The organism is Pseudomonas sp. No.21 (assembly GCF_054558415.1).
On the sequence record NZ_BAAJNO010000005.1, the window covers coordinates 169,467 to 223,846 of the forward strand.

Below are 54,380 nucleotides of genomic sequence, written 5' to 3' on the forward strand. Positions count from 1 at the left end.
CGGTGCCCGAGCCGGTGCTCGGCGGCGCGGCCATGGTGATGTTCGGCGCGGTGGCCGCCTCGGGCATCAACATCCTCGCCGGCATCGAGCTGGACCGCCGCGCGCTGCTGATCATCGCCGTGTCCCTGGCCCTGGGCCTGGGCGTGTCGCAGGTGCCCGAGTTCCTCGCGCACATGCCGGCGGCGCTGCGCAACGTGCTGGAGTCCGGTGTCGCCACCGGCGGCATCTGCGCCCTGCTGCTGAACTGGTTCCTGCCGGAATCCCCGCGCACACCCCGGTGAGGCAGAATGGGCCTCGCATTCCAACGAGGCCCCTTCCATGACCCTGCGCATCGGCCTGATCGCCGACACCCACGGCCTCCTGCGGCCCCAGGCCCTGGCGGCCCTGCAAGGCTGCGACCACATCCTGCATGCCGGCGACATCGGCAAGCCCGAGATCCTCGACACGCTTCGCCGCCTGGCCCCCCTGACCGTGGTGCGCGGCAACAACGACACCGAGCACTGGGCGCAACGCATCCCTCACGACGCCACCCTGCGCTCCGGCGGCACCTGTCTCTACCTGATCCACGACCAGGCGGAAATCCCAGCCGACCTCGCCACGCGCGGCGTCGACGCCATCATCACCGGTCATTCCCACAAGCCGCTGATCACCCGCCGCGACGGCATCCTCCACATCAACCCGGGCAGCGCCGGGCCTCGGCGCTTCAAGCTGCCGATATCGGTGGGATTCCTGCTGATCGAAAACGAGCGGGTGCGCGCGGAATTGCGCGAGCTGGAGGTTTGAGCGGGGGGCCGCCCGGAGCCCCTACCGGGTTGATCCGGGCGTAGGGTGGACGGCGCTTCTTACGTCCACCAACGATGTTGCAGCCGGCTCAGCGCCGCTCCCACACCTGGAAGGCATAGGCGGGCGTGGTGTCGCTGGCCTCGTGCTCGATGCTGGAGGCCAGGTGCCAATCGGCATCCGGTACTTCGGGGAAGAAGGCGTCGCCTTCCGGAGCCAGCTCGACGCGGGTCAGGTAGAGGCGGTCGCCGTGCGCCAGGCCCTGGGTATAGAGCTGGGCACCGCCGATCAGCATCACTTCCTCGGCATCCTCCTCACGGGCCCAGGCTTCGGCGCGCACCACGGCCTCTTCCAGGCTGGCGAACACCTCGGCGCCTTCCAACTGCAGGCCGGCCTGGCGGCTGACCACCAGGTTGAGGCGCCCCGGCAGCGGGCGACCCAGGGAATCCCAGGTCTTGCGGCCCATGATGATGGGCTTGCCCAGGGTCAGGGCCTTGAAGTGCTTGAGGTCAGCCGGCAGGTGCCAGGGCAGTTGGTTGTCACGGCCGATCACGCGATTCTGCGCGAGGGCGGCGATGAGGGCGAGGGGCAGGGTCTTTTTCATGGCGGCGAGAATACCAGAGCGAAGCGGCCAGGCCAGCCGGCCTTTCTTTCTGTCCGTCGGGCCGGTCACGCCTCGCAACACTTGCCGCGCGGCGCACCATAAACCGTCATCTATCCTGCGGCAGGCTTGCGCTTCCCCTACCGCAAGGAGACGCCCCATGGCATCCATTTCCCCCCTGCGGCATTGGCTGGCGGTCTGCAGCCTGACGTTGCCCCTCTGTTCATTCGCCGCACCGGACCCGGTGCAATCGGCCATCGACTGGGCCGCCCAGCAGCCCCGCGCCGCCAAGGGCCATGCCCAGGGCGAGGGCAAGCCGCTGGTGGTCGGCCATCGCGGCGCCAGCGGCTACGTGCCGGAACACACCCTGGCCTCCTACGCCCTGGCCGCCTTGCAAGGCGCCGACTTCGTCGAGCCGGACCTGGTGATGACCCGCGACGGCCAACTGGTGGCTCGCCATGACAACGAGCTGGGGCTGACCACCGATGTCGGCAAGCACCCCGAGTTCGCCGACCGCAAGCGCACCCAGAACATCGACGGCGTGGCGCTCACCGGCTGGTTCAGCGAGGATTTCACCCTGGCCGAGCTGAAGACCCTCAAGACCATCGAGCGCATCCCCCTGGTGCGCCCGGGCAATGCGCGGCTGGACGGCGCCTTCGAGATCCCCACGCTGCAGGAGATCATCGACCTGGTGAAGAGCCTGCAGCTCAGCCAGCAGCGGCGCATCGGCCTGTACATCGAGACCAAGCACCCCACCCATTTCCAGCAGCTCGGCCTGGCCATGGAGAAGCCGCTGCTGCGCACCCTGCAGCGCAACGGCTACACCGACCGCCGCTCGGCGGTGTACATCCAGTCCTTCGAAGTGGACAACCTGCAGCGCATCGCCCGGCAGAGCAGCATCCGCCTGATCCAGCTCTACGGCGCCGGCCAGCCCTATGACCAGCAGGTGCTGGACACCGGCCTGACCTACGCGAAGATGGCCAGCGCCGCCGGCCTCAAGGCCGTCGCCCGCTATGCCGCCGGCGTCGGCCCGGACAAGGCCTACATCATCCCCCGCGATGCCGCCGGCAACCTGGGCCAGCCCACCCGCTTCGTCGCCGACGCCCACGCCGCCGGGCTCAAGGTGCACCCCTACACCTTCCGCGCGGAGAACGCCTTCCTCCCCACCAACCTGCGCAACGGTGCCGACCCGCAGGTGCGCGGCGACATCGAGGCGGAGATCAACGCCTTCCTCGACGCCGGCATCGACGGCCTGTTCATCGACCAGCCGGACATCGCCGTGCGCGTCAGGGAGCAGCGGGCCGCCCACTGACCCGCACGCCGCGACACCCCGGCCCAGACGGCCGGGGTTCCACCTTCCCGCCGTTCAGCGGTTATGCTTCTGCCTCGTCCCACCGGAAGAGAACCCGCGTGACCGAGAGCCCGCCGCCGAACCTCACTCCCCTGCAGCGCCTCTGGCTGACCGAAGCCGTGCGCCTGCGCGAAGAACACGCCGGCCCGCTGGAAGACGGCGAAGCCAACCGCCGCGCCAATGCCGCTGGCGGTGACCTCCCGCAGCGCATCCAGACCCGTGCCCTGTGGCTCGCCGAACGCGACGGCCAACTGGCCGCCCTGCTGCACTGGTTGCAGGGTGCGCGCCTGGCATTCGCCGCGCTGTTGCTGGTGGCCCTGGCCACCGGCGCCACGCTGGCGGTAGCCGCCCTGGGCGACGGCCAGCGCCCGGTCAACGTGTTCTGGGCCCTGGGCAGCCTGCTCGGCCTGCACCTGCTGATGCTGCTCGGCTGGCTGCTGGGCCTGGCCTTCGGTGGCCACGCCAGCGTCCTCGGCCGCCTCTGGTGGTGGCTCAGCGGCAAGCTCGCCCGGGACGCCGCCGCCGCGCAGCTGGGCCCGGCGCTGCTGGTGCTGCTGCAACGCCGCCGCCTCGCCCGCTGGGGCCTGGGCGCACTGGTCAACGGGCTCTGGAGCCTCAGCCTGGGCACCGCGCTGCTGTACCTGCTGGCGCTGCTGGCCACCCGGCGCTACGGCTTCGTCTGGGAAACCACCATCCTCGGCAGCGACACCTTCGTCGCCCTGACCCAGGCCCTGGGCGCCCTGCCCGCCCTGCTCGGCTTCGCCCTGCCGGACGCCGACACCATCCGCGCCAGCAGCGACGTAGTGGCCGCCGCCGATGCGCGCCAGGCCTGGTCCGGCTGGCTGCTGGGGGTGACCCTGGTCTACGGTCTGCTGCCGCGCCTGCTGCTGACGGCGCTGTGCCTGTGGCGCTGGCGCAGCGGCCGCGAACGGCTCGACCTGGACCTCGCCCTGCCCGGCTACGGCCTGCTGCGCGAGCGCCTGCAACCGGCCAGCGAACGCCTCGGCGTGCTGGACGCCGACCCCGGCCTGGCCCCGGCCGACGCCGCCCAGGCCCACCCCGACAGCGGCAGCGGTGCCTTGCTGGTGGCCATCGAACTGGACGACAGCCGTCCCTGGCCACCGACCCTGCCACGCGGCGTGGGCGATGCCGGCATCCTCGACAGCCGCGAGCAGCGCCAGCGCCTGCTGGAGCAGCTCACCCGCTTCCCGCCGCAACGCCTGGCGATTGCCTGCGACCCACGCCGCTCGCCGGACCGCGGCACCCTGGCGCTGATCGGCGAACTGGCGCGCTGCGCCGCCGCCACGCGCATCTGGCTGCTGCCGGCCCCACCGGGCGCGGCGCTGGACAGCCTGCGCCTGGGCGAATGGCACCAGGCCCTGTCGCGCCTGGAGCTGGAACACGCCGACAGCTCGCCCCTCGCCTGGCTGGAGAAGGGCCATGACTGACGCACTGAAACTGGCCGTGGTCGGCCACACCAACGTCGGCAAGACCTCGCTGCTGCGCACCCTGCTGCGTGATCGCGGCTTTGGCGAGGTGTCCCACCGCCCCAGCACCACCCGCCATGTCGAGGGCGCGCGCCTGTCGGTGGACGGTCAGCCGCTGCTGGAGCTCTACGACACCCCCGGCCTGGAAGACGCCATCGCCCTGCTCGACTACCTGGAGCGCCTCGAACGCCCCGGCGAGCGCCTGGACGGCCCGGCACGGCTGGCGCGCTTTCTCGACGGCAGCGAGGCGCGCCAGCGCTTCGAGCAGGAGGCCAAGGTGCTGCGCCAGTTGCTGGCCTCCGATGCCGGCCTCTATGTGATCGACGCCCGCGAGCCGGTGCTGGCCAAGTACCGCGACGAGCTGGCGGTGCTGGCCATGTGCGGCCGGCCGCTGCTGCCGGTGCTGAACTTCGTCGCGGTCAACGACCACCGCGAGGCCGAATGGCGCGAGGCCCTGGCACGCCTGGGCCTGCACGCGCTGGTGCGCTTCGACAGCGTGGCGCCGCCGCTGGATGGCGAGCGCCGCCTCTACGAGAGCCTGGCCCTGCTGCTGGAACGGGCACGCCCGCAACTGCAACGGCTGATCGAGGACCACGAGGCCCAGCGCGGCCTGCGCCGGCGGGCCGGGGCGCGACTGATCGCCGAACTGCTGCTGGATGTCGCCGCCTGCCGCCGCAGCGTGCCGGCCGACGAGGCCAGCCTGGCCCGGGCCACCGAGGCCCTGCGCCAGCAGGTGCGCGCCCGCGAACAGGCCTGCGTGGATGCCCTGCTGCGCCTGCACGCCTTCCGCCCGGAAGATGCCGCCACCGGTGACCTGCCTTTGCTTGACGGGCGCTGGGGCGATGACCTGTTCAACCCCGAAACCCTCAAGCAGCTCGGCGTGCGCCTGGGCAGCGGCATGGCGGCCGGTGCCGCCGCCGGGGCCGGCGTCGACCTGCTGGTGGGCGGCCTGACCCTGGGCGCCGCGGCAGCCCTGGGCGCCATCGCCGGCGGCGCCTGGCAGACCGTCGGCCACTACGGCGAACGCCTGCTGGGCAAGATCCGTGGCCAGCGCGAGCTGACCGTGGACGACGCCATCCTGCGCCTGCTCGCCCTGCGCCAGCGCCAGCTGCTGCAGGCCCTGGATGCACGGGGGCATGCCGCCATCGACGCCATCCGCATGACGGCGCCGGAGGAGAAGCAATGGCGCCAGGGCAAACTGCCACCGGCATTAGGCAAGGCGCGGGCGCACCCGGAATGGTCGTCGCTCAACCCCGGCGCGGAGTTGGAGCAGGCGGAGCGGCAGGAGCAGGTTAAGGCGCTGGCGGCGGAGTTGGGGTGATTTGGGCAGGCACGGCGAAGAATGCCTGAGGCTCCGCGTGATGGGTTTCGCGTAGCTCTACCCATCCTACGAAAGCGGTCGCCACGCAGCGCGTAGCCCGGGCTTCAGCCCGGGGATCGGGGCAGATTCGCGAATGAATTCGCCCCCACCCGGCAGGCGCCCACAGGTGGATTCCTGGGGCCGCGCCTGTGGGAGCCGGAGCGGGTCAGACCGCGACCGGTGCCTTGATGTGCGGGTGCGCCTGGTAGCCCACCAGCTCGAAGTCCTCGAACTTGAAGGCCAGCAGGTCCTTCACCTCGGGGTTGAGCTTCATGGTCGGCAGGGGCAGCGGCTCGCGGGTGAGCTGCAGGTCGGCCTGCTCGATGTGGTTGGCGTAGAGGTGGCAGTCACCGCCGGTCCAGACGAAGTCGCCGGGCCTCAGGCCGCAGACCTGCGCCACCATCAGCGTCAGCAGGGCGTAGCTGGCGATGTTGAAGGGCACGCCCAGGAAGATGTCCGCCGAGCGCTGGTACAGCTGGCAGCTGAGCTTGCCGTCGGCCACGTAGAACTGGAACAGAGCGTGGCAGGGCGGCAGGGCCATCTGGTCCACCAGGGCCGGGTTCCAGGCGGAGACGATCAGGCGGCGCGAATCCGGGTTCTTGCGGATCATCTCGATCAGCTTGGTGATCTGGTCGATCGACTCGCCGTTGGGCGCCGGCCAGCTGCGCCACTGGTAGCCGTAGACCGGGCCCAGGTCGCCATTCTCGTCGGCCCATTCGTCCCAGATGGAGACGCCGTTTTCCTTCAGGTAGCGGATGTTGGTGTCGCCCTGGAGGAACCACAGCAGCTCGTGGATGATGGACTTCAGGTGGCACTTCTTGGTGGTCACCAGGGGGAAGCCGTCGGCCAGGTCGAAGCGCATCTGGTGGCCGAAGACGCTGTAGGTGCCGGTCCCGGTGCGGTCACTCTTGAAGGTGCCGGTCTCGCGCACCAGGCGCATGAGGTCGAGGTACTGTTTCACGAAGCGACTCCTTGGACGGGCTGGCGGCGGTAGGCCCAGACGATCAGGCCGATGCCGCCGAGGATCATCGGCACGCAGAGGACCTGGCCCATGGTCAGCCAGCCGAAGGCGAGGTAGCCGAGCTGGGCGTCCGGCACGCGGACGAACTCGACGATGAAGCGGAAGATGCCGTAGCACAGCGCGAACATGCCGGACACGGCCATGGTCGGGCGCGGCTTGCGCGAGTAGAACCAGAGGATGGCGAACAGCGCCACGCCCTCCAGGGCGAACTGGTACAGCTGCGACGGGTGGCGCGGCAGCGGGCCGCCGTTGGGGAAGATCATCGCCCAGGGCACGTCGGTGACCTTGCCCCAGAGCTCGGAGTTGATGAAGTTGCCGATGCGCCCGGCGCCCAGGCCGATCGGCACCAGCGGGGCGATGAAGTCCATCAGCTGGAAGAAGCTCTTGCCGTTGCGCCGGCCGAACCACAGGGTCGCCAGCATCACGCCGATCAGGCCGCCGTGGAACGACATGCCGCCCTTCCACACCTCGAGGATCAGCAGCGGGTTGGCGAGGTAGGCCGGCAGGTCGTAGAACAGCACGTAGCCCAGGCGCCCGCCGGCGATCACGCCGAGGGCGACCCAGAACACCAGGTCGGAGAGCTTCTCGCGGGTCCAGGTCGGGTCGAAGGCCTTGAGCCGGCGCGAGGCCAGCCACCAGGCACCGCCGATGCCGATCAGGTACATCAACCCGTACCAGTGGATTTTCAGGGGTCCGAGGCTCAGGGCCACCGGATCGATCTGGGGATAAGCCAGCATCACGACTCCTTAGATCAGAAAACTCAGCCCGACCGAGAGCAGCAGCAGGGCGAACAGGCGCTTGAGCAGACGCGGCGACAGGCGATGGGCCAGGCGCGCGCCGAAGCGGGCGAAGAACATGCTGGTCAGCGCAATGCCGGCCAGCGCGGGGAGATAGACGAAGCCGAGGCTCCACGGCGGCAGGTGCGGCTCGTTCCAGCCCAGCACCATGAACGACAGGGCGCTGGCCAGGGCGATGGGCAGCCCGCAGGCGGAGGAGGTCGCCACCGCCTGCTGCATGGGCACGCTGCGCCAGGTGAGGAAGGGCACGGTCAGCGAGCCACCGCCGATGCCGAAGATCGCCGAGGCCCAGCCGATGAAGACGCCGGCGCCGGTCAGCCCGGGTCTGCCAGGCACCTCGCGGCTGGCCCTGGGCCTCAGGTCCAGGGCCATCTGGATGGAAACCAGGATGGCGAAGCAGCCGATGATCTTCTGCAGCATGGGGCCCTGGATCGCCTTGGCGGTGAGCGAACCCAGCGCGGCGCCGAGGAGGATGCCGAGGGTCATCCAGGCGAAGATGGGCCAGCGCACGGCGCCCTTGCGATGGTGCTCGCGTACGGCGTTGACCGACGTGAAGATGATGGTCGCCAGGGAGGTGCCCACGGCGAGGTGGGTGAGGACGCTGGGGTCGAATCCCTGGGCGGTGAAGCTGAGCACCAGAACCGGCACGATGATCATGCCGCCACCGACGCCGAACAGCCCCGCGAGCACACCGGCGCAGGCGCCGAGTACCAGGTACAGCAGGAATTCCATCGACACCCCCGAGAGCAAAGCGGCATGGTAACGGAAGCCCGCGTCGCGCTCCAATCGGGACGATGGATGTCCTGCAGCGGGCTGCTAGACTCGCCGACAAACAAGGAGACCACTCCAGATGTGCCTGATCGCATTCGCCTGGCGACCGGGTCACCAGACTCCCCTGGTGCTCGCCGCAAACCGTGATGAGTTCTACGCCCGCCCCACCCAGCCACTGGCCGCATGGAAAGACGCGCCGGGGCTGTATGCAGGACGCGACCTCGAAGCCGGGGGGACCTGGCTGGGCCTCGGCCCGGATGGCCGCTTCGCCGCGCTGACCAATATCCGCGACCCGCGCCTGCCCCCGGTGGGCCGTTCCCGTGGCGAGCTGTGCGTGCAGTTCCTCAGCGGCAGGATGGGCCCGGGCGAGTTCCTCGCCGACGCCCAGCGCCGCGCCGGTGACTACGCCGGCTTCAACCTGCTGGTGGGCGATGCCCGCGAGCTGTGCTTCCTCAACCCCCGCAGCGGCGGCCCGAGGAAACTGGCCGCCGGCATCTATGGGCTGTCCAACGCCGACCTGGATACGCCGTGGCCGAAGGTCGAGCGCGCCAAGGCGGCGCTCGCCGAATGCCTGGAGCAGGTCAACACCGACACCCTGCTCAACCTGATGCACGACCCCGAGGCAGCGCCGGACGCGATCCTCCCCGACACCGGCGTGGGCCTGAACACCGAGCGCATGCTTTCACCGGTGTTCATCGCCACCCGCACCTACGGCACCCGCGCCAGCACCGCGCTGATCGTCCATGCCGATGGGCGCCGCGAGCTGGTGGAGCGCAGCTACGGACCCCACGGCGGGCACCTGGGGGATGTGGCGCTTCAGCTCTAGCAGCGCTCGATGCAGTCGCGCCGTTCCTTGGCGCGGTAGAGCCCTTCGTCGAGGCGCCGCAACAGCGCCTCGACGCTCTCCCCCGGCTGCATGCCGGCCACCGCGAAACTGGCCGTGAGCCGCCAGGGCAGCTGCGGGCAGGCTTCCGGCACCCGTGCGTGCAGCCGCTGGGCCAGCAGCAACAGGGCGTCGGGGCCGGTGTCCGGCAACAGCACGATGAATTCCTCGCCGCCCCAGCGGGCCAGGCAATCCTCTTCGCGCAGCACCGCGCCCAGGCAGGCGGTCACCGCCACCAGCACCTGGTCGCCGACGGCATGGCCCAGGCTGTCGTTGACGCGCTTGAAGTGGTCGAGGTCGAACATCAGCAGGCCGGTGGGGTGACCATGGCGCACGAAGCGCTGCCACTCGTGCTCCAGGCAGGCCTGGAACTTGCGACGGTTGAACACCGAGGTGAGCGGATCGGTCTCGGCCAGTTGCACCGCGGCCCTGACCTGGTCCGCGAGCGCACGATTGGCCTCGGCCAGGGCTTCGGTGCGCAGCTCGATCAGGGCCTCGAGATCACGGTTGATGCGCTGCAGCTCCTCGTTGCGCTGCTGCAGCGCCAGCTCGGCACGCTTGCGCTCGTGGATGTTGCGATGGGCGCCGATCATCCGCGTCGGCCGGCCCTGGTCGTCGAACTCGACGAAACGGCCGTGATCGCTTATCCACAGGTAGCTGCCGTCCTGGCAGAGGCAACGGTACTCCTCGGCGTATTCGGCGCGGTGGCCATCGAGGTAGGCCTGGAAGCCCCGCATCACGCCATCGAAGTCATCGGGATGGATCACGCTCTTCCAGGTGTCCACGTCCTCCGGCAGGCCGTCGCGGGGGAAGCCGAGCATGGCGTACCAGCCGGGGCTGCGGTGCACATGGTGGGTGATCATGTTCCAGTCCCAGATGCCGTCGCTGACGATATCCAGGGCGTGGCGAAGGGTCCGCTCTATTTCTTCGCGGGTCGTGCCGTAGGGATGTTCTTCGGATGCAAGCTCGTCCATAAGCCACCTTTCCGGCGATGCCAGCGCAGGCCCATGGCATCTGGTTGGGCTGGACGCGACCGCCGGCGGGGGCTCAGGCCTGGATGGTCGCGGCCGGGTTGATCACGCGGCCCAGGCCCAGGTTGCGCAGGGCCAGGTGCAGGGAACTATGGATGACCTGCGGGTTGTCGATGCCCATCAGCTGGTCGAGGAGCTCGCGCGCCTTGCTCAGGCTGACCTGGCGCAGCAGCCACTTCACCTTGGGCAGGTTGGTGGCGTTCATCGACAGGCTGTCGAAGCCCATGGCCAGCAACAGGACGGCGGCGGCGGGATCACCGGCCATCTCGCCGCAGATGCTCACCGGCTTGCCTTCGGTGTGAGCGTCGTTGACCACCTTGACCAGCGCCTGCAGCACCGCCGGGTGGAGGTAGTCATAGAGGTCGGCGACGCGCGGGTTGTTGCGATCCACGGCCAGCAGGTACTGGGTCAGGTCGTTGGAGCCGACCGAGAGGAAGTCGACCTGGCGCGCCAGCTCGCGGGTCTGGTACACGGCGGCGGGGATCTCGATCATCACGCCGACCGGCGGCATGGGGATGTCGACGCCCTCGTCGCGCACCTCGCCCCAGGCGCGGTGGATCAGGTGCAGGGATTCTTCAAGCTCCTGCACGCCGGAGATCATCGGCAGCAGGATGCGCAGGTTGTTCAGGCCTTCGCTGGCCTTGAGCATGGCGCGCACCTGCACCAGGAAGATTTCCGGGTGGTCGAGGGTGACGCGGATGCCGCGCCAGCCCAGGAAGGGGTTGCTTTCCTTGATCGGGAAGTAGGAGAGCGCCTTGTCGCCACCGATGTCCAGGGTGCGCATGGTCACCGGCAGCGGGTGGAAGGCGGCGAGCTGCTCGCGGTAGATGGCGAGCTGCTCCTTCTCGCTGGGGAAGCGCTCGTTGATCATGAACGGCACTTCGGTGCGGTACAGGCCGACGCCTTCGGCGCCGCGCTCCTGGGCACGGGTCACGTCGGCCAGCAGGCCGGTGTTCACCCACAGCGGCATGCGGTGGCCGTCGAGGGTCTCGCACGGCAGGCTGCGCAGGGCGTCGAGGCCCTTGACCAGCTGGCGCTCCTCCTCGACCACTTCGCTGTACTGCTTGCGCAGCTCGGCGGAGGGGTTGGTGAAGACTTCGCCGTGGTAGCCGTCGACGATCAGCTCGATGCCATCGACCTTCGAGTAAGGCAGGTCGACCACGCCCATGACCGTGGGAATACCCATGGCGCGGGCGAGGATGGCGACGTGGGAGTTGCCGGAGCCGAGCACGGAGATCAGGCCCACCAGCTTGCCTTCGGGCACTTCGCCCAGCATGGCCGGGGACAGCTCCTCGCTGACCAGGATGGTGTTGTCCTGGTACACCAGGTTCTGCTTGCGTTCTTCCTGCAGGTAGGCGAGCAGGCGGCGACCGAGGTCCTTGACGTCGGAGGCGCGCTCGCGCAGGTAGGCGTCGTCCATCAGCTCGAAGCGCTTGACGTGCTCCATCACCACCTGGCGCAGGGCACCCTGGGCCCACTGGCCGGAGCGGATGACCTTCTTCACTTCCAGGCCGATGGAAGCGTCGTCGAGCATCATCAGGTAGACGTCGAACAGCGCCCGCTCCTCGGGGCGCAGCTGGGTGGCCAGCTTGCTCGACAGGCGACGCATGTCCTCGCGCACCGACTCCAGGGCCTGCTTGAAGCGCTCGACCTCGGCCTCGATGTCATCGACGGCGCGGTCGGGCACCACTTCCAGGTCGGCCGGCGGCAGCACCACCACGGCAGTGCCCACGGCAGCGCCCGGCGCGCCCGGCACACCGACGAACTTGGCTTCCTGGATGCCCTTGCCCTGGCGGCCCAGGCCACGGATCGAGCCGGTGGCCTCGGCATGGGCGATGACGCCCGCGAGCTGGGCGCTCATGGTGACGAGGAAGGCTTCCTCGCCCTCGTCGAACTGGCGGCGCTCCTTCTGCTGCACGACCAGTACGCCCATCACCCGCCGGTGGTGGATGATCGGCGCGCCGAGGAAGGAGGCATAGCGTTCCTCGCCGGTCTCGGCGAAGTAGCGGTAGCGGGGGTGGTCGGCGGCGTGCTCGAGGTTGAGCGGCTCCTCGCGGGTGCCGACCAGGCCGACCAGGCCCTCGTTGGGGGCCATGCTGACCTTGCCGATGGAGCGCTTGTTCAGGCCCTCGGTGGCCATCAGCACGAAACGGTTGGATTCGGGGTCCAGCAGGTAGACGGAACAGACCTGGCTACCCATGGCCTCCTTGACCCGCAGCACGATGATCGCCAACGCCGCCTTCAGATCCTTGGCGGCGTTCACTTCCTGGACGATCTTGCGCAGCGTATTGAGCATGGCCTTGTAGCCTTTCTCCGGGTCAGTCTTGCGCCAGCAGGCGCGGGGCTAATTCCTTGAGGGCACGGCGGTAGACTTCTCGCTTGAAGGTCACGACCTGCCCCAGCGGATACCAGTAGCTGACCCAACGCCAGCCATCGAACTCGGGTTTGCCGGTCAGGTCCATGCGTACCCGGTTCTCATCCGACTGCAGGCGCAGCAGGAACCATTTCTGTTTCTGCCCGATGCACAGGGGTTGGCTGTGGGTCCGCACCAGACGCTGCGGCAGACGATAGCGCAACCAGCCCCGGGTGCATGCAAGTATTTTCACATCCCGCTCCTCGAGCCCGACTTCCTCGTTCAGCTCGCGGAACAGCGCCTCTTCCGGCGTCTCGCGGGGGTTGATGCCGCCCTGGGGGAACTGCCAGGCATCCTGGTTGATACGCCGAGCCCAAAGCACCTGCCCGGCATCATTGGCGAGAATGATGCCGACATTGGGGCGGAAACCATCGGGATCGATCACGACGAACAACCTCGCATACGCATGTTCCGGCATTGTTCCACAAAGCCCGTAAACGCGGCAATGCGGGCTTTTCGCGCAATGGGCAGGCCGGGGAAAAGTGGTTATTCTGGCCGCCCTCCGTAGTTTCGATCCAAGGTAATTGACGTGCGCCTGGCCCTTTTCGATCTCGACAACACCCTCCTCGGCGGCGACAGCGACCACGCCTGGGGCGACTACCTGTGCGAACGCGGCATCCTCGACGGCGATGCCTACAAGTCCCGCAACGACGCGTTCTACCAGGACTACCTGGCCGGCCGCCTGAACATCACCGACTACCTGAACTTCAGCCTGGAGATCCTCGGCCGCACCGAGATGGCCCAGCTGGAGCAGTGGCACCGCGAGTTCATGCGTGACTGCGTCGAGCCGATCATCCTGGCCAAGGGCGAGGCATTGCTGGCCGAGCACCGTGCGGCAGGCGACAAGCTGGTGATCATCACCGCCACCAATCGCTTCGTCACCGGCCCCATCGCCGCGCGCCTGGGGGTGGAGACCCTGCTGGCCACCGAATGCGAGATGGCGGACGGCCGCTACACCGGGCGCACCACCGACGTGCCCTGCTTCCGCGAAGGCAAGGTGACCCGCCTCGAGCGCTGGCTCGCCGAGACCGGCCTGAGCCTGGAAGGCGCCAGCTTCTACAGCGACTCGCTCAACGACCTGCCGCTGCTAGAGCGGGTGACCCGCCCGGTGGCGGTCGACCCCGACCCCAAGCTGCGCGCCGAGGCCGAGCGTCGCGGCTGGCCGGTGATTTCCCTGCGCTGAGCCGCCTCAGAACGAGAGCGGCTTGATCACCATCAGGAAGAAGATGCCGACGAAGGCGATGAAGGCCGGCCAGCCCAGGGCGAACCAGACCTTCATATAAAGGTGGGCCCTGGCCGGCAGCTCCTGGCCCCCGGCCAGCGCATCGCGCGCCATGTCGCGCACGCGGATCTGCAGCCACACCACCGGCAGCCAGCAGAGCCCGGCGAACACGTACAACCCCACGCTCCACAGCAGCCACACCTGGTTCAGCGGCCAGCCCGCCAGCTTGGCCAGGGCCAGGCCGCTCAGCGGCTGGAACACCGCAGTGGTCGCGATGAACAGCCAGTCGGCGGTGACCAGGTGGCGGAAGGTCACGGCGATCACTTCCAGCCGCTGGCTGCGCCAGGCGCGCAGGGCGTAGTAGGCCGAGCCCAGCCCGGTGCCGAACAGCAGGGTCGAGGACATGATGTGCAGGGTCTTCAGCAGCAGGTACAGGCTCATCCGGTTTTCCGTTGCGAGGGCTCCAGCCACAGCACCCAGAGGGTGGCGACCATGAGCACGAGGTTCTTGCCGACCGCAGCATAAGGGTCGGCCCAGTAGTGCGGAAGCAGCAGGCTGATCAGCGCCGTATAGGCCAGCATCAGGCCGAGCTGCGCGAGCAGCGCGTGGCGGCGCCAGCGACGCAGCAGCATGCCGATGCCCAGCAGCCCATCCAGCAGCGCGCCCCCGACCACTGCCAGCTTGGCCAGCAGGCCGTGCACGCCCATTTCCGCCATGATCCTCAGCCCCCAGTCGAAACCGGGGCCGAGGCAGACCAGCGCGGTGCCCAGCCAGATCAAGGCCAGGACGATGATCATCGAGGGGTGCAGCCAGCCGTTCACGGCACGGGCCTTCTGCGGCCAGGTCGAATCCAGGCGCTGGTCGAGCCGCGCCGGGCGATAGCCGCCGAGCCGCTCCAGCGGCGCGGCGTCGCCCAGGTTGTCCCGCTGTGCCAGCTCCAGCAATTGCGGATCGAGCAGGTGCAGGCGCGCGGCGACGCCCGCCAGCGCTCCCGGTAGCTGGAGGTAGCGCGCCGGGCCCCAGCCCAGGCCCGCGCGCAGGCGGTCGAGCAACTCGCCCTGGGTCAGCGCCTCGGGCCCGACCAGCTCCAGCACCTGCGGCTGTTCCGGCCAGCGCCGCAGCAACGCCAGCACCGCACCGACCAGGTCGTCCACATGCAGCGGCATGCTTCGCGCGCGAGTGTCCAGCAGGGGCGCCAGCGGCAGGGGCGCGAGTCGCTCCAACCAGGCGCTGCTGGCCCCGCCTTCGCCCAGCACCAGGGAGGGTCGCAGCACCACGGCGGGACTGCCCAGGGCCAGCAGGTGAGCGTCCGCCCGTGCCTTGCTGGCGAGGAAGGGCACCTCGCAATCCCCGGCCCCGAGGGCGGAAAGCTGCAGCACCGCCGCGCCATGACGGGCGGCAAGATCGAACAGGGCGCAGGCGCCGTCGGCCTGAATACGGGTTTGGCGCGCCAGGTCGCGGTCCAGCGCGCCGGCAGCGTTGATCACCAGGTCGATGCCATCGGGCCAGGGAAAGTGCTCGGGGTTCTCGGCCAGATGCTCCAGGTCCAGCGGCTGCCAGACGACGCCGGGCCACTGCGGCCCAGTGCCCGAGCGGGAGGTGGCGACCAGGCTGTGGCCGTCGGCAGACAGGGCTCGCAGAAGATGACGACCGATGAAGCCGCTGGCACCGACCAGCAGGATGCGCCTGGCCAAGCTCAGGCCGGCTTGGCCAGGGTCAGCACGAGGATCGCCAGCAGCAACAGGAAGCCGGCCGCGCCGTAACCCAGGCTGAAGCCGAGGAAACGGCTGCGCGGGGCGGCACTCGGCGCGTCACCGGCGTGCAGCACCAGCAGGCGCCGGGTGAAGGCCAGCCAGGCGATGCCGGCCAGCAGGTAGAGGATGGAGCTGCCCAGCACCCAGGTCAGGCCGAAGGGAATCTCGGCCAGGGCCAGCAGCCACCAGCCGGTGATCGGCAGGGCCACGCCCAGGGCCAGCAACGCCGGTACGCCGAACAGCACGGACTGGCGCAGGTTCGGTGCCCAGCCCCCCAGGCCGCCGTGCCAAGCTCGCAGCACGCCCCACAGCAGGCCGCCGGCGACGGCGAACAGCAGGAAGGTCAGCACGCCGTGCAGTATCTGCAGCATCAGGTAGTCATCCATTGTCATTCACTCCATCCGGGCGACGAGCAAAGTGTAGATGGCCGCCGCCCTCAGCCGAGGAACAGCCGGTAGGCCGGGTTGTCGCTCTCGTCCCAATAGGGGTAGCCGATCTCTTCCAGCGCCGCGGGAATCAGGTGGCGCTCGTCCGCCGGCACCTGCAGCCCGGCCACCACGCGGCCGTCGGCGGCGCCGTGGTTGCGGTAGTGGAACAGGGTGATGTTCCAGCGCCCGCCCAGCTTGTTGAGGAAGTTGAACAGCGCGCCGGGACGCTCGGGGAATTCGAAGCGGAAGACCGACTCGTCCTCCACCCGCGCCGCATGGCCGCCGACCATGTGGCGGATGTGCAGCTTGGCCAGTTCGTTGTCGGTCAGGTCCAGCACCGGGAAGCCCTGGTCACGCAGGCTCTGCACCAGCACCTCGCGCGGGTCGTTCTCCGGGTGGGTCTGCACGCCGACGAAGATGTGCGCCTCGGCCTCGGTGTTGTAGCGGTAGTTGAACTCGGTGATCTGGCGCTTGCCGATGGCCTCGCAGAAGGCCTTGAAGCTGCCCGGGCGCTCGGGGATGGTCACGGCGATGATCGCCTCGCGCTTCTCGCCCAGTTCGGCGCGCTCGGCCACGTGGCGCAGGCGGTCGAAGTTGATGTTGGCGCCCGAGTCGATGGCCACCAGGGTCTGCCCCGTGCCGCCTTCGCGCTCCACGTACTTCTTGATCCCGGCCACGGCCAGGGCGCCGGCCGGCTCGGTGATGGAGCGGGTGTCGTCGTAGATGTCCTTGATCGCCGCGCAGATCTCGTCGGTGCTGACGGTGATCACCTCGTCCACGTGCTCGCGGCAGATCTCGAAGGTGTGCTGGCCGATCTGCGCCACGGCCACGCCATCGGCGAACAGCCCGACCTGGCCCAGCACCACGCGTTCGCCGGCAGCCATGGCGGCCTGCAGGCAGTTGGAGTCGTCCGGCTCGACGCCGATCACCTTCACCTCGGGGCGCAGGTACTTCACGTAGGCGGCGATGCCGGCGATCAGGCCGCCGCCGCCCACCGGCACGAAGATGGCATCCAGGCGGCCGGGGTGCTGGCGAAGGATCTCCATCGCCACGGTGCCCTGCCCGGCGATCACGTGCGGGTCGTCGTAGGGGTGGATGTAGACGTAGCCCTTCTCGTCCACCAGCTTCAGCGAATAGGCCAGCGCCTCGGGGAAGGCATCGCCGTGCAGCACCACCTTGCCGCCCCGGGCACGCACGCCCTGGACCTTGAGCTCGGGGGTGGTGCGCGGCATCACGATGGTCGCCTTGATGCCCAGCTCGCGGGCCGCCAGGGCCAGGCCCTGGGCGTGGTTGCCGGCCGAGGCGGTGACCACGCCACGGGCCAGCTCCTCGGCGCTGAGCTGCGCCAGTTTGTTGTAGGCGCCGCGAATCTTGAAGGAGAACACCGGCTGCAGGTCCTCGCGCTTGAGCAGCACCTGGTTGCCGAGGCGTTCGGACAGGCGCAGCGCGGGTTGCAGGGGGGTTTCCACCGCCACGTCATAAACGCGCGAGGTGAGGGTCTTCTTCACGTAGTCTTCGAGCATCACGGCTTCACTGGCGGGGCATGCGGGGATGGGCGAGTCTACCCCAGGGCTTCGTCGCCCGACCACAGAGAATGCGGGGTTTTGCCGCGCCGACCGGCTATAATCCGCGCCCTCGCATTCCCTTCACAACGTGGACCACCAGCATGACCCAGGACCAGCTCAAGCAGGCAGTCGCCCAGGCCGCAGTCGACCATATCCTCCCGCTGCTCGACAGCAAGAGCGTCGTCGGCGTCGGCACCGGATCGACCGCCAACTTCTTCATCGACGCCCTGGCTCAGCACAAGATGGCCTTCGACGGCGCGGTCGCCAGCTCCGAAGCCACCGCCCAGCGCCTGAAGGGCCACGGCATCCCGGTCTACGACCTGAACGCCGTGGACGCCCTGGAGTTCTACGTGGACGGCGCCGACGAGAGCGACGCGCACCTGAACCTGATCAAGGGCGGCGGCGCCGCCCTGACCCGCGAGAAGATCGTCGCCGCCGTGGCGCGCACCTTCATCTGCATCGCCGACGGCAGCAAGCTGGTGCCGGTGCTCGGCGCCTTCCCCCTGCCGGTGGAAGTCATCCCCATGGCCCGCAGCCACGTGGCACGCCAGCTGGTGAAGCTGGGCGGCGATCCGGTCTACCGCGAAGGCGTGGTCACCGATAACGGCAACATCATCCTCGATGTGTACAACCTCTCGATCACCGACCCGGTGACCCTGGAAGCGCAGATCAACGCCATCGTCGGCGTGGTCACCAACGGCCTCTTCGCCGCCCGCCCCGCCGACCTGCTGCTGCTTGGCACAGCCGAAGGCGTGAAGACGCTGAAGGCGTAAGAAACCGAGCCCGGCATGCAATGTGCCGGGCTCCTGTCATGCGACAACCCACCGCTCCCCGGCATTTCAGCATCAAAATGCCATCAGGCATTCGCCTCTGGTAGGCTCTGCGCCGCGAAATACCCTCCCCCCATCAAGGAATGCCATGAAGAAGGAAGCCTTCATCACGCTGTCGCTGTGCCTGCTGCTCAGTGGCTGCTTCGAAACCCCTGTCGAGAAGACCGACAAGGCCATCGGCCTGTACCGCCCCGAGACCACCGCACCGCAGCAGATGCAGGAAGCCCACGAGCTGCTGCAAAGCGCTGCCGAGGAAAAGGAGCCCCGCGCCCAGTACATGCTGGCCAAGATGTACGAACGCGGCGACGGCGTCGCACAGGATTTCAACAAGGCCTTCGAGCTCTACACCCAGTCGTCCCTCAACGGCAACGGTGATGCCTCCTACATGCTGAGCCGTTACCTGGAAGACGAGCAGTTCGGCCAGAAGGTCGACCTGCAGCAGTCGAAGGGCTTCCTGGAGAAAGGCGCCGCCCAAGGCTCCTACACCGCCAAGCTGCTGCTGGGCCTGGCCCTGCTCAACGGCAACGCGCCCTTCCAGCAGGACCTCGACAAGGCGGAGAGCCTGCTGCAGGAAGTCGCCGAGAAAGCCACCGTCGAGGGCCATCGCCTGCATGCCCAGCAGGGCCTGGCCACCCTGTATGGCGACGCCACCCTGGGCAAGCTCGACCAGGAAAAGGTCGTGAAAGCCTACGAATACCTGGCGCAGCACGGCCCTTCCGGCTACCCGTCGGTGCTGATGGGGCTGTTCGACGGCCACATCCCCACACTGGAGGATCCGGCCCGGCGCAAGGCGGTCTACGAGCAATACGGCCAGAGCAACGCCCAGGTGAAGATGCTTTATCTCGCCGGGGCCTTTGGCGAGGGTGAGGGTGCGCTCATCAGCGAGGCGGACTACCGCAAGCTGCTCGCCGACGCGTCCGCCAAGGGCGATCGCCTGGCATCGAGCCTGGGTTGCCGCATCTTCGCGCCGGGCCTGATACGCGCCAATGGCGCCGGCGATCCTGCCCAGGCCCAGCAAGTGCTCGCCTGGTGCGACGCCGAGGCCCGGAAGGGCGAACCGTTCGGCCAGAGCACTGTCGCCGCGCTCAACCTGCTCAAGGGTGAGTACAAGCAGGCGTTCATCTGGGCGACCATCGCCCTGGTGGAAGGTAACCGTGACGGCACTCTGGTAATCACGCGGCTCGCAGGGGCCGGGTTCAACCCCCCGGAAGCCGAGGTGAACGACCTGCTGCGGGAAGCAAAAGCCCTGCGCACCGACATCAAGGCCGCCCAGGCCAACTACCGCGACAAGACCCTCAGCCTGCCCCAGGTAGAGCGTCCCTGGTATTGATTCCAGGCCACGGGGCGCGTCGCTTGCGAAGCGCCTCGTGGAACATCGAGCGTCACTCCCCCGCCGGCTTGCTGAACCTGTAGAACAGGTTCGGCTCGCTGACCAGGTACAGGTTCCCTTCGTTATCCATCGCCACGCCCTCCGCCTGCGGCACGCCGCGGGTCAGGCCGTGCATGCCGCGCAGCAGCGACAGGCTGCTGATGGGCTTGCCGTCGGCGTTGATCTCCAGCACCAGCCGCGATTCATCGGACAGCGCCAGCAGGTGGCCGCTGAGGTCGTCGTATTGCAGGCTGGAAAGGTCGCGGACGAAGAGCCCGGCGTCGCGCTTGGGGTCGTCCACCACGTGCACCGCGAAGGGTTTGTCCGGGTTGGTGTGGGGGAAGCCATGGACCTCGTAGATGCGCACCGGGTCGCGCTCCTTGGCCACGAACAGGCGCTGCCCGGCGGGGTCGTAGGCCAGGCCCTCGAAGCCCTTGTTGCCGTTGAGGCCGATGCCCAGGGAGAGCTGCTGCGACTCGCTGGCGTCCAGGCGGGTGGTGTCCTCGTCCAGGCGCACCTTGACCAGGCGTTGCAGGCGCTCGTCGGTGATGACGTAGACGCCCTTGCTGATGTACTCGATGGCCTCCGGATCGCCGAAGCCCTCCAGGTCGATGCGCCGGATGATGTGGCCGTCCAGGGACAGCTCGATGATCTGCGGGCGCTGGTTGGTGACCGTCAGCAGGCTATGGCGGTCCGGGTCGTAGGTAAGCGCGGAGACATCGTCGTCCAGCCCCTCGATGGGCTGCGCCTCGATGGTCACCCGGTAGTCCGGCAGCCAGATCGAGCGCTCGCGCCACTCCGAAGCGTGGCGCCATTCTTGCACGATGAACCAGCCGCGCTCGAACAGGCGAAACTCCTGGGCGGCGATGCCGAGCACCAGCAACACACAGAACAACAGGCCGGAAACCAGCCAACGGGGAGTCAGGAAGGATCGCATCGGGACAAACTCTAGGGTTCAGGGGCGCGCCGAGGATACAAGAGTGCGCCATTGTGATGCCTGAACCGAAACTTAATGCACAGGCCCATGCACCCTCCCGGCACCCCACCGTTACCAAAGGGGACGAAACATGGCGGCGCCATTGCTACCCGAACGGGTCATGACCACCCTGCACACCATCGCCCTGGCGGTGGAGACCCTCGCCGAGGAAGTGCCGCGCCCGCGCCTGCTCGAAGGCAGCGGCGTCGCCTGCAGCGACCTCGACACCCCCGACAAGCTGATCACCCACGCCCAGGAGTTGCGGGTCTTCGCCAACGCCCTGAGCAGCACGCGCGACCCGGCGCTGGGCCTTTCCCTAGGCCTGCGCATGCACGTCTCGGCCTACGGCATCCTCGGCTACACCATGCTCGCCAGCCGCACCCTGCGCGATGCACTGAACATCGCCCTGGCCAACGCCTCGCTGCTGGGCAGCTACTTCACCCTGACCCTGGAGGAAGACGGCACCGAGGCCCGCCTGGTCGCCACCGGCTACCGCTATGCGCCGGAGCTCATGGTGTTCAACAGCGAGCTGTGCCTGACCTCGCTGCTCACGGTGATCCAGGACCTGCTGGGCGAAGCCGTGCGCCCGCGCCGGGTGCGCCTGCCCTACCGCCCGCCGCTGCATGCGGCCGCCTACACGGAGAAGCTCGGCTGCCCGGTGGACTTCGGCGATTCGCGCACAGCACTTTGCTTCAACGCCGCGCTGCTCGACCGCACCCTGCCCCTGGCCGACCCGGTGACCTGCCACCACGGCCTGCAGCAGTGCCAGAAGCTCGACGCCCAGCTCACCAGCCGCCACGACGTGCTCGACCAGATCCGCGAGCACCTGGCCGGCCACCTCAGCGAAGCCAGCAACCTGGACCGCGTCGCCCGCAGCCTGCACCGCTCCGAACGCACCCTGCGCCGCCACCTGCAGCGCCTCAACACCAGCTACCAGCGGCTGCTGGATGAAGTGCGCTACGACAAGGCACGCCAGCTGCTGTTGCAGACCGACCTGCCGATCTACCTGATCGCCGAGCAGCTCGGCTACGCCGAGACCGCCAGCTTCCGCCACGCCTTCCAGCGCTGGAGCGGCCAGCCGCCGAGCCAGTACCGGCGCTGATCCGGCGCCGCATTCGCCGGCGCCACCCACTCCGGGCATTCCCGGGCCGAAGCCCGGGCTACGTCTCCTGTCGGTGCGATCCGGCGGATACCCGCGCTTGCGGAAACGCCTGCCGCGGGGTGCCTCCGCCCGTCGTCATCCCCGCGAACGCAGGGCCCCACCCAAAAAGTCCGAGCCTCGATCCTTCCCACTGGCACCCGCCAGCAAATTGTCCGAAATTATCCCCTTTTGACCGTTTCTATCGTTCTGCGCCCCGCACGCCGCTGACAGAATCAAAGGCGCCAGGGGCCTTTGCGTCATGCGAAAAAGCCCAATAAGAACAATCCCTTAGAGCTTGCGATAAGCATGTCCAGTGCGATCAGCATCGACCGTGTCTGCATGGAGTTCGGCGATCCGGGGCAGGGCGTCCGCGCCCTGGACGAGGTTTCCCTGGAGATCCGCGCCAACGAGTTCTTCACCCTCCTCGGCCCTTCCGGCTGCGGCAAGACCACCCTCCTGCGCCTGATCGCGGGGTTCGAACAGCCCAGCGCCGGTGCCATCCGCCTCTATGGCGAGGAGATGCAGGGCTTGCCGCCCTTCCGCCGACCGGTCAACACCGTATTCCAGAGCTACGCACTGTTCCCGCACATGACGGTGGCGCAGAACATCGGCTTCGGCCTGGAGATGCAGGGCCGCCCCAAGGCCGAGATCGAAGCCACGGTGCAGCGCATGCTGGAGCTGGTGAAGCTGCCGGACGTCGGCCGGCGCCGCGCCGACCAGCTCTCCGGCGGCCAGCAACAGCGCATCGCCCTGGCCCGCGCCCTGGCCAGCCGGCCCAAGGTGCTGCTGCTGGACGAGTCCCTCTCGGCGCTGGACCAGAAGCTGCGCAAGGACATGCAGATCGAGCTCAAGCGCCTGCAGCACGAGACCGGCATCACCTTCATCTTCGTCACCCACGACCAGGAAGAAGCCCTGACCATGTCCGACCGCATCGCGGTGATGCACAAGGGGCGCATCCTCCAGGTCGGCAGCCCGACCGAGATCTACGAAGCGCCGGTGGACCGCACCGTGGCCGACTTCATCGGCGAGACCAACTTCCTCGATGCCGAGGCGCTGGACACCGGCGTGCGCCTGGCCGACGGGCAGGTGCTCGATGCCCCCGGCGAGCGCCGTGGCCCGGTGACCCTGGCCATCCGCCCGGAGCGCATCGCCATCGACCCGGACGGCAACCTCGAAGGGGAGGTGGAGACGGTGGTCTACGTCGGCACCGACACCCTCTACCTGCTGCGCGTGGCCGGGCAGAGCGGCTTCCGCGTGCGCCGGCAGAACCGCGACGGCGCCGGGGGCTGCCTGGAGGCCGGCACCCGCGTGCGCCTGCAGGTGCCCGCCAGCGCGGTGCGGGTGCTGCCGCGATGAGCAGCCTGCGCGCCCAGGCCGAGGCCCGCCAGCTGCGCCGGCGCCTGCTGCTGGCCGCGCCGGCCATGTTCACCCTGGGCCTGTTCCTGCTGTTGCCCCTGGGCATCATGCTGCTGGTGTCACTGCTGCAACCGGGCGACTACGGCGGCGTGAAGTGGGGCGAGTACTCGCTGGAGGCCTACGTCAACTTCCTCTACGAGCGGGACCTGGACGACAGCCAGGTGTTCAACACCGACTACCTGCAGATCTTCCAGCGCTCGTTCTGGCTGTCGGTGATGACCACCGCCGGCTGCCTGCTGATCGGCTTCCCCACCGCGCTCTACCTGGCGCTGCAGAACGAGCGCAAGCGCAACCTGCTGCTGTTCCTGGTCACGGTGCCGTTCTGGACCAACCTGCTGGTGCGGGTCTACGCCTGGATCCTGCTACTGCGCAACGGCGGGCTGGTGGACAGCTCCCTGCACGGGCTGGGGCTCTCCGACAAGGCGCTGGGCATCCTCTATACCGACGGCGCGGTGATCATCGGCCTGCTCTATACCTTCCTGCCGTTCATGGTGCTGCCCATCTACACCAGCCTGGAGAAACTCGACTGGCGCCTGGTGGAGGCGGCCTTCGACCTGGGCGCCAACCGCTTCCAGGCCCTGAAGCGGATCATCCTGCCGCTGGCGATGCCGGGGGTGATGGCCGGGGTGATCCTGGTGTTCATCCCCTCGCTCGGCAACTACATCATTCCCGAGCTGCTGGGGGGCGGTAAGTCGCTGATGATCGGCAACCTCATCCAGCTGCAGTTCGGCGCCTCGCACAACTGGCCGCTGGGCGCGGCGCTGTCCTTCGCCCTGCTCGGCTTCGTGCTGCTGGCGATGCTGCTCTACAGCCTGCGCTTCAAGCCGGGCACCGCCGGAGGCCACCCATGAACCTGCAAGGCCCGCTCTGGCGCTTCACCGGCGTGCGCCCCACTGCCTGGCTGTTCTTCGCCTTCCTCTACGTGCCGATCCTGGTGCTGGTGGCGCTGAGCTTCAACGGCGGCCAGTCGGCGACCATCTGGGAGAGCTTCAGCCTCAAGTGGTACGCGGTGGTGGCCAACGACCCGGAGATCGTCCGCGCGGCGAAGAACTCGCTGCTGGTGGCCACTTTCGCCACCCTGATCGCCACCACCCTGGCCACCCTCGCGGCCCTGGGCATGCGCGGCCGCGCCTTCCGTGGGCAGACCGCCATGAGCGGCGTGCTCGGCCTGCCGCTGCTGGTGCCGGAGATCGTCACCGCCGTGGCGACGCTGATGTTCTTCGCCTTCGTCGGCCTGAAGCTTTCGCTGTTCACCATCCTAATCGCCCACGTGGTGTTCTGCATCCCCTTCGCCTACCTGCCGATCCGCGCACGGCTGGAGGGCATGGACCCGCGCCTGGCCGAAGCCGCCGCCGATCTCTACGCCTCGCCCTGGAAGGCCTTCTGGAAGATCACCTTCCCGCTGCTGACGCCCGGCATCCTTTCGGGGGCGATGCTCGCCTTCATCATCTCCATGGACGATTTCGTCATCACCTACTTCGTCGCCGGGGCCGGGGCCACCACCCTGCCGGTGTACATCTTCAGCTCCATCAGGATGGGCATATCGCCGAAGATAAACGCGATTTCCTCGATCATCCTGGTGATTTCCATAGCGTTCGTTGCGTTGTCCTACTACATCGGCCAGCGCAAGCGCTGAGCCCAAAGGAGCCCGTCATGACCCGCACCACACCGCTCGCGCTCTCCCTGCTGCTCGCCCTGGGCCTGTCCGGCACCGCCCAGGCGGCCGGCACCCTGCACCTGGCCAACTGGTCGGACTACTTCCCACCGGAGCTGCTGAAGAAGTTCGAGAAGGACACCGGCATCAAGGCCACCCTGGACGCCTACGACAGCAACGAGACCCTGCTGGCCAAGCTCAAGGCCGGCGGCGGCGCCTACGACGTGGTGGTGCCCTCGGACAGCTTCATCCAGATCATGGCCACCGACGGCCTGCTGCAGAAGTTCGACAAGGCCCAGCTGCCCAACCTGAAGAACCTCAAGGCCAACTTCCAGAGCCTCGACTTCGACCCCGGCCACGACTACAGCGTGCCCTACCTGTGGGGCACCACCGGCTACAGCTACGACAGCAAGCAGGTGCCAGGCGGGGCCCTGGAGGAGAGCTGGAAACCCTTCTTCGAGCCGCCGGCCGAGCTCAAGGGCAAGGTGGTGGCGCTCAACTCCATCGAAGACCTGTACATCGCCGCGTCCCACTACCTGGACATCGACCAGTGCACCGAGGACCCGAAGGACGCGAAGAAGATCCAGGACCTGCTGCTGGCGCAGAAACCGCTGCTGGCCATGTACAACAGCGACGGCACCATCGAGCGCATGGCCGCAGGCGAAGTGGCCATGCACATGCAGTGGAACGGCGCCTACCACCGCGCCCACGCCCAGCGCGACAGCCTGGTGTACGTCTATCCGAAGGAAGGCATCCACCTGTTCATCGACAACTTCGTGATCCCCAAGGACGCGGCCAACGTCGCGGAGGCCCACGCCTTCATCAACTGGATGATGCTGCCGGAGAACATCGCCGCCGCCTCCAACTTCGCCAAGTACAACAACGCCATCGAAGGCTCCGAGAAGTTCATGGAGAAGGAGCTGTTCGACGACCCGGCGATCAACACCCCGCAGGACAAGCTGGACCGCCTGAAGAGCTTCAAGCTCTGCTCGCCCAAGGCCCTGAACCTGCGCAGCAAGGTATGGACCAAGCTGAAGAAATGACCGGCTTCCGGCCCGCCGCACGGCGGGCCGGACCACCCCGAGCCAGCAGGCGCGTCGACGGGAGCGATGCGCCGGCCACCCGCGCCCTCCGGCGCCCATGCACAAGAACAAGAGACTGACCGCCATGCCCCGCACCACCTGCCTTAGCGCCATCCCCCACAGCGGCCGACTGCCCGCCAGCTGACCCTGGGCCATCACGGCCCGCCCATCGACGCACGACGCGCCCGACGATCCACCCCAGCGCCTGCCCGGCAGGTGCCCGCGAGGTATTTCCATGAGCAAAGCCTTCGACGACTTCACCCACAGCGCCCAGGGCACCCACCTGCGGCGCATCCTCGGCCTGCCGGCCCTGGTGTTCTTCGGCCTGGTGTACATGGTGCCGCTGACGGTGTTCACCACCTACGGCGTGGTCACCGAGATGACCGGCGGGCGCACCGCGCTGGCCTATGTCGCGACCCTGGCGGCGATGCTCTTCACCGCCTTCTCCTACAGCTTCATGGTGCGCAAGTACCCGGTGGCAGGCTCGGCGTACTCCTACGCCAGCCTGAGCTTCGGCCCGGCGGTGGGCTTCCTCGCCGGCTGGTCGCTGCTGCTCGATTACCTGTTCCTGCCGATGATCAACTACCTGGTGATCGGCCTGTTCCTCAATATCGCCTTCCCCGCCGTGCCCGCCTGGGCCTTCGTGGTGGCGGCGGTGGCCCTGGTCACCCTGCTCAACCTGCGCGGTATCGGCTCGGTGTCGGGCATGAGCAACGCCATCGTCGGCGCGCAGCTGGTGTTCGTCGTGGTGTTCCTGGCGATGTCCATGCGCAGCCTGGGCGGCGGCGAGGTGGACCTCATGGCGCCGTTGCTGGGCGATGGCACCCAGCCGGGCCTGGCGCCGCTGATGGCCGGCGCGGCGGTGCTGTGCCTGTCCTTCCTCGGTTTCGATGCGGTGTCCACCCTGGCCGAGGAGGCCCGCGACCCGCGCCGCGACATCCCCCGCGCCATCGTCATGACCACCATCACCGCCGGGCTGCTGTTCATCCTCCTGGCCCTGGTGGCGCAACTGGTGTTCCCCGGCAGCGCCTTCAAGGACCCGGACGCCGCGGCCACCGAGGTGATGCTCAAGGCCGGTGGCGGCCTGCTGGAGGCCTTCTTCACCGCCGCCTACGTGGCCGGCGCCGCCGGGTCCGCCCTGGCGTCCCAGGCCTCGGTGTCGCGCATCCTGTTCAGCATGGGCCGCGACGGCATCCTCCCGCGCCGCCTCTTCGGTCGCCTCTCGCCACGCTACCGGACGCCCACCCTGTCGATCCTGCTGGTGTCCCTGGTTTCGCTGCTGGCCATCGTCATCGACCTCACCACCCTGGCGTCGATGATCAGCTTCGGCGCCCTGGTGGCCTTCTCGGTGGTGAACCTGGCGGTGATCCGCAGCCACCTGCTGGACGGCCAGCCCCACGGCCTCGGTGACAGGCTGCGCTATGGGCTGCTGCCACTGATCGGTTTCGGCCTGATCGCCTGGCTGTGGACCAGCCTCTCCGCGCTGACCCTGGGCATCGGCCTGGCCTGGTTCGCCACAGGCTTCCTCTACCTGGCGTGGCACACCGGCGGTTTCAGGCGGCCGGCGCCCCAGGTGCAGTTCTCCGAACACTGATCGAACCGACCCACCACCCAACCCGCAAGGAGCCGGACATGCTGACCCTCTACAGCGACGACCACCACCTGCACCACGGCAAGCACGAACTCATCGGCGGCCAGTTCACCCCCTGCTTCGAGAAGCCCAGCCGCGCCGACATGGTCCTGGACCGTGCCAAGGCCGTGCAGCTCGGCGCCATCCAGGCGCCGCAGGACTTCGGCCTGGCGCCGATCCTGCGGGTACACGGCGAAGGCTTCGTGCGCTTTCTGCAGAACGCCTGGGCCGACTGGCAGGCCAAGGGCCGCAGCCACGACATGCTGCCCATCGCCTGGCCGACCCGGCGCCTGCGCCAGGTGGAGCCCACCGACATCGACGGCCGCCTGGGCTACTACTCCTTCGACGCCGGTGCGCCCATCACCGCCGGCACCTGGCAGGCCATCATCAGCTCGGCCAACGTCGCCCTCAGCGGCCAGGCCGAACTGGCCAAGGGCGCACGCGGGGTGTTCTCCCTGTGCCGCCCGCCGGGCCACCACGCCGCCGCCGACTACATGGGCGGCTATTGCTACCTGAACAACGCCGCCATCGCCGTGCAGGCCTTGCTGGACAGGGGCGCCAAGCGCGTGGCGGTGCTCGACGTCGACTACCACCACGGCAACGGCACCCAGGACATCTTCTACGATCGCGCCGACGTGCTCTTCACCTCGATCCACGGCGACCCGCGCTTCGAGTACCCCTACTTCCTCGGCTTCGCCGACGAGAAGGGCGAGGGCGCGGGCAGGGGCTTCAACTTCAACTACCCGCTGGCCGAGGGCAGCGACTGGGCGGTATGGAGCCAGGCCCTGGCCGATGCCTGCCGGCAGATCGCCGCCTTCGCCCCGGACGCACTGGTGGTGTCGCTGGGCGTGGACACCTTCAAGGAAGACCCCATCTCGCAGTTCAAGCTCGACAGCCCGGACTACCTGCGCATGGGCGAGATCATCGGCCAGCTCGGCCTGCAGACCCTGTTCGTGATGGAGGGGGGATACGCGGTGGAGGAAATCGGCATCAACGCGATCAATGTGCTGCAGGGGTTCGATGGGGTGGCGTGAGGTCGTCGCGGCTAGGGCCCCGGATGACCGCTTCCGTAGGATGGCGTAGAGCGAAGCGAAACCCATCATGCACAGGCACGTTGGGCCCTACCGGCATGCGCCTCCTCTCTTTCGCAACAGCAAATCCCCAACGAAAAACGGCCCCGCAATGGGGCCGTTTGGTGGGCGGGGACTGGATCAGTTGACCCGCTCGACGAACTCGACGTCGATCTCGCGGCCCATCAGGTCGCGGTCCACTTCACCGGTGAGCTTGACCTGGGCCTTGTCGTCGATGGCATGGGGCGGCCAGTTTTCGTCGTCGATCTCGACCTTGATGGTGCCGGTGGCGTCCTTGAATTCGTAGATATCGCCCTTGATGCGTTTGACGATCTGGCCCTGGAGCACCACGGCGGCGTCGTCGGCGGCTTCCATGGCGGCGGCCACGGTGGTGACCTGGGGCGTGGAACCCGGGCCGGTGTAGCTGGAGGCCAGGGCGGCAGTGGAGAACAGCGGGGCGAGGAGCAGGGCGAGGTATTTGGTGTTCATGGGGTGATCCCGTTCGATGTGGTTGACGGGATCAGGCTAGGGCGCGGCGCTGAAGCCAGGCTTAAAACAGCCTTAAGCGAAGCTGAACGCGTCAGCCGCGTTCGGCTGCATCGGCGGTGTCGGCCTTGCGGAATACGTAGAAGAGGTTGGGCTCGCTGACCATGTAGATGTCGCCGCGCTCGTCCATGGCCACGCCTTCGGCACGGGGGATGCGCCTGGCCAGGCCATTGAGCCCGCCCAGGAGGCTGATGAAGCTCACCGGCTCGCCGGTCTCGTCCAGCTCCAGCAGCAGGTTCGATTGCGCCGAGAGCACCAGCAGGTGGCCGGTGCGCGGGTCGATGCTGAGGGCCGACAGATTGCGCATGCCCAGGCCGTAGCCCGGCAGCGGCCGCAGGGCGCCTTCCAGGCGACGGCTGCCATCGCTGTTGAGGCTGAACATCTCCGGCGTGCGTTCCTTGCCCAGCAGCAGGCGGCCCTGGGCGGGGTCCCAGGCGATGCCTTCGAAACCCTTGTTGCCGGAATCCGGGAAGCCCAGGTCGAACTCGTCGCCCTGGCTCACGTCCAGTTCACGGGTCAACGGGTCGAGGTGGAAGATCGACAGGCTGCGGCGGCGCTCGTCGGTGACCGCGACGTTGCCGTTCTCCAGCACCGCCACGCCCTCGGGGTTTGAGAAGCCCTTGAGCGGGATGCGCCGCAGCACGTCGCCGTCGCGGGTCAGCTCCACCAGTTGCGGCACCTTGCCGGTGACGGTGAACAGGGTCCCGGTGACCGGGTTGTAGGCGAGATCGGAGGTCTCGTCGTTCTCCAGGCCGGCCAGGGGCTTGCCCTGCAGCACCGCCTTGTAGCCCGGCAGCCAGATGCTGGCGGCGCGCTCGCCCTTGCTCAGGTTGCGCTCGCTGAGCCACAGGGAGGCGCGGTCATCGAGGTGCAGGTAGCGGATGGCGGCGACGCAGGCCGCGAACAGCACCAGAAGGGTGCAGGTGCGAAAATTGGGGCGGGGAAAGGACATGGCCATTGGCTACGACTTCGGCTGGTGGCAGTCAGATCGCCAGCCACCGCCGAAGTTCCCTGGTGGCCCTCAGATGACGCCGCTGTCGAACGAGGAGTGACCGACCAGTTCCAGGGTCAGGGCATCGCCCTTGTTCAGCGGACCGACGCCGACGGGGGTGCCGGTCAGCACCACGTCGCCCGGCTGCAGGCTGAAGTGCTGGCTGATGGCCTGGAGCAGCGGCAGCACCGGGTTGAGCATGTCGCGGCTGTTGCCGTCCTGGCGCACGTCGCCATTGATGGTCAGGCGGATGCCGATGTCGCTCAGATCCTCGATCGCATCGCCCGGCACGAAGGGGGCCAGCACGCAGGCGCCGTCGAAGGCCTTGGCGACCTCCCAGGGCCAGCCCTTCTCCTTGAGCCTGGCCTGCACGTCGCGCAGGGTCAGGTCCAGGGCCGGGGCGAAGCCGGAGATGGCGTCTCGGGCCTCTTCCAGGCTGGGGTTGCGCGACAGCGGCTTGCCGATCAGCACGGCGATCTCAGCCTCGTAGTGCACCACGCCGCGGTCCTCGGGAATGGAGAAACCGCCCTCGATGGCCACCACGCTGGACGCCGGCTTGATGAACAGCAGCGGCTCGGTGGGCACCGGGTTGTTCAGTTCCTTGGCGTGCTCGGCGTAGTTGCGGCCGATGCACACGACCTTGCCGAGGGGGAAGTGGATGCGGGTGCCGTCGACGTACTGGTGCTGGTAGCTCATTTACCGACTCCTTGAGAATACGGACCTGAAAGCGTCACGAGCGCAGTAGCTTTCAGTTGAAAATCTTGCCGGGGTTCATGATCCCGTTGGGATCGAACACCGCCTTGATGGCCTTCATCACGGCGATCTCGGGCTCCGAGCGGCTGTAGGTGAGGTAGTCGCGCTTGGTCATGCCCACGCCGTGTTCGGCGGAGATCGAGCCGTTGTACTTCTGCACGGTCTCGAACACCCACTTGTTCACGGTCGCGCACTTGGCGAAGAACTCGTCCTTGGACAGGGCGTCCGGCTTGAGGATGTTCAGGTGCAGGTTGCCGTCGCCGATATGGCCGAACCAGACCACTTCGAAATCGGGGTAGTTGGCTTCGACGATGGTGTCGATGTCCTTGAGGAAGGCCGGCACCTTGGAAACGGTCACCGAGATGTCGTTCTTGTAGGGCGTCCAGTGGGAGATGGTCTCGGAGATGTACTCGCGCAGCTTCCACAGGTTCTGCAGTTGCTGCTCGCTCTGGCTCATCACGCCGTCCAGCACCCAGCCCTGCTCGACGCAGTGCTCGAAGGTGGCCAGGGCGTCGTTGGCCACTTCCTCGGTGGTGGCCTCGAACTCCAGCAGCGCATAGAAGGGGCATTCGGTCTCGAAGGCCGCCGGCACGTCGCCACGGGCCATGATCTTGGCCAGGGCCTTGTCGGAGAAGAATTCGAAGGCGGTGAGGTCGAGCTTGCTCTGGAAGGCGTGCAGCACCGGCATGATCGAGTCGAAGTCCGGGGTGCCGAGGACCATCGCGGTGAGGTTCTTCGGTGCACGATCCAGGCGCATGGTGGCCTCGACCACGAAGCCCAGGGTGCCTTCGGCGCCGATGAACAGCTGGCGCAGGTCATAGCCGGTGGCGTTCTTGATCAGGTCGCGGTTCAGCTCCAGCAGCTCGCCGGTGCCGGTGACGACCTTGAGGCCGGCCACCCAGTTACGGGTCATGCCGTAGCGAATGACCTTGATCCCGCCGGCATTGGTACCGATATTGCCGCCAATCTGGCTGGAACCGGCAGACGCGAAGTCCACCGGGTAGTACAGGCCCTTGTCCTCGGCGAAGCTCTGCAGCTGCGCGGTGACGACACCCGGCTGGCACACGGCGGTGCGGTCGAATTCGTTGAACTCGAGGATCTGGTTCATGTAGTCGAAGGCCACGACCACCTCGCCATTGGCGGCGACGGCGGCGGCGGAAAGGCCGGTACGGCCGCCCGAAGGCACCAGGGCGACCTTGTGCTGGTTGGCCCAGCGGACGATGGCCTGCACCTGCTCGATGGTCTTGGGGAAGACGATGGCGGTGGGCGCCGGGGCGAAATGCTTGGTCCAGTCCTTGCCGTAGGTGTTCAGGGAATCGGCGTCGGTCAGCACCTTGCCAGGCTCAACCAGGGTCTTCAGCTCTTCGATCAGGGCAACGTTGGTCATCAAGGGAACTCTCGAATCATTCATGGTCGCCCTGAGAACGTTTCAGGTCGCAACCGAGCAAGGAAAAAGGAGAACATGCTAGCATACGCACCCCGCGAATCATGCCTTACAGGCCTTTTCCGGGGTAGCTGCCGCACAGCCTTCTGAACTTTTCTACCGGGACAAATAGGTACGCAGATGAGCAAGACCTCCCTCGACAAGAGCAAGATCAAGTTCCTTCTCCTCGAAGGCGTCCACCAGAACGCCGTGGACACCCTGAAGGCCGCCGGCTACAGCAACATCGAGTACCTCAAGGGCGCGCTCTCGGATGACGAGCTGAAGGAAAAGATCGCCGATGCCCACTTCATCGGCATCCGCTCCCGCACCCAGCTGACCGAGGAAGTGTTCGACTGCGCCAAGAAGCTGATCGCCGTGGGCTGCTTCTGCATCGGTACCAACCAGGTCGACCTGAACGCCGCCCGCGAACGCGGCATCGCCGTGTTCAACGCCCCCTATTCCAACACCCGCTCGGTCGCCGAGCTGGTCCTGGCCGAAGCCATCCTGCTGCTGCGCGGCATCCCGGAGAAGAACGCCTCCTGCCACCGTGGCGGCTGGATCAAGTCGGCGGCCAACTCCTTCGAGATCCGCGGCAAGAAGCTCGGCATCGTCGGCTACGGCTCCATCGGCACCCAGCTCTCGGTGCTGGCCGAGGCCCTGGGCATGCAGGTGTTCTTCTACGACACCCTGACCAAGCTGCCGCTGGGCAACGCCACGCAGATCGGCGACCTGCACGAGCTGCTGGGCATGAGCGACATCGTCTCCCTGCACGTTCCCGAGCTGCCCTCCACCCAGTGGATGATCGGCGAGAAGGAAATCCGCGCCATCAAGAAGGGCGGCATCCTGATCAACGCCGCGCGCGGCACCGTGGTCGAGCTGGACCACCTGGCCGCCGCCATCAAGGACGAGCACCTGATCGGCGCCGCCATCGACGTGTTCCCGGTCGAGCCCAAGTCCAACGACGAAGAGTTCGAAAGCCCGCTGCGTGGCCTGGATCGCGTGATCCTCACCCCGCACATCGGGGGTTCCACCGCCGAGGCCCAGGCCAACATCGGCCTGGAAGTGGCCGAGAAGCTGGTCAAGTACAGCGACAACGGCACCTCCGTGTCCTCGGTCAACTTCCCCGAAGTGGCCCTGCCGTCGCACCCCGGCAAGCACCGCCTGCTGCACATCCACGCCAACGTTCCCGGCGTGATGAGCGAGATCAACAAGGTGTTCGCCGACAATGGCATCAACATCTCCGGCCAGTACCTGCAGACCAACGCCAAGGTCGGCTACGTGGTGATCGACGTCGACGCCGAGTACTCGGACCTGGCGCTGGAGAAGCTGCAGCACGTCAACGGCACCATTCGCAGCCGCGTCCTCTTCTAACCCAGGGCTGCTGCGCGTCGGCGATACGGCGTTGGGAACGGCCTCGAAGTGCTCATTTACAGTCGTAAACTCCGCGCTTCTCGGCCATTCCCGCCTTGTCTCGCTCTAGCTCGCGAGCCCTGACGACGGAACTGGACAAAAAAGGGAGGCCTTGGCCTCCCTTTTTCATGCGCGAGATTTCAGGTTCATCTGGCGATTCGAGCCGAGGCTCATGCCGTAGGGCGTGCCTTGCGCGTCGGCGATACGGCGTTGGGAACGGCCTCGAAGTGCTCATTTACAGTCGTAAACTCCGCGCTTCTCGGCCATTCCCGCCTTGTCTCGCTCCAGCTCGCGAGCCCTGACGACGAAGCTGGACAGTAAAAAGGGAGGCCTCGGCCTCCCTTTTTCATGCCCGCGATTTCACGATCATTTCACGGTGACGGTGATCTTCTCGGAGATGACCGGTGGGTCCAGCGGCACGTGGTTCTTGTCGCCCACCAGCAGCTGCAGGGTGTGCTTGCCCGGCGGCAGGGTGACCTGGGTTTCCGTCTGGCCCTTGCCGAAGTGCTTGAGGTTGTCGGTCATCGGCAGCGGCATGTTCATCGCCGGTTCCTTGTCGACATCGATCAGCAGGTGGTGGTGGCCCGTGGCAGGCGAATCGACCCCGGCCGGGGCGACGCCCATGCCCTGCAAACCGAACTTGACGCTGAACGTCTTGTCCACAGTGGCGCCGTCGGCGGGCTCGATGAAATAGACCTTGGCGCCTTCGGGTGCCGGGGTGCGTGGCATCTCGGCGAACGACGCGGTGGAAACCACCGCCAGCAGGGCCGCAAGGCCCAGGGGAGCGTACGCAAGCTTCATGACTGACTCCTTGTTGGTAAGCAACACACAGACCCTGCATGGGGGGTTAGGTTCAGCGGCCGACGTTGCCGGTTGTGTCTACGCTGAACCCACCGTCCCGGGTCATCGATCAAGAAGAACCAGAGGTTTACCTGAAATGCGCCTGTTGCACTGCCTGCTCGCCCTCATTCCCCTGGTCGCCGCGCCGCTGGCCCGGGCCGACCTGATCGACGATGTCTGGGAGCGTGGCAGCCTGCGGATTGCCCTGGTTGACGACGCGCCGCCCTACAGCTTCCGCCAGGACGACAAGCTCACCGGCTACGAGGTGGAGCTTGGTCACGCCCTGGCCGATGAGCTCAACGTCAAGGCGGACTTCATCCCCGTGCCGCGCGACAAGCTGCTCGATGGCCTGCGCAGTGGCAGTGTAGACATCGTGCTCAGCCGCGAGGCCCAGGCCGCCCGTGATGATCAGCAACTGGAGTTCAGCGAGCCCTATGGCGTCGGTGGCGGCCAGCAGATCGCCGGCGGCACCGACAGCGGCGGGCTGACCCAGTCGCTGGCGCCCAGCCAGGCCCAGGACAAGAGCGCGGAGGGCAGCGAGAAGGGCCCGCAGGAGCAGGCTATCCCCTTCCTTAAGGAGAACCCGGCGTTCCGCAGTGCCCTCAACAATGCCCTGAACAAGCTCAAGAGCAGCGGGCGCCTGGACGAACTGTCGCGCAAATGGCTGGAGGGCCAGGCGCCTTCCCAGGCGGCGTCGGAGGGCGAGAAACCGCAGCCGTCGCCCCAGCCCGAATCCAAGCCCGAAGCGGACCCCGAGCAGCCCTAGCCGGCTGCTGCGGCTTCCCGCGCCGCCAGCCAGGCGGCTGCGGCCTCAAGCTGCGTCTCGTTGAACACCCGCACGCCCTCGGCACGTAGCAGCGCGGCCGTCACACCCTCCCCCGGCACGCGGGTGCCGCTGAAGGTGCCGTCATAGGCCTCCTCGTTGCCGCAGGAAGGGCTGCGCGCCTTGAGCACCGCGACACCGATGCCGTGGCGGCGCACCAGCTCCAGGGCGATGCGCGCCCCGGCGACGAACTCGGCGGTGACGTCCTCGCCGCCGTCGGTCAGCACCGGCACCCGCCCCTCCAGCACCTGCGCCCCCTGCCCGCCGGGCACTTCGGCCGGCGCACGCGGCGTCGGCAGGCCGCCGGCGACTTCCGGGCACACCGGCACGATGCGCCCCTCGTCCTGCCAGCGCTGCAGCAAATCGAAGGGCCCGTGGGCGCCGCCGTCATATCGCACCCGCTGTCCCAGCAGGCAGCGGCTGACCAGAATCTTCTGCATGAAATCACTCCTCGAGGGGCGCCAGCCTAGCGCGCCGCGCCGCGACGGTCACCGCACGTAACACCCACCGGCTGCGCGGGCCGACGCCAGCCTTTGGCTGGCCCATCCTTAGGCGGGAAGCGCCGGCGGGCACTGGCGCAGCGGCAGGCGCCTCACCAGACTGCGCCGGCCAACCCGCGAAGGACAGCCGTCATGCCCATAACAAGAACGATCCTGCACCCGCTCCTCGCCTGCTCCGCCCTGCTGTTGTGCACCACCGGCCAGGCCGCCATGGAATCCCTCGACAACCAGCAGATGGCCGACGTCACCGGCCAGGCCGGCATCAGCATCCGCCTGGACGTGATGGCACGCATCGACAAACTGAGCTGGACGGACAGCGGCAACAGCGCCTCGCTGCGCAACATCCGCATCGACAACGGCTGCGACAGCCCCAGCGCCTGCCCCAATGGCGCCGGCGGCAGCTTCGCCCTGGGGCCGGCGCAGCTCGGCCTGACCCTGCCGATCTTCGGCGTCGACCAGCCGACCCTGATGATCGACGTGGTCAAGAACGCCAGCGGCAAGGACCAGCTGGTGCTCACCCTGCCGGACCTGACCACCATCAACGACCAGCTGATCCAGTCGGGCCTGCCCGCCCAGCGCATCCGCATGCGGGTCGGGGCCGACATGTACGTGGGCGACAGCAGCCTGGGCAGTATCGAGATCCGCGACATCGTCGACCTGCGCGGCACCATCAAGGTCTGGGGCCACTGAGCCCCGTGCACGTCAGAGCGGGCCGTCACCGCGGCGGCGGAACCAGCCGGTGAGCGAGAGGCGCTCGCGGCTGGCCGGCAGCACCTCGTGGGGCAGCTCGCCGGAGAGGAACACCACCAGGGTGCCGGCTTCGGGCAGCACGTCGTGGGTCGAGCCGTCGCCCAGGTACAGGCGCAGCTCGCCGCCCTCGCCGGGCAGCCACTCGGGATTGAGGTAGAGCACCGCCGAAACCGCGCGGCGATCATCGTCGCGGAAGCGATCCAGGTGCTTCCGGTAGAAGGCGCCCGGCGGGTAGAGGGCGAAGTGCGCCTCGAAATCCTCCAGCCCCAGGAACAGCTCGCGGTTCAGCCGCAGGCGCAGCTCGTCCATCAGCGCCAGGTAGCGATCACAGGGCTCGGCCTGGCCGGGCTCCAGCCAGTCGATGCGGTCGCCACGGATGCCTTCGCGCACCTGCTGGCCGTCGCCACGGCCGATCCCCGCCGGGCTCAGCTCGCCCGCCGCCGCCCTGGCACGGCATTCACGGGCCAGGGCGGCGACCAGTTCGGCGTCGATGGCGCCACGCTGCAGCGACCAGCCGCGCTGGGCGATGTCGTCACTGGTGGGCTCGAAGGGGATGAAAACGTGGGGATTGGGCATGGTCGGCGCATTCTAATCAGGCCACAGAACGCCGCCTACAGCGTTCTGATAAATTTCTGACTCCACCCCCTGCGCGCCTCGACAAGCCCCGGCAGCAGCACGGAGAATAGCCCCCGCGCCATCATGGCCGGAGCCCCGGCAGCCGCCCCCTCCCGTCATGCAGCCCATCCCCCCGGCCGAACCGAACCCGCAGCCCCGGGGTCCTAGAACAACACCGGATAGCGCCTCCAGGAGTCACCATGCGCCTGCTTCTTGCCGTCACCTTCCTGCTCATCGGTCTGCCGGCGCTGGCCGACGACCACGCCAGCCTGTACCAGGCGGCGGGCTGGCCGGAACAGCGGGCGCATTTCAACGACGCCCTGGCGGCCGCCCAGCAGCGCTACCAGAAGACCCTGCCGCCCGCCGTCTACCAGGCGCTGGTGGAGAACAGCAACCAGCGCTTCCAGGCCCAGGCCATCGACCAGCGCGCCCAGGCCGCCTTGCGCAGCCAGCTGCAGGACCCGCGCCCCGCGCTGGCCTTCTTCCAGTCCGAACTGGGCCGCAAGATCACCGCCGCCGAAGTGCTCGCCACCCGCCGCGACCAGCTGGCCAAGAACGCCAACGGCCTGCCGCGCATCGACGCCAGCGCCACCCGTCGCCTGCAGGTGCGCCACCTGGCCCAGGCGCTGCCGGCCAAGGAAGCCGGTGCCGAAGTCAGCCTGGCACTGGCCGGGGTCGCCGCCGACAGCCTCAGCCAGATGCTGCCCGGCCTGCTCGGCGGCGGCCAGGCCCAGGGCCTGCTGGAAAGCCAGCGCCAGCGGGTGATGCAGCAGATCAGCAACGACCTCGACAACACCCTGCTCTATGTCTATCGCGACCTGTCCGATCCGGAGCTGGAGGAGTTCGTCACCTTCGCCGAGTCCGCACAGGGCAAGGCGTACTACCAGGCCGCCCTGGCCGCCGTGCGTGCCGGGCTCGCCGTGGGCCAGGACGCCGCCAGCCTGGCGCCGGCGCAGCAGGGTTACTGAGCCCGTCCTCTCTTCCGGCTGCAGCGGTGCGCATGCCGCGCCTCGCAGCGGCTCGACGCCGGCCTAGAGCCCCAGGCGCTCGCGCAGGAAGGCGAAGTAGCGCTCCCGGTAATGCGCCGCCTCGTTCACCAGGTGGTGCCCCGCCCCCTCCAGCATCAGCACCTCGGGACTGGCGAACTTGTCATCCAGCACCCTGAGGTTGTGCCGCCAGTCCACCGTCATGTCGGCATCGCCCTGGATCACCAGCGGGCTGTGCCCACAGGGCGCCGACGCCTCGATGTACGGCACCCAGCGCGCCAGCGCGCCGACCCAGGCGGTGGGCAGGTTGCGCGGCTGCAGCGGGTCGCGGTTATGGACGAAGTCGATGAACTCGGCGTCGCTGGAGTTGACGCTGAAACGCCGCGGGATGGACTCCACGAAGGGCCGCAGCATGCGGTAGCTGAATTTCGACCAGCCCCAGGCGCGGGGGCGCACCAGGGGCGCGAACAGCAGGCTGCGGCCGAGCCCGTCGGGCACCGCGCCGTTGAGCAGGAAGTCGAGGACGATCGCCCCGCCGGTGCTCTGCCCGGCCAGGTGCCAGGGCGCTGGCAGCTCCAGGCGCCCGGCCTCGCCCAGCAGCGCCGTGAGGGTGGCCTGGTACTCGGCGAAGTCACCGATGCTCGCCGGCGCACCGCTGGACAGGCCGTGGCCCGGCAGGTCGCAGGCGATCACCGCGAAGCCCAGCCCCAGCGCCCAGTCGATCACGTGGCGGTAAAGCCCCATGTGGTCGTAGTAGCCATGCAGCAACACCAGCGTGCCGCGCGGCTCCCGTGGCCACCAGGCCTGGGTCGCCACGCAATGGCCGGCGACCTGCACGCAGCCCAGGCGGCTGCGCACACTGTCCCCGCGCGCCGGGAAATCCAGCCCGTAGTAGGCACGGTAGGCCCTGAACATTTCCGGCTCGTCCCCCTCTGCGGCCAAGGGTCGCAGGAGCGCGCGCAGCTGATCGGGGTTCGGGGCGTCTGGCATCGGTACTTCCAAGGGGCTGTGCAGGGGAGCGGCCGGACCGGGTGGTCACGGCGGCACGGGCGCGAAGGCTGCCGATATTCAGCTGAGCGGCCGCTCATGGCAAGCTATCGGCCCCCATCTGACCGGTTCCCCCATGCGCCGCCCCACCCGCAAGACCCTGCTCGGCCTGATCCTCGTCGCCCTCTGGCTGGTGGCCATGGCCGTCGCCTTCTGGTGGTTCGAAGGTCGCTACCTGCGCCCCTTCGACCAGCGCGCGGCGGTGTTCTCCGGTGCCAACCTGCAACTGCCCGCGGCGCTGGCCGGCGAAGGCCACATCCGCCTGGTGCACTTCTGGGACCCGGCCTGCCCCTGCAACGTCGGCAACCAGCAGCACCTGGCGGAACTGCTGGAGCGCTATGGGCCACGCGGCGTCGACTTCTACCGGGTGCGCAAGCCCGGCAGCGAGGGGAACCTGCCGGCCAACCTCCAGGCCCTGCGCGAGATCGAGGCGCTGCCGGGCAGCGAGCAGCTGCCGGCCAGTCCCGCCGTGGCGATCTGGGACCGCCAGGGCCGCCTCGCCTACTTCGGCCCCTACAGCGAGGGGCTGACCTGCAATTCCGCCAACAGCTTCATCGAGCCGGTGCTCGAAGCGCTGATGGCCGACCGCCCCGTGGAGGCCAGCAACACCCTGGCGGTGGGCTGCTTCTGTGCCTGGGCCGACGCAACAGCGCACTGACCTGCGCTCAGCGTTCCTTCAACTGCACCGGCTGGAAGCGCTGGAAGATGGCCTCGGCCTCGCCGCTCTCACGCAGCACCCGCAATTCCTGGTTCAGCGCCTGCAGCAACTGCTCGCCCCGGGGCGAACCCTTGCTCAGCAGCAGGTAGAAGGCCTTGCTGGCCGGCAGTTCGACGAAGCCGAGGTCGGGGTGCCCCTGGTACGCCCCCAGGGCGATGCCGCCGTAGAGGGGCTCGATCTCGCTGGGAAAGAAGTCGCAGCGCAGGTGCTGCAGCAGGTCGAGGTTCTGCTGCACGCTGGCGTAGCGCGTGGGCTCGCGCACCAGGCCGTAGGGCTCGTAGTTGTAGCCGATCACCCCGCACAGGCGAAAGTTGCTCAGGGCTGCGGCCCCGTTGATGCCGGGGGAGCGGGGGAAGCGCTGCTTCGAATAGAACAGGCCCAGGCGGGTGCGGTAGAGCGGCTCGCTGTAGTGGGCGAAGGCGGCGCGCTCGCGGGTGTAGCTGGCGTCCCAGGTCATCTCGCAACGGCCGCGCTCGGCGAAGCCGGCCAGTTCCTGCTGCACCCGTGCCCAGGGCCAGTAGGTCACCTCGTAGGCCAGCCCGAGGCGGTCCAGGGCGGTGAACACCAGGGTCGTCGCCGAGCCGCTGAGGTGCTCGCGGTCCGCCTGGCCATCCCGGCGCTCCCAGAAGGTGTAGGGCGGCCACTCGTTGCTGTCGCCCAGGCAGATCTTCACCGGCTCGGAAGCTTCGAGACCGAGACTGGCCGCCAGCAGGCAACCTGCGATGAGTCGGTAAGGCATCCCAGCAACCCTCGTCCGGGTGGGATCGACCGCCTCCCTGCCCGTACGGCGTGCCCTCCCTGAGACGCCGGTTCACCGCGCGAGCGGTTGACCGAGCATAGTCCAGCGCAGGCGCTCAGGCGTCGCGACCCAGCGCGCGCGGGGTGACCCCTTCCCAACGGCGGAAGGCGCGATAGAAGGGCGACAGCTCGGCGAAGCCGCAGGCCCGGGCCACCTCGCGAATACCCTGCCCCTCGGCCAGCAGCTCCCGCGCGCGCATGCGCCGTGCCTCGTCGTGCAGTGCCCGGAAACTGCTGCCCTGCTCCGCCAGGCTGCGCTGCAGGGCGCTACGGCCGAGCCCCAGCGCGGCGGCGCAGGCGGCCAGGGTGCAATCGCCACGCTCCATGTGCAGCGCCAGCCAGTAGCGCACCCGCTCCAGCAACTGGTTCTCCACCAGTTGCTCCAGCTGCAGCGCAGCCTCCTGCAACAGCACCTCGAACACCCGCGGACTGGCGCTGCCCAGGGGCCGGCCGAGCAGCTCGCGGGGCAGCACCAGGGCGTCATGGCGCTGGCCGAACGACGGCTCCATGGCGAACAGCCGCCGGTGCTCCCCCAGGCGTCGCGGGCGCGGGTGGCGGAAGCTCACGCCGAGCACCGGCAACGGGCCGCCGATGATGCTGGCGAGGGTTCGCTGCATCAGCAGCGCCACGCACTCGACCTGCTGGCGCAGGTGGCCGATGCCCCGGTAGTGCAGGTCGATCACCAGGCGCGCCTGCTCGCCGTCCTCCTCCAGGCGCGCGGCGAAGCCTCCGGAAACCACGTGCTGGTAGCGCACGAAGGCGTCGAGGCCCTGGCGCAGGTCACGCGCCGACTGCAGCAGGTAGCCCATCACGTCCATGGGGCGCGGGCGCATCACCTCGGCCAGGTGCAGGCCGATGTCCTCGTCGCCGGTGATCGCCGCCAGCGCCTGCCAGAAACGCGGCGCGCTGTCGTGGTCCTCGCGGCCGTCCAGCCAGGGCACCGACGGCGGCTGGCCGTAGACCCGGCGGTAGGTGTCGGTCGGGTCCAGGCCGAGCTCGGCCAGTGCCTCGTAGAGCAGGCGGCGCAGGGTCGAGGAGTGGGTGAGGGCGGTACGTGGCAGCAGGGGCGGGATCATGGGGCCTCCGGTTTTGACCCTATGCTTTGCGCTTCGCTGCATTCGGTCAATGCGAGCGTGCTGCCGGCTGCGCAGAATGCGCCCACTACAACAAGGAGAACCGTCCATGAAACGCACTCTCACAGCCCTTGCCGTGATCGTGGCCGCAGTGGCCGCCGGTGGCGCCTGGTACGCCCAGGGCAAGAAGCCGCTGCGCGACGGCGAGCTGGCCCTGGAGCACCTGCAGGCACCGGTCAGCGTCCGCTACGACGAACGCGGCGTGCCCCATATCCAGGCCGCCAGCGAGGCCGACATGTACCGCGCCCTGGGCTTCGTCCATGCCCAGGACCGCCTGTTCCAGATGGAGATGCTGCGCCGCCTCGCCCGGGGCGAACTGGCCGAGGTGCTGGGCGCCCGCCTGGTCGACACCGACCGCATGTTCCGCACCCTGGAGCTGCGCCAGCATGCCGCCGTCTACGCGAAGAAGATGGACATGGACAGCCCCGCCGCCAAGGCCCTGCTGGCCTACCTCGACGGCATCAACCAGTACCAGGCCAGCCGCCCGGCACCGGTGGAGTTCGACCTGCTGGGCATCCCCAAGCGCCCCTTCACCGTGGAAGACACCCTCTCCGTCGCCGGCTACATGGCCTACAGCTTCGCCGCCGCCTTCCGGACCGAGCCGGTGCTGACCTACGTGCGTGACGAGCTGGGCGCCGACTACCTCAAGGTCTTCGACCTCGACTGGCACCCCGAGGGCGTGGTCGGGCCGAAGCTCGCCGCCAGCGACTGGCAGGCCCTCAACGGCCTCGCCCGCCTCAGCCACCAGGCCCTGGTGGAAGCCGGCCTGCCGCAGTTCGAGGGCAGCAACGCCTGGGCCGTCTCCGGCAGCCGCACCGCCAGCGGCAAGCCCCTGCTGGCCGGCGACCCGCACATCCGCTTCGCCGTCCCGGCAGTGTGGTACGAGGCCCAGGCCTCCTACCCCGGCTTCGAGCTCTACGGCCATTACCAGGCGCTCAACCCCACCGCATCGCTGGGGCACAACGGGCAGTTCGCCTGGAGCCTGACCATGTTCCAGAACGACGACCTCGACCTGATCGCCGAGAAGGTCAACCCGGACAACCCCAACCAGGTCTGGTACCAGGGCCAGTGGGTGGACCTCAAGAGCCGCGAGGAGACCATCCAGGTCAAGGACGCAGACCCTGTGAAGCTGACCCTGCGCCGCTCGCCCCACGGCCCCATCGTCAACGACGCCCTCGGAGCCACCCCCGGCAAGACCCCGATCGCCATGTGGTGGGCCTTCCTCGAAACCGAGAACCCCATCCTCGACGCCTTCTACCAGCTCAATCGCGCCGACACCCTGGACAAGGCCCGCAGCGCCGCCGAGAAGATCCACGCCCCCGGCCTCAACGTCGTCTGGGCCAACGCCGCCGGCGACATCGGCTGGTGGGCCTCGGCCAAGCTGCCGCAGCGCCCGGACGGGGTGAACCCCTACTTCATCCTCGACGGTGCCAGCGGCCAGGCGGACAAGCCCGGCTACCTGCCCTTCAGCGCCAACCCCCACGAGGAGAACCCCGAGCGCGGCTACATCGTCTCGGCCAACTACCAGCCGCAGTCGCCCACCGGCGTCGCCATCCCCGGCTACTACAACCTGCCGGACCGCGGCCAGCGCCTGGACCAGCTGCTCGCGCAGAAGGACGTGAAGTGGGACCAGGACAACAGCCGCGCCCTGCAGCTGGAAACCGCCACCGGCTACGGCCCGCGCCTGCTCGCCCCGTTGCTGGGCGAGCTGCGCGCCGCCGCGGCCGACGACGCCGAGCGCGCCCTCATCGAGCAACTGGCCGCCTGGCAGGGCGACCACCCGCTGGATTCCACTGCCGCGACCGTCTTCGAACAGCTGGTCTACGAGCTGGCCCGTGGCGCTTTCCACGACGAGCTGGGCGACGCCTTCTTCGACAACCTGCTGTCCACCCGCGTGCTCGACGTGGCCCTGCCGCGCCTGGCCGCCGACGCCGACTCGCCCTGGTGGGACGTGCGCGGCACCGACGCCCGCGAGACCCGTGCCGATACGGTGAAGGCCGCCTGGCAGGCCAGCCTCGCCCACCTGAAGCAGACCCTCGGCGCGGACGGTTCGAAATGGGCCTGGGGCCGCGCCCACACACTCACCCATGGCCACCCGCTGGGCATGCAGAAGCCGCTGGACAAGCTGTTCAACGTCGGCCCCTTCGCCGCACCCGGCGGCCACGAGGTGCCCAACAACCTGTCCAACCGCGTCGGCCCGGCGCCCTGGGAAGTGGTCTACGGCCCCTCCACCCGCCGCCTGGTCGACATGGCCGATCCGGCCCACGCCATCGGCATCAACCCGGTGGGCCAGAGTGGCGTGGTCTTCGACCGCCACTACGACGACCATGCCGAGCGCTACGTCAAGGGCGAGTACGTGCCCATGCACATGAGCGAAGAGGACGTGAAGGCCAATACCCAGGGAACGCTGAAGCTGGTGCCTGCCAGGTAGGTCGCGACCAGCCATGACCGGGCCCCGCGGATGCGGGGCCCTGTTCTTTGGGCCTTTGGGTGCCCCCCCGCATTCACGGGGGTGACGGGGTGGCGCGAAGTTCCGCATACCTCGTCATCCTTTCGAATGCGGGAATCCACTGAACCCGCCACGCCAGAAATCCCCTACCCGATGTTCGGAAGCCTCTCAGAACGACTGATAGCACCATGATCCGCTCCCATCCCGAGGAGCAATTCCATGGCCACCCGCCAGCCCGCCGTCTACATCCTGGCCAGCCGCTTCAACGGCAGCCTCTACATCGGCGTCACCTCCGACCTGGTGAAGCGCATCTGGATGCATCGCAACAGCTCTGTGGACGGTTTCACCCAACGTCATGGCATCAAACGCCTGGTCTACTTCGAAATGCACGGGTCGATGCTGGAGGCCATCCAGCGCGAGAAGCGCCTGAAGAAATGGCGCAGGGAGTGGAAGGTGGAGCTGATCGAGTCGACGAACCCACAGTGGCTCGACCTGTGGGACGAACTGGTCAGCCAGGGCTTTTAGTGGATCCCCGCGTTCGCGAGGATGACGGGGTGAGGCGGAACGTCCCCACACCACCGTCACCCCTGCGCATGCGGGGGCCCAAGAACACCGGCTCTACTGGATCCCCGCGTTCGCGGGGATGACGGAGTGAGGCGAAGCGCCCCCAACCACCGTCACACGCGCGTACGCAGAAGCCCACTGAACAGCGCCTTTTACTGGATCCCCGCGTTCGCGAGGATGACGGAGTGAGGCGAAGTGCCCCCAACCACCGTCACCCCCGCGTACGCAGAAGCCCACTGAACAGCGCCTCTTACTGGATCCCCGCGTTCGCGAGGATGACGGAGTGAGGCGAAGCGCCCCCAACCACCGTCCCCCCGCGTACGCAGAAGCCCACTGGACAGCGCCTCTTACTGGATCCCCGCGTTCGCGGGGATGACGGAGTGAGGCGAAGCGCCCCCAACCACCGTCCCCCTGCGCATGCGGGGGCCCACTGAACAGCGGCTCTACTGGATCCCCGCATTCGCGAGGATGACGGATAAAGCGGAACGTCCCCAACCACCGTCACCCCCGCGCACGCGGGGGCCCACTAAGCCCCATCCAGCGGACAAGGCCCCCTCAGCTCCGATACAGCTTCAGGCTCTCGACCCGCGCCCGGTAGGCGGCGAGGCGATCCTTGAGCTCGCCCTTGCGCCTGGAGGCGACGCAGTGCAGCAGCACGTTGAGGGCGCTGGTGAGGCCGCCGGTGGATTCGAGGATGAGCCCGGTCTTGGTCTTCATGGTGACGATCCAGGGCGTGGAGATGTGCCGGGCGATGCCGTATTCATCGGTGAACACCACCAGGTCCGTGTCCTCCTTGAGGGTGTTGGCGAAGGCGATGCCGACATCGGCGTAGGGGGCGATGTCGATCAGTACCACGCAGCAGCGCTCGTCGCGGCTGTCCACCCACTGCCCGAGCACACCCCGGTAGAGGTCGAGGAACTCCACCCCCGAACGCACCAGCGACAGGCGGCTGGCGAAGTCCTCGGCCAGGCCGCGGATGGTCTGGAAGCCGCAAACGAACACACGCTCGGCCTCGGCGACACGGGTGACGATGTCCTGCCAGTGCTGGCTGTTGAGCTGGTTGCCGAAGCTGACGAGGGCGTCGATCTCCTCGTTGAGATGGTCCAGCAGGTCATCCGGCTGCTTCTCCACCCGCTCGATCAGGGTGGTGTTGAGCAGCGACTGCACGCGGATGTCGTCGCGCAGCTCCTCCTTCAGGCTCTTCAGCCCCTTGTAGCCGAGGCGCCGCAGGAAGCGGCTGACGGTGTTGGGGCTGACCCCGCTCTTCTGCGCCAGGCTGGCGCCGCTCTCGAAGGCGATGGTCTCCAGGTTCGCCTGGATATAGGCCCACAGGGTGCGTTCGTTCGGCGTCAGCTTGCCGTCGATCTGCTCCACTTTGCTGTCCAGCATGCCCGGTTCCCTGTCTATTTTTGGAAGATTAATGTCAATGTATTGATCGATGGAAGAAACATACTTTATGCTCCACGGCGAGGCAAAAAATAAAAACACCGTTTCTTCCGCTATCCCTTCGGCCCATCGGCCATGCAAGAGCTGCCCCAGCCAGGCCCGCGCCAGCCGCGCCGGGCCCAGAACGGAGAACAGGAACATGCCCGCTCATCCCCTGCTGCATCCTCTGCGCCGCCTCGCCGCGCCGCTGCTCGCCACCACCCTGGCCTTCACCGTCGGCGCCGCACAGGCCGCCGAGGAGCTGCACCTGTACAACTGGGGCGACTACATCAACCCCGAGGTGCTCAAGCGCTTCACCGCCGAGACCGGCATCAAGGTGTCACTGGACACCTACGGCAGCAACGAGGAAATGCTCGCCAAGCTCCAGGCCGGTGCGACCGGCTACGACATCGTGTTCCCCTCCGTGCACATGCACGACACCCTGTCCGCCCTGGGCCTGCTGGAGAAGACCGACATCGGCGCCAGCCCGGCCTTCGCCAACATCGACCCGGCCTTCCTCCGCGCCAAGTCCGACCCCAGGGGCGAGCAGTGCCTGCCCTACGCCTGGGGCACCGTCGGCATCTTCTACAACAAGACCAAGGTGGACCGCCCCATCGAATCCTGGGCGGACTTCTTCGCCCTGGCCGAGTCCGGCAAGAAGGTCATCCTGCTCGACGACATGCGCGAGACCCTGGGCGTCGGCCTGATCGTCAACGGCAAGTCGGTCAACACCACCGATGCCGCCGACCTCAAGGTCTCCGAGCAGTGGCTGCTGGAGCGCAAGCCGCTGGTCTCGGCCTTCACCTACGACAGCGTGCCCATGGTGCAGTCGGGCGACGTGGCCGCCGCACACTACTTCGTCGGCGCCATGATGTACGTGAAGCAGGACCCGCAGAACCTCGCCTACGTCATCCCCAGGGAAGGCGCGACGATGTACCAGGAAGACATGTGCGTGCTCAGGAGCGCACCGAACAAGGCCAACGCCAAGCGCTTCATGGAGTTCTTCCTCAACCCCGAGATCGCCGCCCTCAACACCCGGCAGCAGATGAACGGCACGCCCAACCGCGAGGCGCTCAAGCTGCTGCCCGCCGAGCTGCGCGACAACCCGCAGGTCAACCCGCCGGCCGATGTCATGGCCAAGCTGCAGATCTTCAACGACCTGGGCAAGGACCTGAAGAAGTACGACCGCGCCTGGACCCGCGTGCGCACCGCCAACTGAGCCAGCAAGAGCGCGGGCGCGCCCGCGCCCGCCGGAGTTCTCCATGACCTGCATCGTCAACAGTGCACCGGTGGTCCAGATCACCGCTGCGGTGAAGCACTACCGTGCCCCGGAAGGCCACGCCGTCCGCGCCCTCGATGGCGTCGACCTGTGCGTCGGCGGCAATGAATTCGTCACCCTGCTGGGCCCCTCCGGCTGCGGCAAGACCACCCTGCTACGGGTGATCAGCGGCTTCGAGGGCCTCGACGGCGGCGAGCTGCGCATCCAGGGCCAACGGATGAACGACGTACCCGCGCACCTGCGCCCGGTGCACACGGTGTTCCAGAGCTATGCCCTGTTCCCCCACCTCAGCGTCGGCGACAACGTCGGCTACGCGCTGGACATCCGTGGCGTGGCCAGGACCCAGCGCAACCGCCAGGTGGCCGACGCCCTCGAACTGGTGGGCATGGCGGGGCTGGAGAAGCGCAAGCCCGGTCAGCTCTCCGGTGGCCAGCAGCAGCGCATCGCCCTGGCCCGCGCCATCGTCAACAAGCCCGCCCTGCTGCTGCTCGACGAGCCGCTCTCGGCCCTCGACCGCCAGTTGCGCCAGAGCATGCAGCGCGAACTGAAGAACCTGCAGAGCGAGCTGGGCATCGCCTTCGTCTTCGTCACCCATGACCAGGAAGAAGCGCTGACCATGTCCGACCGCATCGTCGTGCTCAACGGCGGCCACGTGCAGCAGCTGGGCAGCCCGGAAGACATCTACGACCGCCCGGCCAACGCCTTCGTCGCCGGCTTCATCGGCGAGAGCAACCTGTTCGACGGCCGCGTCACCCGCCACCACGGCGACGCCGTGGAGTTCGCCACCGCCCAGGGCGACACCCTGCGCCTGCGCCGCACCGACCTGGCGCCGGGGCAGAAGCTCCAGGCGATGCTGCGCCCCGAGCAGTTCCACCTCGCCTGCCCGGGCAACCCGGCCCGCCACGCCTGCATCGAAGGCCGCGTGCTGCAACAGGTGTTCATCGGCAAGGACTTCGAACTCAGCGTGCGCACCCTGCACGGCAGCCCGGTGAAGGCGGTACTGCGCGCCCCCTCGCGGGAGCTGATGAGCACGCTCGAAGCCGGCGCGCGGGTGCAGCTGTGGTACGCCACCGATGCTCCGCACCTGCTGCTGGCCTAGGGAGAACCGCCCATGACTTCGCTTTCCCTCGCCGCCCGCGCACGCCTGCGCCTGGTGGCCCTGCTCAGCCCGGCGACCCTGGTGATCGTCGGCTTCTTCCTCGTGCCCATGGCCATCATGGCGCTCTACAGCCTGCTGGAGCCGGGCCTGTACGGCGGCGTGGAGTGGTCCTTCTACCCGGACAACTTCGGCCGCATCCTCGGCTGGGCCGACGGCAGCAACGAAGAGTTCGACATCGTCTACCTGGAGATCCTGCTGCGCTCGTTCAAGCTGGCGGCGATCACCGTCGTGCTCACCCTCGCGGTCTGCTACCCGGCGGCCTTCTGGGTGGCGCGGCAGCCGGAGCGGCGGCGCAACTTCTTCCTCTTCCTCATCACCCTGCCGTTCTTCACCAGCCTGATCGTGCGGCTCTACGCCTGGGTGCTGATCCTGCGGCCCACCGGCTTCCTCAACCTGGCCCTGCAGGCCCTGGGCCTGGCCGACCGGCCGCTGAACCTGATCTACAGCGAAACCGCCGTGCTGATCGGCATGACCTACATCTTCATCCCCTTCATGTTCATGCCCATCTACGCCAGCGTGGAGAAGCTCGACCGCAAGCTCCTGGAAGCCTCCGCCGACCTCGGCGCCAGCCGCTGGCAGAGCTTCTGGCGCATCGTCTTCCCGCTGACCCTGCCGGGCATCGCCGCCGGCTCGATCATCGTCTTCATCCCCAGCCTGGGTAACTTCATCGTGCCCTCGCTGCTGGGCGGCGCGCGGGTGGTGATGATCGGCAACCTGGTGGAGCAGCAGTTCCTCGCCGCGCGCAACTGGCCCTTCGGCGCCGCCCTGGCGATGCTGATCATGGCCGCCATGCTGGTGTTCCTGCTGCTCTACGTGCGCTGGCAGTCACGCGCCCAGGTGAAGGAGGGGCTGGCATGAACGCCCTCATCGCCCGCCTGGGGCGCGGCCTGCTCGGCGGCTACAGCCTGGCCTTCTTCGCCTTCCTGTACCTGCCCATCGCCCTGATCGTCGCCTACTCGTTCAATGCCAACCCGGTGAACATGATGATCTGGAGCGGCGCCAGCCTGGACTGGTACCGCACCCTGTTCGGCCTCTCCAGCGCGCTGAACGAGAACGCGCTCTACGTGGAGTCCACCGACCAGCTGGTGGCCGCCCTGCGCACCAGCCTCATCGTGGCCCTGAGCACCACGCTGATCGCCACCCTGGTCGGCACCCTCACCGCCCTCGCCCTGGCGCGCTACCGCTTCCGCCTGCAGGGCTTCTACCGGGTGCTGCTGTTCCTGCCGATGCTGATGCCGGACATCGTCCTCGGAATCGCCCTGCTGATCTTCTTCGTCGGCAGCGGCATCCCCCTGGGCAAGACGTCGATCATCATCGGCCACTGCACCTTCCTCATCAGCTACGTGTTCCTCATCGTCAGCGCCCGCCTGGCGGGGATGGACACGCGCCTGGAAGAAGCCTCGGCGGACCTCGGCGCCTCGCCCTGGACCACCTTCCGCCGCATCACCCTGCCGCAGATCCTCCCCGGCGTGCTCGGCGGCGCCCTGCTGGCCTTCATCATCTCGATGGACGACCTGGTGATCACCTACTTCATCTCCGGGGTCGATGCCACCACGCTGCCGGTGTTCATCTACGGGATGATCCGCCGCGGCATCAAGCCCGAGATCAACGCCATCGCCACCCTGCTGCTGATCGCCTCGCTGCTCATCGCCTCCCTCGGGCTCTACCTGCGCAACCGCAAGCCCGCCACGTCCCCTGCCGAGAATGCCCATGGCTAAACCACGCGCCCGTGAACTCGGGCTGGCCGTCCCCGGCCGGCCCGGCCCCAACAACGCCATCACCGATGTGCCCGGCGTGCGCGTCGGCTACCGCACCCTCGACGGCATCGCCGCCAGCGGCAAGCGCATCAAGACCGGCGTCACCGCAATCCTCCCCCGGGGCCTGGAGCGCGAGCCGCAGCCGGTGTGGGCGGGCTTCCACGCCCTCAACGGCAACGGCGAGATGACCGGCACCCACTGGATCGAGCACGGCGGCTACTTCGTCGGGCCGGTGTGCATCACCAACTCCCACAGCGTCGGCATCGTCCACCACGCCGCCACGCGCTGGACCATCGACCACTACGCGCAGGCCTGGGAGGCCAGCCACCTGTGGGCGATGCCGGTGGTGGCCGAGACCTACGACGGGGTGATCAACGACATCAACGGCCAGCACGTCACCGAGGCCGATGCCCTGGCGGCGCTGGCGGACGCCCGCGACGGCGCCATCGCCGAGGGCAACGTCGGCGGCGGCAACGGCATGATCTGCTACGGCTTCAAGGGCGGCACCGGCACCGCCTCGCGGGTGCTGGAGATCGACGGCCAGGCCTACACCCTGGGCGCCCTGGTGCAGGCCAACCACGGCCAGCGCGACTGGCTCAAGGTGCTCGGCGTGCCGGTGGGCAAGGCCCTGGGCGAGCAGCCCCAGGGGCTGGACCGCGAGCGCGGCTCGATCATCGTCGTGCTCGCCACCGACGCCCCGCTGCTGCCCCACCAGCTGCGCCGCCTGGCCCAGCGCGCCGGCCTCGGCATCGGCCTGGGCGGCACGCCGGGGGGCAACAACTCGGGGGACATCTTCCTCGCCTTCAGCGTGGCCAACCCGCGCTCCCTGCCGCAGCTCACCCCGGGCGGGCGCTTCAGCCTGGAGTGCCTCAACGACGAACACATCGACGCCCTCTACCTGGCGGCGGTGGAAAGCACGGACGAGGCCATCCTCAACGCCATGCTCGCCGCCGAGGACGCCGTGATGCAGAAGCCGGCCGGCATCTGCCCGGCGCTGGACGGCGAGCGGTTGCAGGCGTTGCTGGAGGAAGCGGGGCGGATTGAGGCCTAGCCCCAGGCACCGGCGCTCTTCGTAGAATGGGTAGAGGTACGAAACCCATCGATGCGGAGCGACCCGTAACCGCATGGGTTTCGCTTCGCTCTACCCATCCTACAAACCGCAAGACGCCGCTTTCGCGAATGAATTCGCTCCCACCGGTGGTCAATCGCCCGGGGCGGGCACCGGCGCGCTGCCGCCGGGCAGGTGTTCCTTGCAGTAGTCGACGAACAGCTGCGCCGGCTTGGTCAGCTGCGCGCGCTTGAGCCAGGCGGCCACCAGGCCGGAGCCGGTGACGGGCTCGGCGATGTCCACCATCACCACCCTCTTGCCGTCGTAGGTGCATTCGGAATGGGGCCGGGTGACCAGCACCGAGAAGCCGAAGCCCTGCCCCACCATGCCGCGCACCATCTCGATGGAGGGTGAGCTGAAGCCGATGTTGGGGCTCAGGCCGAGCTCCTCGAACAGGCTGACGAAGTAGGTCCGGCTCGGCTGCACGTCGAGCAGGATCATCGGCTCCAGCACCAGGTCGCGCAGCGACACCTGGGCCTGGTGGGCGAAGCGGTGGTTCTCCGGCAGCAGCGCGTAGGGCCGCTGCGGCGGCATCAGGGGGTCGGTCTCGATGGTGGCGTCGAGCTCGTGCTGGTAGAGGATCGCCAGGTCGAAGCGCCCGGCGGTCAGGCCCTGCACCAGCTCCTGCTGCTCGCCATCGCCGATGCGGATCTCCACCCCCGGGTAGCGCTCGCGAAAACCCGCGATCAGCCCCGGCAGGTAGAGCGGCGCCACGGTCTCGAAGCAGCCGATGTCGATCTGCCCGGCCACCACGTCGTTCACCGCCAGGGCGTTCTGCTCGAACTCCCAGGCCATGCGCAGCAGGTCCTGGGCCTTGCGGTAGAAGCGCGAGCCGCTGGGGGTGAGCGACACGCCCTGGGCGTGGTGGCGGATGAACAGCTGCACGCCGAAGCTCTCCTCCAGCCCCTTGATGGCGGTGGAGATGGACGGCTGGGCGATGTACAGCTTGCGCGACGCCTCGGCCACGCTGCCGCACTCCACGGTCGTCACGAAGTACTTGAGTTGTCGCAGGGTGTAGTTCGCCACGGGGCACCTCGGCGTCGCGTGCCACCTGCGGTCATGGCCGGGCAGCTGGTTGTGGGCGGGATCGTCCCTGCGAAACATACCCCAGGCACCGCGGCATGGGCTGCCGCGCTGCCGAGCTTTTTCTTATCCACCGAGCATATTTTTAATAATTTTCCTCGGCCGAGCTCTATCGCACCATCCGCTGCACTCGACCCACGAAGCCCGGACCGCGCAGACGGTCGGCGAGCACGTGCAGCCTGTCCGCCCCCCGGCCACCTCGCGCCTCGTCCCCGTCCCGCCCCGCAGCACCGCCCGACAACCGCGAATCGCCTTGCAGAAGGACAGACACATGACCGTTGAAACCATAGAAATCGATACGCTCGTCGTTGGCGCGGGACAGGCCGGCGTGGCCATGAGCGAACACCTGGGCAAGCTCGGCGTGCCGCACCTGGTGCTGGAGCGCAGCCGCATCGCCGAAGCCTGGCGCAGCGGGCGCTGGGATTCGCTGGTGGCCAACGGCCCGGCCTGGCACGACCGCTTCCCGGGCATGGAATTCGACGTCGGCCCGGATGAGTTCCCCGGCAAGGAGCAGGTGGCGGACTACTTCGTCGCCTACGCCCGGCAGATCAACGCGCCGATCCGCACCGGCGTCGAGGTGAAGAAGGTGGTGCGCAACCCCGATCGCCCGGGCTTCACCGTCGAGACCTCCATCGGCGTGATCCAGGCCAACCGCGTGGTCTCCGCCACCGGCCCCTTCCAGCGCCCGGTGATCCCCGCCATCGCCCCGGCGCAAGGCAGCATCCACCAGCTCCACTCCGCCGCCTACTACAACCCGCAGCAATTGCCCGCAGGCGCCGTGCTGGTGGTCGGGGGCGGCTCCTCCGGCGTACAGATCGCCGACGAACTGATGCGGGCCGGGCGCAAGGTCTACCTGTCGGTGGGCGCCCATGACCGCCCGCCGCGCAGCTACCGCAACCGCGACTTCTGCTGGTGGCTGGGCGTACTCGGCCTGTGGGACGCGGAAGCCGCACAACCGGGCCGCGAGCACGTCACCATCGCCGTCAGCGGCGCCCGTGGCGGCCACACCGTGGACTTCCGCGACCTGGCCAGCCAGGGCATCACCCTGGTGGGGCTGACGAAATCCTTCGAGAACGGCGTGGCGAAATTCAATGACGACCTGGCCGGGAACATCGCCCGGGGCGACGAGAACTACCTGTCGCTGCTGGACGCCGCCGACGCCTACATCGCCCGCAACGGCCTCGACCTGCCGGAGGAGCCCGAGGCGCGCCGCAAGCGGCCGGACCCGGAATGCATCACCCACCCGCTGCTCGAGCTGGACCTGGCCGCCGCCGGTGTCACCTCGATCATCTGGGCCACCGGCTACTCCGTGGACTTCAGCTGGCTGCAGGTGAACGCCTTCGACGACCAGGGCAAGCCGAAGCACCAGCGCGGCGTCTCCAGCGAACCGGGCGTGTATTTCGTCGGGCTGCCCTGGCTTTCACGCCGTGGCTCCACCTTCATCTGGGGCGTATGGCACGACGCCAGGCACATCGCCGACCACATCGCCACCCAACGCAAGTACCTCGCCTACCGCGACGCCTCGCAGCGCCAGCAGGAAGGCGGCCTGAACGGCAGCCCCAGGGCCCCGCAGGCCGATTCTCCCGCCCAG

53 protein-coding genes (2 of these 53 cut by a window edge) are annotated in these 54,380 nt (G+C 68.2%); 29 read left to right on the forward strand and 24 right to left on the reverse strand.

The annotated features are described in order from the left end of the window. Positions 1 to 281, forward strand: the end of a protein-coding gene (locus ACYJSS_RS11640; protein ID WP_111263478.1) for a nucleobase:cation symporter-2 family protein. The gene continues 1,099 nt to the left of window position 1, outside the view; the window shows 281 of its 1,380 coding nt (coding positions 1,100-1,380); its start codon lies off the left edge, out of view; it ends in the stop codon at positions 279 to 281. 43 nt (positions 282 to 324) lie between these two features. Continuing rightward, positions 325 to 783 (forward strand): metallophosphoesterase family protein, encoded by a 459-nt coding sequence (locus ACYJSS_RS11645; protein WP_111263511.1) that lies wholly within the window; start codon positions 325 to 327, stop codon positions 781 to 783. Between the two features lie 88 nt (positions 784 to 871). Here ACYJSS_RS11645 and ACYJSS_RS11650 read toward each other — a convergent pair whose 3' ends face one another. Beyond that, positions 872 to 1,384, reverse strand: coding sequence for a dihydrofolate reductase (locus tag ACYJSS_RS11650; RefSeq protein WP_111263479.1), 513 nt, complete (start codon positions 1,382 to 1,384; stop codon positions 872 to 874). A gap of 157 nt (positions 1,385 to 1,541) precedes the next feature. Here ACYJSS_RS11650 and ACYJSS_RS11655 point away from each other — a divergent pair, with 157 nt between their 5' ends. From ACYJSS_RS11655 to ACYJSS_RS11665, 3 genes are all read left to right on the forward strand, one after another. Then, complete coding sequence (locus ACYJSS_RS11655; RefSeq protein WP_111263480.1) at positions 1,542 to 2,693, forward strand: glycerophosphodiester phosphodiesterase; 1,152 nt, start codon at positions 1,542 to 1,544, stop codon at positions 2,691 to 2,693. A 98-nt stretch (positions 2,694 to 2,791) separates the two neighbouring features. Further along, positions 2,792 to 4,180 (forward strand): DUF2868 domain-containing protein, encoded by a 1,389-nt coding sequence (locus ACYJSS_RS11660; RefSeq protein WP_111263481.1) that lies wholly within the window; start codon positions 2,792 to 2,794, stop codon positions 4,178 to 4,180. Next, a complete protein-coding gene (locus ACYJSS_RS11665) occupies positions 4,173 to 5,540 on the forward strand; it encodes a GTPase/DUF3482 domain-containing protein (protein ID WP_111263482.1) in 1,368 nt (455 codons plus the stop codon). Before ACYJSS_RS11660 ends, ACYJSS_RS11665 begins: the two co-directional genes overlap by 8 nt. Before the next feature lie 205 nt (positions 5,541 to 5,745). Here the strand turns inward: ACYJSS_RS11665 and ACYJSS_RS11670 are convergent, their stop codons facing one another. The 3 genes from ACYJSS_RS11670 to ACYJSS_RS11680 are packed head-to-tail and all read right to left on the reverse strand — an operon-like array spanning position 5,746 to position 8,129. Beyond that, positions 5,746 to 6,540, reverse strand: coding sequence for a thymidylate synthase (locus ACYJSS_RS11670; protein WP_111263483.1), 795 nt, complete (start codon positions 6,538 to 6,540; stop codon positions 5,746 to 5,748). Further along, on the reverse strand, positions 6,537 to 7,337 hold the full coding sequence (gene lgt, locus ACYJSS_RS11675; protein WP_111263484.1) for a prolipoprotein diacylglyceryl transferase: 801 nt from the start codon (positions 7,335 to 7,337) through the stop codon (positions 6,537 to 6,539). Before lgt ends, ACYJSS_RS11670 begins: the two co-directional genes overlap by 4 nt. A gap of 9 nt (positions 7,338 to 7,346) precedes the next feature. Further along, positions 7,347 to 8,129, reverse strand: coding sequence for a sulfite exporter TauE/SafE family protein (locus tag ACYJSS_RS11680; protein WP_111263512.1), 783 nt, complete (start codon positions 8,127 to 8,129; stop codon positions 7,347 to 7,349). Positions 8,130 to 8,247: 118 nt separating this feature from the next. On the opposite strand from ACYJSS_RS11680, the gene ACYJSS_RS11685 reads away from it, so the two are divergent. Beyond that, positions 8,248 to 8,994, forward strand: coding sequence for an NRDE family protein (locus ACYJSS_RS11685; protein ID WP_111263485.1), 747 nt, complete (start codon positions 8,248 to 8,250; stop codon positions 8,992 to 8,994). On the opposite strand, the gene ACYJSS_RS11690 is transcribed toward ACYJSS_RS11685, so the two are convergent. The 3 genes from ACYJSS_RS11690 to ACYJSS_RS11700 all read right to left on the reverse strand — a co-directional run bounded on the left by ACYJSS_RS11690 (position 8,991) and on the right by ACYJSS_RS11700 (position 12,880). Further along, positions 8,991 to 10,025 (reverse strand): sensor domain-containing diguanylate cyclase, encoded by a 1,035-nt coding sequence (locus ACYJSS_RS11690; RefSeq protein ID WP_111263486.1) that lies wholly within the window; start codon positions 10,023 to 10,025, stop codon positions 8,991 to 8,993. The genes ACYJSS_RS11685 and ACYJSS_RS11690 overlap by 4 nt on opposite strands. Positions 10,026 to 10,098: 73 nt before the next feature. After that, complete coding sequence (ptsP, locus tag ACYJSS_RS11695) at positions 10,099 to 12,378, reverse strand: phosphoenolpyruvate--protein phosphotransferase (RefSeq protein WP_111263487.1); 2,280 nt, start codon at positions 12,376 to 12,378, stop codon at positions 10,099 to 10,101. 22 nt (positions 12,379 to 12,400) lie between these two features. Beyond that, positions 12,401 to 12,880: an RNA pyrophosphohydrolase gene (locus ACYJSS_RS11700; RefSeq protein ID WP_111263513.1), complete on the reverse strand. Its 480-nt coding sequence runs from the start codon at positions 12,878 to 12,880 to the stop codon at positions 12,401 to 12,403. A 144-nt stretch (positions 12,881 to 13,024) separates the two neighbouring features. Here ACYJSS_RS11700 and ACYJSS_RS11705 point away from each other — a divergent pair, with 144 nt between their 5' ends. Next, positions 13,025 to 13,678: a histidinol-phosphatase gene (locus tag ACYJSS_RS11705; protein WP_111263488.1), complete on the forward strand. Its 654-nt coding sequence runs from the start codon at positions 13,025 to 13,027 to the stop codon at positions 13,676 to 13,678. Positions 13,679 to 13,684: 6 nt separating this feature from the next. Here ACYJSS_RS11705 and ACYJSS_RS11710 read toward each other — a convergent pair whose 3' ends face one another. From ACYJSS_RS11710 to ilvA, 4 genes are read right to left on the reverse strand one after another with little or no spacing between them, the layout of a single operon-like run. Continuing rightward, positions 13,685 to 14,158 (reverse strand): DUF2269 family protein, encoded by a 474-nt coding sequence (locus ACYJSS_RS11710; RefSeq protein WP_111263489.1) that lies wholly within the window; start codon positions 14,156 to 14,158, stop codon positions 13,685 to 13,687. Next, positions 14,155 to 15,411, reverse strand: coding sequence for an SDR family oxidoreductase (locus ACYJSS_RS11715; protein ID WP_111263490.1), 1,257 nt, complete (start codon positions 15,409 to 15,411; stop codon positions 14,155 to 14,157). Before ACYJSS_RS11715 ends, ACYJSS_RS11710 begins: the two co-directional genes overlap by 4 nt. Positions 15,412 to 15,413: 2 nt before the next feature. Further along, positions 15,414 to 15,857 (reverse strand): DUF2269 family protein, encoded by a 444-nt coding sequence (locus ACYJSS_RS11720; protein ID WP_158545625.1) that lies wholly within the window; start codon positions 15,855 to 15,857, stop codon positions 15,414 to 15,416. Between the two features lie 50 nt (positions 15,858 to 15,907). Then, entirely contained in the window at positions 15,908 to 17,452 is a 1,545-nt protein-coding gene (gene ilvA / locus ACYJSS_RS11725) for a threonine ammonia-lyase, biosynthetic (protein WP_256604855.1), read from the reverse strand. A gap of 113 nt (positions 17,453 to 17,565) precedes the next feature. Here ilvA and rpiA point away from each other — a divergent pair, with 113 nt between their 5' ends. Next, on the forward strand, positions 17,566 to 18,237 hold the full coding sequence (rpiA, locus tag ACYJSS_RS11730) for a ribose-5-phosphate isomerase RpiA (RefSeq protein WP_043245808.1): 672 nt from the start codon (positions 17,566 to 17,568) through the stop codon (positions 18,235 to 18,237). A gap of 145 nt (positions 18,238 to 18,382) precedes the next feature. Beyond that, positions 18,383 to 19,624: a tetratricopeptide repeat protein gene (locus ACYJSS_RS11735; RefSeq protein ID WP_111263493.1), complete on the forward strand. Its 1,242-nt coding sequence runs from the start codon at positions 18,383 to 18,385 to the stop codon at positions 19,622 to 19,624. Between the two features lie 52 nt (positions 19,625 to 19,676). Here ACYJSS_RS11735 and ACYJSS_RS11740 read toward each other — a convergent pair whose 3' ends face one another. Beyond that, on the reverse strand, positions 19,677 to 20,600 hold the full coding sequence (locus ACYJSS_RS11740; RefSeq protein ID WP_111263494.1) for an SdiA-regulated domain-containing protein: 924 nt from the start codon (positions 20,598 to 20,600) through the stop codon (positions 19,677 to 19,679). 160 nt (positions 20,601 to 20,760) lie between these two features. On the opposite strand from ACYJSS_RS11740, the gene ACYJSS_RS11745 reads away from it, so the two are divergent. From ACYJSS_RS11745 to ACYJSS_RS11775, 7 genes are all read left to right on the forward strand, one after another. Further along, positions 20,761 to 21,741 (forward strand): AraC family transcriptional regulator, encoded by a 981-nt coding sequence (locus tag ACYJSS_RS11745; RefSeq protein WP_236205513.1) that lies wholly within the window; start codon positions 20,761 to 20,763, stop codon positions 21,739 to 21,741. Between the two features lie 345 nt (positions 21,742 to 22,086). After that, complete coding sequence (locus tag ACYJSS_RS11750; protein WP_111263496.1) at positions 22,087 to 23,136, forward strand: ABC transporter ATP-binding protein; 1,050 nt, start codon at positions 22,087 to 22,089, stop codon at positions 23,134 to 23,136. Continuing rightward, the gene (locus ACYJSS_RS11755) at positions 23,133 to 24,047 is read left to right on the forward strand and encodes an ABC transporter permease (RefSeq protein ID WP_236205514.1); all 915 of its coding nucleotides are present in this window, start codon (positions 23,133 to 23,135) and stop codon (positions 24,045 to 24,047) included. The genes ACYJSS_RS11750 and ACYJSS_RS11755 overlap by 4 nt, the downstream gene beginning before the upstream one ends. Then, positions 24,044 to 24,832 (forward strand): ABC transporter permease, encoded by a 789-nt coding sequence (locus ACYJSS_RS11760; protein WP_111263498.1) that lies wholly within the window; start codon positions 24,044 to 24,046, stop codon positions 24,830 to 24,832. Before ACYJSS_RS11755 ends, ACYJSS_RS11760 begins: the two co-directional genes overlap by 4 nt. A 17-nt stretch (positions 24,833 to 24,849) precedes the next feature. Then, on the forward strand, positions 24,850 to 25,893 hold the full coding sequence (locus ACYJSS_RS11765) for an ABC transporter substrate-binding protein (protein WP_111263499.1): 1,044 nt from the start codon (positions 24,850 to 24,852) through the stop codon (positions 25,891 to 25,893). Between the two features lie 274 nt (positions 25,894 to 26,167). Continuing rightward, positions 26,168 to 27,526, forward strand: a complete 1,359-nt coding sequence (locus tag ACYJSS_RS11770) for an APC family permease (protein WP_111263500.1) — start codon at positions 26,168 to 26,170, stop codon at positions 27,524 to 27,526. Positions 27,527 to 27,564: 38 nt separating this feature from the next. Further along, positions 27,565 to 28,596, forward strand: coding sequence for a histone deacetylase family protein (locus ACYJSS_RS11775; RefSeq protein ID WP_111263501.1), 1,032 nt, complete (start codon positions 27,565 to 27,567; stop codon positions 28,594 to 28,596). A gap of 177 nt (positions 28,597 to 28,773) precedes the next feature. Here ACYJSS_RS11775 and ACYJSS_RS11780 read toward each other — a convergent pair whose 3' ends face one another. The 4 genes from ACYJSS_RS11780 to ACYJSS_RS11795 all read right to left on the reverse strand — a co-directional run bounded on the left by ACYJSS_RS11780 (position 28,774) and on the right by ACYJSS_RS11795 (position 32,309). Continuing rightward, positions 28,774 to 29,121, reverse strand: coding sequence for a NirD/YgiW/YdeI family stress tolerance protein (locus ACYJSS_RS11780; protein ID WP_111263502.1), 348 nt, complete (start codon positions 29,119 to 29,121; stop codon positions 28,774 to 28,776). 91 nt (positions 29,122 to 29,212) lie between these two features. Further along, entirely contained in the window at positions 29,213 to 30,136 is a 924-nt protein-coding gene (locus ACYJSS_RS11785) for an SdiA-regulated domain-containing protein (protein WP_371921726.1), read from the reverse strand. Positions 30,137 to 30,199: 63 nt separating this feature from the next. Further along, positions 30,200 to 30,865, reverse strand: coding sequence for a fumarylacetoacetate hydrolase family protein (locus ACYJSS_RS11790; RefSeq protein WP_111263503.1), 666 nt, complete (start codon positions 30,863 to 30,865; stop codon positions 30,200 to 30,202). A 52-nt stretch (positions 30,866 to 30,917) separates the two neighbouring features. Next, complete coding sequence (locus ACYJSS_RS11795) at positions 30,918 to 32,309, reverse strand: FAD-binding oxidoreductase (protein WP_236205360.1); 1,392 nt, start codon at positions 32,307 to 32,309, stop codon at positions 30,918 to 30,920. 177 nt (positions 32,310 to 32,486) lie between these two features. Here ACYJSS_RS11795 and serA point away from each other — a divergent pair, with 177 nt between their 5' ends. Beyond that, a complete protein-coding gene (gene serA / locus ACYJSS_RS11800) occupies positions 32,487 to 33,716 on the forward strand; it encodes a phosphoglycerate dehydrogenase (protein ID WP_111263505.1) in 1,230 nt (409 codons plus the stop codon). 405 nt (positions 33,717 to 34,121) lie between these two features. On the opposite strand, the gene ACYJSS_RS11805 is transcribed toward serA, so the two are convergent. Beyond that, positions 34,122 to 34,556, reverse strand: a complete 435-nt coding sequence (locus ACYJSS_RS11805; protein WP_021218285.1) for a DUF4399 domain-containing protein — start codon at positions 34,554 to 34,556, stop codon at positions 34,122 to 34,124. Positions 34,557 to 34,692: 136 nt separating this feature from the next. Here ACYJSS_RS11805 and ACYJSS_RS11810 point away from each other — a divergent pair, with 136 nt between their 5' ends. Then, positions 34,693 to 35,361 carry a transporter substrate-binding domain-containing protein gene (locus ACYJSS_RS11810; protein ID WP_158545626.1) on the forward strand — a complete coding sequence of 223 codons (669 nt, stop codon included), beginning with the start codon at positions 34,693 to 34,695 and terminating at the stop codon, positions 35,359 to 35,361. Here the strand turns inward: ACYJSS_RS11810 and ACYJSS_RS11815 are convergent. Next, a complete protein-coding gene (locus tag ACYJSS_RS11815) occupies positions 35,358 to 35,858 on the reverse strand; it encodes a 2-thiouracil desulfurase family protein (RefSeq protein WP_111263508.1) in 501 nt (166 codons plus the stop codon). The genes ACYJSS_RS11810 and ACYJSS_RS11815 overlap by 4 nt on opposite strands. Before the next feature lie 192 nt (positions 35,859 to 36,050). Here ACYJSS_RS11815 and ACYJSS_RS11820 point away from each other — a divergent pair, with 192 nt between their 5' ends. Beyond that, positions 36,051 to 36,608 carry a DUF6160 family protein gene (locus ACYJSS_RS11820; RefSeq protein ID WP_111263509.1) on the forward strand — a complete coding sequence of 186 codons (558 nt, stop codon included), beginning with the start codon at positions 36,051 to 36,053 and terminating at the stop codon, positions 36,606 to 36,608. A 12-nt stretch (positions 36,609 to 36,620) separates the two neighbouring features. On the opposite strand, the gene ACYJSS_RS11825 is transcribed toward ACYJSS_RS11820, so the two are convergent. Then, positions 36,621 to 37,244, reverse strand: coding sequence for a 2OG-Fe(II) oxygenase (locus ACYJSS_RS11825; RefSeq protein ID WP_236205359.1), 624 nt, complete (start codon positions 37,242 to 37,244; stop codon positions 36,621 to 36,623). A 239-nt stretch (positions 37,245 to 37,483) separates the two neighbouring features. On the opposite strand from ACYJSS_RS11825, the gene ACYJSS_RS11830 reads away from it, so the two are divergent. Further along, positions 37,484 to 38,251: a DUF2059 domain-containing protein gene (locus tag ACYJSS_RS11830; RefSeq protein ID WP_111264507.1), complete on the forward strand. Its 768-nt coding sequence runs from the start codon at positions 37,484 to 37,486 to the stop codon at positions 38,249 to 38,251. Between the two features lie 63 nt (positions 38,252 to 38,314). Here the strand turns inward: ACYJSS_RS11830 and bipL are convergent, their stop codons facing one another. Continuing rightward, entirely contained in the window at positions 38,315 to 39,259 is a 945-nt protein-coding gene (gene bipL / locus ACYJSS_RS11835; RefSeq protein ID WP_111264508.1) for a phospholipase BipL, read from the reverse strand. 133 nt (positions 39,260 to 39,392) lie between these two features. Between bipL and ACYJSS_RS11840 the strand changes: the two genes are divergently transcribed. Continuing rightward, the gene (locus tag ACYJSS_RS11840) at positions 39,393 to 39,974 is read left to right on the forward strand and encodes a DUF6436 domain-containing protein (RefSeq protein WP_111264509.1); all 582 of its coding nucleotides are present in this window, start codon (positions 39,393 to 39,395) and stop codon (positions 39,972 to 39,974) included. 7 nt (positions 39,975 to 39,981) lie between these two features. Here the strand turns inward: ACYJSS_RS11840 and ACYJSS_RS11845 are convergent, their stop codons facing one another. Next, positions 39,982 to 40,773: a substrate-binding periplasmic protein gene (locus ACYJSS_RS11845; protein WP_111264510.1), complete on the reverse strand. Its 792-nt coding sequence runs from the start codon at positions 40,771 to 40,773 to the stop codon at positions 39,982 to 39,984. Positions 40,774 to 40,888: 115 nt separating this feature from the next. After that, on the reverse strand, positions 40,889 to 41,908 hold the full coding sequence (locus ACYJSS_RS11850; protein ID WP_236205358.1) for an AraC family transcriptional regulator: 1,020 nt from the start codon (positions 41,906 to 41,908) through the stop codon (positions 40,889 to 40,891). 106 nt (positions 41,909 to 42,014) lie between these two features. On the opposite strand from ACYJSS_RS11850, the gene ACYJSS_RS11855 reads away from it, so the two are divergent. Both ACYJSS_RS11855 and ACYJSS_RS11860 read left to right on the forward strand, forming a co-directional pair. Then, positions 42,015 to 44,396, forward strand: coding sequence for a penicillin acylase family protein (locus ACYJSS_RS11855; RefSeq protein WP_236205357.1), 2,382 nt, complete (start codon positions 42,015 to 42,017; stop codon positions 44,394 to 44,396). A 237-nt stretch (positions 44,397 to 44,633) separates the two neighbouring features. Continuing rightward, on the forward strand, positions 44,634 to 44,939 hold the full coding sequence (locus ACYJSS_RS11860; protein ID WP_236205356.1) for a GIY-YIG nuclease family protein: 306 nt from the start codon (positions 44,634 to 44,636) through the stop codon (positions 44,937 to 44,939). A 594-nt stretch (positions 44,940 to 45,533) separates the two neighbouring features. Here the strand turns inward: ACYJSS_RS11860 and ACYJSS_RS11865 are convergent. Then, on the reverse strand, positions 45,534 to 46,367 hold the full coding sequence (locus ACYJSS_RS11865) for a MurR/RpiR family transcriptional regulator (protein WP_236205355.1): 834 nt from the start codon (positions 46,365 to 46,367) through the stop codon (positions 45,534 to 45,536). A gap of 196 nt (positions 46,368 to 46,563) precedes the next feature. Between ACYJSS_RS11865 and ACYJSS_RS11870 the strand changes: the two genes are divergently transcribed. The 5 genes from ACYJSS_RS11870 to ACYJSS_RS11890 are packed head-to-tail and all read left to right on the forward strand — an operon-like array spanning position 46,564 to position 51,649. After that, positions 46,564 to 47,622: a polyamine ABC transporter substrate-binding protein gene (locus ACYJSS_RS11870; RefSeq protein ID WP_111264515.1), complete on the forward strand. Its 1,059-nt coding sequence runs from the start codon at positions 46,564 to 46,566 to the stop codon at positions 47,620 to 47,622. Positions 47,623 to 47,665: 43 nt separating this feature from the next. After that, on the forward strand, positions 47,666 to 48,781 hold the full coding sequence (locus ACYJSS_RS11875; protein WP_236205354.1) for an ABC transporter ATP-binding protein: 1,116 nt from the start codon (positions 47,666 to 47,668) through the stop codon (positions 48,779 to 48,781). A gap of 12 nt (positions 48,782 to 48,793) precedes the next feature. Beyond that, positions 48,794 to 49,699, forward strand: coding sequence for an ABC transporter permease (locus ACYJSS_RS11880; protein ID WP_111264517.1), 906 nt, complete (start codon positions 48,794 to 48,796; stop codon positions 49,697 to 49,699). After that, complete coding sequence (locus tag ACYJSS_RS11885; RefSeq protein WP_111264518.1) at positions 49,696 to 50,559, forward strand: ABC transporter permease; 864 nt, start codon at positions 49,696 to 49,698, stop codon at positions 50,557 to 50,559. Before ACYJSS_RS11880 ends, ACYJSS_RS11885 begins: the two co-directional genes overlap by 4 nt. Then, entirely contained in the window at positions 50,552 to 51,649 is a 1,098-nt protein-coding gene (locus ACYJSS_RS11890; RefSeq protein ID WP_236205353.1) for a DmpA family aminopeptidase, read from the forward strand. Before ACYJSS_RS11885 ends, ACYJSS_RS11890 begins: the two co-directional genes overlap by 8 nt. Before the next feature lie 150 nt (positions 51,650 to 51,799). Here ACYJSS_RS11890 and ACYJSS_RS11895 read toward each other — a convergent pair whose 3' ends face one another. Further along, entirely contained in the window at positions 51,800 to 52,732 is a 933-nt protein-coding gene (locus ACYJSS_RS11895; protein WP_236205352.1) for a LysR substrate-binding domain-containing protein, read from the reverse strand. Positions 52,733 to 53,060: 328 nt separating this feature from the next. Here ACYJSS_RS11895 and ACYJSS_RS11900 point away from each other — a divergent pair, with 328 nt between their 5' ends. Next, positions 53,061 to 54,380: the 5' portion of a flavin-containing monooxygenase gene (locus ACYJSS_RS11900; RefSeq protein ID WP_111263675.1), read on the forward strand. The gene runs 27 nt beyond the window's last position; the window shows 1,320 of its 1,347 coding nt (coding positions 1-1,320); it begins with the start codon at positions 53,061 to 53,063; its stop codon lies beyond the right edge, outside the window.

Excerpts from the sequence above, each read along its gene's own strand:
- ACYJSS_RS11650 (WP_111263479.1), bottom strand. The coding sequence starts at position 1,384 with ATGAAAAAGACCCTGCCCCTCGCCCTCATCGCCGCCCTCGCGCAGAAT.
- ACYJSS_RS11655 (WP_111263480.1), top strand. The coding sequence starts at position 1,542 with ATGGCATCCATTTCCCCCCTGCGGCATTGGCTGGCGGTCTGCAGCCTG.
- ACYJSS_RS11665 (WP_111263482.1), top strand. The coding sequence starts at position 4,173 with ATGACTGACGCACTGAAACTGGCCGTGGTCGGCCACACCAACGTCGGC.
- lgt (WP_111263484.1), bottom strand. The coding sequence starts at position 7,337 with ATGCTGGCTTATCCCCAGATCGATCCGGTGGCCCTGAGCCTCGGACCC.
- ACYJSS_RS11680 (WP_111263512.1), bottom strand. The coding sequence starts at position 8,129 with ATGGAATTCCTGCTGTACCTGGTACTCGGCGCCTGCGCCGGTGTGCTC.
- ACYJSS_RS11685 (WP_111263485.1), top strand. The coding sequence starts at position 8,248 with ATGTGCCTGATCGCATTCGCCTGGCGACCGGGTCACCAGACTCCCCTG.
- ACYJSS_RS11690 (WP_111263486.1), bottom strand. The coding sequence starts at position 10,025 with ATGGACGAGCTTGCATCCGAAGAACATCCCTACGGCACGACCCGCGAA.
- ptsP (WP_111263487.1), bottom strand. The coding sequence starts at position 12,378 with ATGCTCAATACGCTGCGCAAGATCGTCCAGGAAGTGAACGCCGCCAAG.
- ACYJSS_RS11710 (WP_111263489.1), bottom strand. The coding sequence starts at position 14,158 with ATGAGCCTGTACCTGCTGCTGAAGACCCTGCACATCATGTCCTCGACC.
- ACYJSS_RS11720 (WP_158545625.1), bottom strand. The coding sequence starts at position 15,857 with ATGGATGACTACCTGATGCTGCAGATACTGCACGGCGTGCTGACCTTC.
- rpiA (WP_043245808.1), top strand. The coding sequence starts at position 17,566 with ATGACCCAGGACCAGCTCAAGCAGGCAGTCGCCCAGGCCGCAGTCGAC.
- ACYJSS_RS11735 (WP_111263493.1), top strand. The coding sequence starts at position 18,383 with ATGAAGAAGGAAGCCTTCATCACGCTGTCGCTGTGCCTGCTGCTCAGT.
- ACYJSS_RS11740 (WP_111263494.1), bottom strand. The coding sequence starts at position 20,600 with ATGCGATCCTTCCTGACTCCCCGTTGGCTGGTTTCCGGCCTGTTGTTC.
- ACYJSS_RS11745 (WP_236205513.1), top strand. The coding sequence starts at position 20,761 with ATGACCACCCTGCACACCATCGCCCTGGCGGTGGAGACCCTCGCCGAG.
- ACYJSS_RS11750 (WP_111263496.1), top strand. The coding sequence starts at position 22,087 with ATGTCCAGTGCGATCAGCATCGACCGTGTCTGCATGGAGTTCGGCGAT.
- ACYJSS_RS11755 (WP_236205514.1), top strand. The coding sequence starts at position 23,133 with ATGAGCAGCCTGCGCGCCCAGGCCGAGGCCCGCCAGCTGCGCCGGCGC.
- ACYJSS_RS11760 (WP_111263498.1), top strand. The coding sequence starts at position 24,044 with ATGAACCTGCAAGGCCCGCTCTGGCGCTTCACCGGCGTGCGCCCCACT.
- ACYJSS_RS11765 (WP_111263499.1), top strand. The coding sequence starts at position 24,850 with ATGACCCGCACCACACCGCTCGCGCTCTCCCTGCTGCTCGCCCTGGGC.
- ACYJSS_RS11770 (WP_111263500.1), top strand. The coding sequence starts at position 26,168 with ATGAGCAAAGCCTTCGACGACTTCACCCACAGCGCCCAGGGCACCCAC.
- ACYJSS_RS11775 (WP_111263501.1), top strand. The coding sequence starts at position 27,565 with ATGCTGACCCTCTACAGCGACGACCACCACCTGCACCACGGCAAGCAC.
- ACYJSS_RS11780 (WP_111263502.1), bottom strand. The coding sequence starts at position 29,121 with ATGAACACCAAATACCTCGCCCTGCTCCTCGCCCCGCTGTTCTCCACT.
- ACYJSS_RS11785 (WP_371921726.1), bottom strand. The coding sequence starts at position 30,136 with ATGGCCATGTCCTTTCCCCGCCCCAATTTTCGCACCTGCACCCTTCTG.
- ACYJSS_RS11790 (WP_111263503.1), bottom strand. The coding sequence starts at position 30,865 with ATGAGCTACCAGCACCAGTACGTCGACGGCACCCGCATCCACTTCCCC.
- ACYJSS_RS11795 (WP_236205360.1), bottom strand. The coding sequence starts at position 32,309 with ATGACCAACGTTGCCCTGATCGAAGAGCTGAAGACCCTGGTTGAGCCT.
- serA (WP_111263505.1), top strand. The coding sequence starts at position 32,487 with ATGAGCAAGACCTCCCTCGACAAGAGCAAGATCAAGTTCCTTCTCCTC.
- ACYJSS_RS11805 (WP_021218285.1), bottom strand. The coding sequence starts at position 34,556 with ATGAAGCTTGCGTACGCTCCCCTGGGCCTTGCGGCCCTGCTGGCGGTG.
- ACYJSS_RS11810 (WP_158545626.1), top strand. The coding sequence starts at position 34,693 with ATGCGCCTGTTGCACTGCCTGCTCGCCCTCATTCCCCTGGTCGCCGCG.
- ACYJSS_RS11815 (WP_111263508.1), bottom strand. The coding sequence starts at position 35,858 with ATGCAGAAGATTCTGGTCAGCCGCTGCCTGCTGGGACAGCGGGTGCGA.
- ACYJSS_RS11820 (WP_111263509.1), top strand. The coding sequence starts at position 36,051 with ATGCCCATAACAAGAACGATCCTGCACCCGCTCCTCGCCTGCTCCGCC.
- ACYJSS_RS11825 (WP_236205359.1), bottom strand. The coding sequence starts at position 37,244 with ATGCCCAATCCCCACGTTTTCATCCCCTTCGAGCCCACCAGTGACGAC.
- ACYJSS_RS11830 (WP_111264507.1), top strand. The coding sequence starts at position 37,484 with ATGCGCCTGCTTCTTGCCGTCACCTTCCTGCTCATCGGTCTGCCGGCG.
- bipL (WP_111264508.1), bottom strand. The coding sequence starts at position 39,259 with ATGCCAGACGCCCCGAACCCCGATCAGCTGCGCGCGCTCCTGCGACCC.
- ACYJSS_RS11840 (WP_111264509.1), top strand. The coding sequence starts at position 39,393 with ATGCGCCGCCCCACCCGCAAGACCCTGCTCGGCCTGATCCTCGTCGCC.
- ACYJSS_RS11845 (WP_111264510.1), bottom strand. The coding sequence starts at position 40,773 with ATGCCTTACCGACTCATCGCAGGTTGCCTGCTGGCGGCCAGTCTCGGT.
- ACYJSS_RS11850 (WP_236205358.1), bottom strand. The coding sequence starts at position 41,908 with ATGATCCCGCCCCTGCTGCCACGTACCGCCCTCACCCACTCCTCGACC.
- ACYJSS_RS11855 (WP_236205357.1), top strand. The coding sequence starts at position 42,015 with ATGAAACGCACTCTCACAGCCCTTGCCGTGATCGTGGCCGCAGTGGCC.
- ACYJSS_RS11860 (WP_236205356.1), top strand. The coding sequence starts at position 44,634 with ATGGCCACCCGCCAGCCCGCCGTCTACATCCTGGCCAGCCGCTTCAAC.
- ACYJSS_RS11865 (WP_236205355.1), bottom strand. The coding sequence starts at position 46,367 with ATGCTGGACAGCAAAGTGGAGCAGATCGACGGCAAGCTGACGCCGAAC.
- ACYJSS_RS11870 (WP_111264515.1), top strand. The coding sequence starts at position 46,564 with ATGCCCGCTCATCCCCTGCTGCATCCTCTGCGCCGCCTCGCCGCGCCG.
- ACYJSS_RS11875 (WP_236205354.1), top strand. The coding sequence starts at position 47,666 with ATGACCTGCATCGTCAACAGTGCACCGGTGGTCCAGATCACCGCTGCG.
- ACYJSS_RS11880 (WP_111264517.1), top strand. The coding sequence starts at position 48,794 with ATGACTTCGCTTTCCCTCGCCGCCCGCGCACGCCTGCGCCTGGTGGCC.
- ACYJSS_RS11885 (WP_111264518.1), top strand. The coding sequence starts at position 49,696 with ATGAACGCCCTCATCGCCCGCCTGGGGCGCGGCCTGCTCGGCGGCTAC.
- ACYJSS_RS11890 (WP_236205353.1), top strand. The coding sequence starts at position 50,552 with ATGGCTAAACCACGCGCCCGTGAACTCGGGCTGGCCGTCCCCGGCCGG.